At 34.4% G+C, this 57,671-nt stretch carries 47 protein-coding genes, 1 other RNA gene and 17 pseudogenes (2 of these 65 only partly in view); 43 read left to right on the forward strand and 22 right to left on the reverse strand.

Features of this window, described 5'->3' with window-relative positions:
- Positions 1-469 carry the end of an ankyrin repeat domain-containing protein gene (locus tag ACQH21_RS03070; RefSeq protein ID WP_425383991.1) on the forward strand. It extends 980 nt beyond the left edge of the window, so only the last 469 of its 1,449 coding nucleotides appear in the window; its start codon lies beyond the left edge, outside the window; the stop codon is at positions 467-469.
- A gap of 40 nt (positions 470-509) precedes the next feature.
- Here ACQH21_RS03070 and ACQH21_RS03075 read toward each other — a convergent pair.
- The 5 genes and pseudogenes from ACQH21_RS03075 to ACQH21_RS03095 form a co-directional block, all read right to left on the reverse strand.
- Positions 510-1,740, reverse strand: a pseudogene (locus ACQH21_RS03075) (IS256 family transposase).
- A 73-nt stretch (positions 1,741-1,813) separates the two neighbouring features.
- Positions 1,814-2,308: pseudogene (locus ACQH21_RS03080) on the reverse strand (phage major tail tube protein); the annotation flags it as partial.
- A gap of 13 nt (positions 2,309-2,321) precedes the next feature.
- Positions 2,322-3,497: a phage tail sheath subtilisin-like domain-containing protein gene (locus ACQH21_RS03085; protein ID WP_264377283.1), complete on the reverse strand. Its 1,176-nt coding sequence runs from the start codon at positions 3,495-3,497 to the stop codon at positions 2,322-2,324.
- A 33-nt stretch (positions 3,498-3,530) separates the two neighbouring features.
- Positions 3,531-4,085, reverse strand: a complete 555-nt coding sequence (locus ACQH21_RS03090; protein ID WP_264377284.1) for a hypothetical protein — start codon at positions 4,083-4,085, stop codon at positions 3,531-3,533.
- Between the two features lie 57 nt (positions 4,086-4,142).
- A pseudogene (locus ACQH21_RS03095) lies at positions 4,143-5,296 on the reverse strand (IS3 family transposase).
- 86 nt (positions 5,297-5,382) lie between these two features.
- Here ACQH21_RS03095 and ACQH21_RS03100 point away from each other — a divergent pair.
- Positions 5,383-6,454, forward strand: a pseudogene (locus ACQH21_RS03100) (IS256 family transposase).
- Between the two features lie 152 nt (positions 6,455-6,606).
- Here the strand turns inward: ACQH21_RS03100 and ACQH21_RS03105 are convergent.
- A complete protein-coding gene (locus ACQH21_RS03105; protein WP_425383942.1) occupies positions 6,607-7,479 on the reverse strand; it encodes an IS982 family transposase in 873 nt (290 codons plus the stop codon).
- 126 nt (positions 7,480-7,605) lie between these two features.
- Here ACQH21_RS03105 and ACQH21_RS03110 point away from each other — a divergent pair.
- A pseudogene (locus ACQH21_RS03110) lies at positions 7,606-7,698 on the forward strand (WO male-killing family protein Wmk); the annotation flags it as partial.
- Positions 7,699-7,897: 199 nt separating this feature from the next.
- On the opposite strand, the pseudogene ACQH21_RS03115 reads toward ACQH21_RS03110, so the two are convergent.
- Positions 7,898-8,267, reverse strand: a pseudogene (locus tag ACQH21_RS03115) (IS630 transposase-related protein); the annotation flags it as partial.
- Positions 8,268-8,447: 180 nt separating this feature from the next.
- On the opposite strand from ACQH21_RS03115, the gene ACQH21_RS03120 reads away from it, so the two are divergent.
- Complete coding sequence (locus ACQH21_RS03120; protein ID WP_425383942.1) at positions 8,448-9,320, forward strand: IS982 family transposase; 873 nt, start codon at positions 8,448-8,450, stop codon at positions 9,318-9,320.
- Here the strand turns inward: ACQH21_RS03120 and ACQH21_RS03125 are convergent.
- Complete coding sequence (locus ACQH21_RS03125) at positions 9,264-9,851, reverse strand: hypothetical protein (RefSeq protein WP_425384475.1); 588 nt, start codon at positions 9,849-9,851, stop codon at positions 9,264-9,266. The genes ACQH21_RS03120 and ACQH21_RS03125 overlap by 57 nt on opposite strands.
- Before the next feature lie 139 nt (positions 9,852-9,990).
- Here ACQH21_RS03125 and ubiH point away from each other — a divergent pair, with 139 nt between their 5' ends.
- The 12 genes and pseudogenes from ubiH (at position 9,991) to ACQH21_RS03185 (ending at position 19,106) form a co-directional block, all read left to right on the forward strand.
- Positions 9,991-11,160 carry a 2-octaprenyl-6-methoxyphenyl hydroxylase gene (gene ubiH, locus ACQH21_RS03130; protein WP_425384476.1) on the forward strand — a complete coding sequence of 390 codons (1,170 nt, stop codon included), beginning with the start codon at positions 9,991-9,993 and terminating at the stop codon, positions 11,158-11,160.
- A 46-nt stretch (positions 11,161-11,206) separates the two neighbouring features.
- A pseudogene (locus tag ACQH21_RS03135) lies at positions 11,207-11,833 on the forward strand (IS6 family transposase).
- A 167-nt stretch (positions 11,834-12,000) separates the two neighbouring features.
- Positions 12,001-12,642 (forward strand): HAD family hydrolase, encoded by a 642-nt coding sequence (locus ACQH21_RS03140; RefSeq protein ID WP_425384477.1) that lies wholly within the window; start codon positions 12,001-12,003, stop codon positions 12,640-12,642.
- A complete protein-coding gene (locus ACQH21_RS03145) occupies positions 12,642-13,115 on the forward strand; it encodes an RDD family protein (RefSeq protein WP_264375594.1) in 474 nt (157 codons plus the stop codon). The genes ACQH21_RS03140 and ACQH21_RS03145 overlap by 1 nt, the downstream gene beginning before the upstream one ends.
- 53 nt (positions 13,116-13,168) lie before the next feature.
- Positions 13,169-13,645: a bacterioferritin gene (gene bfr, locus ACQH21_RS03150; protein WP_425384478.1), complete on the forward strand. Its 477-nt coding sequence runs from the start codon at positions 13,169-13,171 to the stop codon at positions 13,643-13,645.
- A 1-nt stretch (position 13,646) separates the two neighbouring features.
- Complete coding sequence (locus ACQH21_RS03155; protein ID WP_425384479.1) at positions 13,647-14,258, forward strand: SURF1 family protein; 612 nt, start codon at positions 13,647-13,649, stop codon at positions 14,256-14,258.
- A gap of 9 nt (positions 14,259-14,267) precedes the next feature.
- Entirely contained in the window at positions 14,268-15,266 is a 999-nt protein-coding gene (locus ACQH21_RS03160; protein ID WP_425384480.1) for a glutamate ligase domain-containing protein, read from the forward strand.
- A 120-nt stretch (positions 15,267-15,386) separates the two neighbouring features.
- A pseudogene (locus tag ACQH21_RS03165) lies at positions 15,387-15,503 on the forward strand (WPE palindromic element domain-containing protein); the annotation flags it as partial.
- A gap of 98 nt (positions 15,504-15,601) precedes the next feature.
- Positions 15,602-16,876, forward strand: coding sequence for a phosphopyruvate hydratase (eno, locus tag ACQH21_RS03170; RefSeq protein ID WP_425384481.1), 1,275 nt, complete (start codon positions 15,602-15,604; stop codon positions 16,874-16,876).
- Positions 16,864-17,877: an Obg family GTPase CgtA gene (cgtA, locus tag ACQH21_RS03175; protein ID WP_425384482.1), complete on the forward strand. Its 1,014-nt coding sequence runs from the start codon at positions 16,864-16,866 to the stop codon at positions 17,875-17,877. Before eno ends, cgtA begins: the two co-directional genes overlap by 13 nt.
- Before the next feature lie 448 nt (positions 17,878-18,325).
- Positions 18,326-18,661: a transfer-messenger RNA gene (ssrA, locus tag ACQH21_RS03180) on the forward strand.
- 16 nt (positions 18,662-18,677) lie between these two features.
- Positions 18,678-19,106 carry a ClpXP protease specificity-enhancing factor SspB gene (locus tag ACQH21_RS03185; RefSeq protein ID WP_425384483.1) on the forward strand — a complete coding sequence of 143 codons (429 nt, stop codon included), beginning with the start codon at positions 18,678-18,680 and terminating at the stop codon, positions 19,104-19,106.
- Positions 19,107-19,318: 212 nt separating this feature from the next.
- Here ACQH21_RS03185 and ACQH21_RS03190 read toward each other — a convergent pair.
- A pseudogene (locus ACQH21_RS03190) lies at positions 19,319-19,946 on the reverse strand (IS6 family transposase).
- Between the two features lie 262 nt (positions 19,947-20,208).
- Here ACQH21_RS03190 and ACQH21_RS03195 point away from each other — a divergent pair.
- Positions 20,209-20,985 carry an enoyl-ACP reductase FabI gene (locus tag ACQH21_RS03195; RefSeq protein WP_010406361.1) on the forward strand — a complete coding sequence of 259 codons (777 nt, stop codon included), beginning with the start codon at positions 20,209-20,211 and terminating at the stop codon, positions 20,983-20,985.
- 228 nt (positions 20,986-21,213) lie between these two features.
- Positions 21,214-22,042 (forward strand): annotated as a pseudogene (locus ACQH21_RS03200) (IS630 family transposase).
- Positions 22,043-22,299: 257 nt separating this feature from the next.
- On the opposite strand, the gene ACQH21_RS03205 reads toward ACQH21_RS03200, so the two are convergent.
- Positions 22,300-23,481, reverse strand: coding sequence for a hypothetical protein (locus ACQH21_RS03205; RefSeq protein WP_425384484.1), 1,182 nt, complete (start codon positions 23,479-23,481; stop codon positions 22,300-22,302).
- Between the two features lie 118 nt (positions 23,482-23,599).
- Between ACQH21_RS03205 and ychF the strand changes: the two genes are divergently transcribed.
- Complete coding sequence (gene ychF / locus ACQH21_RS03210) at positions 23,600-24,694, forward strand: redox-regulated ATPase YchF (protein ID WP_425384485.1); 1,095 nt, start codon at positions 23,600-23,602, stop codon at positions 24,692-24,694.
- A gap of 7 nt (positions 24,695-24,701) precedes the next feature.
- Here the strand turns inward: ychF and ACQH21_RS03215 are convergent, their stop codons facing one another.
- Positions 24,702-24,887: a hypothetical protein gene (locus tag ACQH21_RS03215; protein ID WP_425384486.1), complete on the reverse strand. Its 186-nt coding sequence runs from the start codon at positions 24,885-24,887 to the stop codon at positions 24,702-24,704.
- 60 nt (positions 24,888-24,947) lie between these two features.
- Between ACQH21_RS03215 and ACQH21_RS03220 the strand changes: the two are divergent.
- Positions 24,948-26,178 (forward strand): annotated as a pseudogene (locus ACQH21_RS03220) (IS256 family transposase).
- Between the two features lie 147 nt (positions 26,179-26,325).
- Here ACQH21_RS03220 and ACQH21_RS03225 read toward each other — a convergent pair.
- Genes ACQH21_RS03225 through ACQH21_RS03235 form a run of 3 tightly spaced genes read right to left on the reverse strand, consistent with a single transcriptional unit; the run spans position 26,326 to position 29,329 of the window.
- Positions 26,326-26,913, reverse strand: coding sequence for a CvpA family protein (locus tag ACQH21_RS03225; RefSeq protein WP_211907805.1), 588 nt, complete (start codon positions 26,911-26,913; stop codon positions 26,326-26,328).
- A 57-nt stretch (positions 26,914-26,970) separates the two neighbouring features.
- Positions 26,971-27,567 (reverse strand): riboflavin synthase, encoded by a 597-nt coding sequence (locus ACQH21_RS03230; protein ID WP_064085308.1) that lies wholly within the window; start codon positions 27,565-27,567, stop codon positions 26,971-26,973.
- A gap of 40 nt (positions 27,568-27,607) precedes the next feature.
- Entirely contained in the window at positions 27,608-29,329 is a 1,722-nt protein-coding gene (locus ACQH21_RS03235; RefSeq protein ID WP_425384487.1) for a hypothetical protein, read from the reverse strand.
- A 681-nt stretch (positions 29,330-30,010) separates the two neighbouring features.
- Here ACQH21_RS03235 and pheS point away from each other — a divergent pair.
- The 5 genes and pseudogenes from pheS to ACQH21_RS03260 all read left to right on the forward strand — a co-directional run.
- Complete coding sequence (pheS, locus tag ACQH21_RS03240) at positions 30,011-31,054, forward strand: phenylalanine--tRNA ligase subunit alpha (RefSeq protein ID WP_425384488.1); 1,044 nt, start codon at positions 30,011-30,013, stop codon at positions 31,052-31,054.
- Positions 31,055-32,290 carry an NTP transferase domain-containing protein gene (locus tag ACQH21_RS03245; protein ID WP_264375930.1) on the forward strand — a complete coding sequence of 412 codons (1,236 nt, stop codon included), beginning with the start codon at positions 31,055-31,057 and terminating at the stop codon, positions 32,288-32,290.
- Positions 32,291-32,350: 60 nt separating this feature from the next.
- Positions 32,351-32,644 (forward strand): annotated as a pseudogene (locus ACQH21_RS03250) (hypothetical protein); the annotation flags it as partial.
- 87 nt (positions 32,645-32,731) lie between these two features.
- On the forward strand, positions 32,732-33,604 hold the full coding sequence (locus tag ACQH21_RS03255; protein ID WP_425383942.1) for an IS982 family transposase: 873 nt from the start codon (positions 32,732-32,734) through the stop codon (positions 33,602-33,604).
- Between the two features lie 16 nt (positions 33,605-33,620).
- Positions 33,621-33,815, forward strand: a pseudogene (locus ACQH21_RS03260) (hypothetical protein); the annotation flags it as partial.
- A gap of 44 nt (positions 33,816-33,859) precedes the next feature.
- Here the strand turns inward: ACQH21_RS03260 and ACQH21_RS03265 are convergent.
- A pseudogene (locus ACQH21_RS03265) lies at positions 33,860-35,013 on the reverse strand (IS3 family transposase).
- An 84-nt stretch (positions 35,014-35,097) separates the two neighbouring features.
- Between ACQH21_RS03265 and ACQH21_RS03270 the strand changes: the two are divergent.
- Together ACQH21_RS03270 and ACQH21_RS03275 are read left to right on the forward strand one after the other, a co-directional pair.
- A complete protein-coding gene (locus ACQH21_RS03270; RefSeq protein ID WP_264377087.1) occupies positions 35,098-36,129 on the forward strand; it encodes a S49 family peptidase in 1,032 nt (343 codons plus the stop codon).
- Positions 36,130-36,271: 142 nt separating this feature from the next.
- A pseudogene (locus tag ACQH21_RS03275) lies at positions 36,272-36,541 on the forward strand (head decoration protein); the annotation flags it as partial.
- 14 nt (positions 36,542-36,555) lie between these two features.
- Here ACQH21_RS03275 and ACQH21_RS03280 read toward each other — a convergent pair.
- Entirely contained in the window at positions 36,556-37,428 is an 873-nt protein-coding gene (locus ACQH21_RS03280; protein WP_425383942.1) for an IS982 family transposase, read from the reverse strand.
- 85 nt (positions 37,429-37,513) lie between these two features.
- On the opposite strand from ACQH21_RS03280, the pseudogene ACQH21_RS03285 reads away from it, so the two are divergent.
- The 15 genes and pseudogenes from ACQH21_RS03285 to ACQH21_RS03355 all read left to right on the forward strand — a co-directional run.
- A pseudogene (locus tag ACQH21_RS03285) lies at positions 37,514-37,621 on the forward strand (head decoration protein); the annotation flags it as partial.
- 25 nt (positions 37,622-37,646) lie between these two features.
- On the forward strand, positions 37,647-38,651 hold the full coding sequence (locus ACQH21_RS03290) for a major capsid protein (RefSeq protein ID WP_214303341.1): 1,005 nt from the start codon (positions 37,647-37,649) through the stop codon (positions 38,649-38,651).
- An 82-nt stretch (positions 38,652-38,733) separates the two neighbouring features.
- Positions 38,734-39,039 carry a head-tail joining protein gene (locus tag ACQH21_RS03295; protein WP_214303342.1) on the forward strand — a complete coding sequence of 102 codons (306 nt, stop codon included), beginning with the start codon at positions 38,734-38,736 and terminating at the stop codon, positions 39,037-39,039.
- A gap of 1 nt (position 39,040) precedes the next feature.
- Positions 39,041-39,541, forward strand: coding sequence for a phage tail protein (locus ACQH21_RS03300; protein WP_264374787.1), 501 nt, complete (start codon positions 39,041-39,043; stop codon positions 39,539-39,541).
- Positions 39,538-40,011: a hypothetical protein gene (locus ACQH21_RS03305; protein WP_253308731.1), complete on the forward strand. Its 474-nt coding sequence runs from the start codon at positions 39,538-39,540 to the stop codon at positions 40,009-40,011. The genes ACQH21_RS03300 and ACQH21_RS03305 overlap by 4 nt, the downstream gene beginning before the upstream one ends.
- Entirely contained in the window at positions 39,998-40,462 is a 465-nt protein-coding gene (locus tag ACQH21_RS03310; RefSeq protein WP_047759504.1) for a phage baseplate assembly protein V, read from the forward strand. The genes ACQH21_RS03305 and ACQH21_RS03310 overlap by 14 nt, the downstream gene beginning before the upstream one ends.
- Positions 40,459-40,705, forward strand: a pseudogene (locus tag ACQH21_RS03315) (PAAR domain-containing protein). Before ACQH21_RS03310 ends, ACQH21_RS03315 begins: the two are co-directional and overlap by 4 nt.
- 2 nt (positions 40,706-40,707) lie before the next feature.
- Positions 40,708-41,043, forward strand: a complete 336-nt coding sequence (locus ACQH21_RS03320; protein WP_264374786.1) for a GPW/gp25 family protein — start codon at positions 40,708-40,710, stop codon at positions 41,041-41,043.
- A gap of 2 nt (positions 41,044-41,045) precedes the next feature.
- Complete coding sequence (locus ACQH21_RS03325) at positions 41,046-41,846, forward strand: baseplate assembly protein (RefSeq protein ID WP_226080699.1); 801 nt, start codon at positions 41,046-41,048, stop codon at positions 41,844-41,846.
- Positions 41,847-42,109: 263 nt separating this feature from the next.
- Positions 42,110-43,276, forward strand: coding sequence for a phage tail protein (locus ACQH21_RS03330; protein WP_425384489.1), 1,167 nt, complete (start codon positions 42,110-42,112; stop codon positions 43,274-43,276).
- Between the two features lie 168 nt (positions 43,277-43,444).
- A complete protein-coding gene (locus ACQH21_RS03335) occupies positions 43,445-44,164 on the forward strand; it encodes an ankyrin repeat domain-containing protein (RefSeq protein WP_425384091.1) in 720 nt (239 codons plus the stop codon).
- A gap of 38 nt (positions 44,165-44,202) precedes the next feature.
- Positions 44,203-44,667: an ankyrin repeat domain-containing protein gene (locus ACQH21_RS03340; RefSeq protein WP_425384092.1), complete on the forward strand. Its 465-nt coding sequence runs from the start codon at positions 44,203-44,205 to the stop codon at positions 44,665-44,667.
- A gap of 4 nt (positions 44,668-44,671) precedes the next feature.
- Positions 44,672-45,112 (forward strand): DUF2924 domain-containing protein, encoded by a 441-nt coding sequence (locus ACQH21_RS03345; protein ID WP_264374782.1) that lies wholly within the window; start codon positions 44,672-44,674, stop codon positions 45,110-45,112.
- A complete protein-coding gene (locus ACQH21_RS03350; protein ID WP_264374781.1) occupies positions 45,105-46,580 on the forward strand; it encodes a recombinase family protein in 1,476 nt (491 codons plus the stop codon). The genes ACQH21_RS03345 and ACQH21_RS03350 overlap by 8 nt, the downstream gene beginning before the upstream one ends.
- Positions 46,581-46,673: 93 nt before the next feature.
- A complete protein-coding gene (locus ACQH21_RS03355) occupies positions 46,674-46,817 on the forward strand; it encodes a hypothetical protein (protein ID WP_230609241.1) in 144 nt (47 codons plus the stop codon).
- A 297-nt stretch (positions 46,818-47,114) separates the two neighbouring features.
- On the opposite strand, the gene ACQH21_RS03360 is transcribed toward ACQH21_RS03355, so the two are convergent.
- From ACQH21_RS03360 to ACQH21_RS03385, 6 genes are all read right to left on the reverse strand, one after another.
- Complete coding sequence (locus ACQH21_RS03360) at positions 47,115-49,121, reverse strand: ankyrin repeat domain-containing protein (RefSeq protein ID WP_425384093.1); 2,007 nt, start codon at positions 49,119-49,121, stop codon at positions 47,115-47,117.
- 148 nt (positions 49,122-49,269) lie between these two features.
- Positions 49,270-49,971, reverse strand: coding sequence for a hypothetical protein (locus tag ACQH21_RS03365; RefSeq protein WP_425384094.1), 702 nt, complete (start codon positions 49,969-49,971; stop codon positions 49,270-49,272).
- A gap of 87 nt (positions 49,972-50,058) precedes the next feature.
- Complete coding sequence (locus tag ACQH21_RS03370; protein ID WP_425384095.1) at positions 50,059-50,706, reverse strand: hypothetical protein; 648 nt, start codon at positions 50,704-50,706, stop codon at positions 50,059-50,061.
- A gap of 799 nt (positions 50,707-51,505) precedes the next feature.
- Positions 51,506-54,838, reverse strand: coding sequence for a cytoplasmic incompatibility factor CifB (locus ACQH21_RS03375; RefSeq protein ID WP_425384490.1), 3,333 nt, complete (start codon positions 54,836-54,838; stop codon positions 51,506-51,508).
- 53 nt (positions 54,839-54,891) lie between these two features.
- Positions 54,892-56,337, reverse strand: a complete 1,446-nt coding sequence (locus ACQH21_RS03380) for a cytoplasmic incompatibility factor CifA (protein WP_319606848.1) — start codon at positions 56,335-56,337, stop codon at positions 54,892-54,894.
- A gap of 145 nt (positions 56,338-56,482) precedes the next feature.
- Positions 56,483-57,403 (reverse strand): Rpn family recombination-promoting nuclease/putative transposase, encoded by a 921-nt coding sequence (locus tag ACQH21_RS03385; protein WP_264337290.1) that lies wholly within the window; start codon positions 57,401-57,403, stop codon positions 56,483-56,485.
- 120 nt (positions 57,404-57,523) lie between these two features.
- On the opposite strand from ACQH21_RS03385, the gene wmk reads away from it, so the two are divergent.
- Positions 57,524-57,671: the 5' end (the start) of a WO male-killing family protein Wmk gene (wmk, locus tag ACQH21_RS03390; protein WP_264330403.1), read on the forward strand. It continues 764 nt past the right edge of the window; the window shows 148 of its 912 coding nt (coding positions 1-148); its start codon is at positions 57,524-57,526; its stop codon lies beyond the right edge, outside the window.

Raw genomic sequence — 57,671 nt, forward strand, 5'->3', positions numbered from 1 at the left:
TGAGATTATAGCTTCTGGAATGAGATTAAATTTTGCTAAAGACAAAGATTATTACTTTGCAGATCACGTACTAGAAAAAATTGCTCAGCTAGAAGGAAGCTATGGAATTGCCAGTGATATAGTATGTGCATTAATATCGAGAGGAGCAAAGTTAAAAAACTCAGATAGTTTAAAAGTCATTGATACAATAGAACGAGAGTTTAAAGATCATAAAGCTAATGTAATCAAGGCTCATGTAGAGTACATTAATTATGCTGAAGAATTTTTTAGAGTTGCAAAGGATGCTACCAGTGGTCAACTGTGTGATGGAAAAATCGATAACAGTGTATCTTACTTAGAATACTCAGAGGATAGTATAATAGATGTTGCAAAAATCACAGATAGAACAAGGAATTTAGGAATACCTCAAGGAGAAAAAGGGGGAATGTTCAATTTTGTTAAAATCTGGAGAATATGGAGGAAGATATAAAATTTCGGGAATGTTCAAAAAAGTGTGTCAAAGCGAATTTTTAGTTCAACTCAATTTTTAACCTATCAGGAAAAAAGATATCAAGTTGAGATATAGTTAGAGCCCAATTAGGCAAAGCCATAGCCCATTTTTGCTCTATCTTTTTTATAGCACAATATACCAATTTGTACAAGGCATTTGTACTGGTAAATGAACCTTTGGTTTTAGTAAATTTTCTGATTTGTCTGTGCAACCCCTCAATTGGATTGGTGGTATAAATTAGCCTTCTAACAGGGCCAGAATACTTAAAATAACTAGACAAATTTTCCCAATTGTTTTGCCACGATTTTATGACTAAAGGATATTTTTCACCCCATTTTTCCTCCAGTTCAAGTAAATAATTTTCGGCGATTTCTCTACTTGTAGCACGGTATATTTTTTTCAAATCATTCATAAAAACTTTTATATCTTTGCTGGATACGTATTTTAGTGAATTTCTTATTTGGTGCACAATGCATAACTGTACCTCAGCATTGGGAAATACGCTATTTATAGCTGTAGGGAAGCTTTTCAGACCGTCAACACAAGCTATCAAAATGTCTTCTACTCCTCTCTCTTTTAAGTCATTTAATACGCCTAGCCAGAAGTTAGCTCCCTCACTTTCTGCTAAGTAAAAACCCAGTACTTCTTTTCTGCCATTTTGGTCTATTCCTAATATATTGTACATGCATTTACTTATGCAATGTCCATTCTCTTTGACCTTAAAAAACATCCCATCCATAAATACTATCGGGTATACTGATTGTAGGGGACGACTCCTCCATTCATTGATTATAGGCAGTAATTTATCTGTAATTCCAGATATCTCTGCTGCAGATATTTTATGGTCATAGATTTCTTCCACATAGGATGCTATATCCCTGTATCCCACACCGCTTGCAAACATGTTCAAGACCTTTGTTTCAAGTTCTGGATGTAAGCTTGTTTGCCTTTTTTTCACTATCTGTGGTTCGAAACTTCCCTCTCTATCTCTTGGTGTCAATAGTTCAAATACTCGTCTTCAAAGTTTTGCCATTCTTTCCGTTTCTTCGATTCTTTTCTTCTCTTTCATTGGATAAATGATGCTCTATTTCACCTTCTAGACTTGCTTCCAGCAGCCTTTTTACAAATGGTGTTAATGCTCCATCTCTCCCCATCAATGGTTTACCTTCCCTTATTGATGACAGTATATTTGCTTCCAGCTCTTTGTAATCTACCAGGCCAGTCGTTCCATTTTCTATTTTGTAACTCATATATCAAACCTCTATTTTTTGTTTCTATTTTATTTTTATTTCTCGGTTTGACACACTTTTTTGAACATTCCCAAATCGTTTGCAGCAAGGCCATTTGATCAACACCGTTAATCTTACGGATCATGTTCTCAGCATCGATTTCTATTAATTCATTACTACCGATAGTAAGTTTATAGTAATGAGCAGCTACAGTACACTTCAGCGTTGCTTTTTCAGCAGGTTTCCAGCTACCAAAATCAAATTCTCTGAATATGCCCCTAAGGTTGATTATTACTCCTTCAATATCGTTACTACCACTCCCTTGCATTCCACCTCTGAGTGTCAAAGCTACTGAATTCCCATTTATCAACCCAAATAGCCGAAAGAGTTCTGTGTCGTATTCAGCAAAAGTAAAGTCTGCTTCAAGCTTTTCCATGCCCATGTCAATATTTATTGGAATATCCATACCACCAGCACGGTACTCCTCTGTTTTTATGGTAAGTTTTGGTAGGGTAATTTCATCTATTTTTCCTGCGTAACCCCGACCATCTACGAATACGTTAAAATTCTTTAAAATCTTCGGTAACATTTTTTCCTCTTTTTTATAATATTGTACCACTCACAAGATGTGACCTGAAAGTAATCTGTTCTGCTGGATATGGTGGTGTAAACTCAAAGTCAAAGTATACTTTTCCACTTGCAATGTTTGTTGGTGTATTGAGTTCTGGGGTTGCATAACATTTTCCGCTAATAATCGCCCCTTGTGCTTTTAAACTTGCCAGATAAGAATTCACCCCCTCAATTACATCATCTATATAAGTTTTGGTGATATTGCGATCAACTGCCCATAAATGAGCTCGAAGTAAACTATCATTGATTAAATCTGCAGTCCTTCTCACTGACAAAAAAGCCCATTTTGAGTCATTTGAACATGTTCTATTTCCCCAAAGCCTGTAGCCATTTTGATGAATTATCGTTGTTACTTCATTTTCATTTAAGTGGTTTGCTCTGCAATTTGTATTACCGAGCGTAAAATCAATAGGCCTGCTTGTTCCAACAATACCATTTATCTCTTTATTTGAAGGTGAATGCCAGAAGCCTTGTTCGCTGTCTATTTTAGCTATTAAACCAGCTACAAATGGGCTTGCCGGTTTTTCTTCCCCTTCAAATACCTTAACCCATGGATCAACTACGTAAACTCTTGAGCTGCCTACACTTTTTCTCCATTTTATTGCTTCTTCATCATTAGTATTTGGTCCATCTGCAACAATAATTGCTCTTAATTTTTCTGCTATGGAAATTAAAGCACTCACTACTGGATTTACTCCATCTATTTCAGGTAACTGATGAGTAAACTGAGGTGCAATTAATATTTTTGGAGCAATATGAACTATGCTTTCACTACTGAGGAATGCCTCTATCCCCTGATACTCTCCAGTCTCTTTATCAACACCGCCAATTATATTTTGGATAGTTTCACTTTCTTTGAGCTTTGAATCGCTGTTTTCACTTTCTTTAACTCGAATAACTACTACTGTTGCACCAATTTGGGAAAATATTCCGTTTGTTGCAGAAGGTAAACTGCCACTCTTTCCAAGTCTTGCTGCTTCTTTTAAGCTTCCTGCAATTAACACTGGTTTATTTAGCGGAAATTTTTGCTCATCTGCTTCAGGTGCAGTACCAATTACACCTATCACTGATGATTTAGCCGTACGTACTGCCCTTGCTCCAGAGGTTACCTCTATAACATTTACTCCGTGCAAAAATTCTTCTGTCATTTTTTTCCTTGCACGCTGATTTTTGAAAAGAATTTAAGTTTCTAGGTTTTGCATTTTTTGTTTACAATCATCTAGCAAAGTTTGCAGTTCTTCTTCACTTTTAGCTTCTTCAATTTTCCTCTTCGCCATGTCTTCCAACTCCTCGCATTTCACTATCGCTTTTACTGCTTTTTTCACTTTTTCCTCGATTATCCTTGCCATTTCGATAACTGTAATACCACGGACTTTTGCTAAAGGTTCTATAATTTCTTTATCCTTTTCATCTTGGTCTGCTAGAATGCTTTTTGCGGCTTTCGCTTGTATCGCATACGACTTAGACTTCTGGTGAGAATGTCCTGTGTATTGGTTAGTATAGTTATCATAATAAGCACGAAGATTAGAAAGTGCAGAAAATTTCGCATTTTGCAATAACTCCAATTCAATATCTTCTTGATTCCGCTGAGCAATTTTGCCTCCTTCTGTTAAACAATAGCTTTTTTGCCAATCAAAATCTTTTGGCGCTTCATACCAATTTTTACCTTTTGGCTTGCTTTCAAGTATTGTTGTTTCTACTTGTTTATCATTTTCAAATCTAATGTAGATAGACATTGTTTGTTACCTCTGACCTTACCCAGAAAAAGTAGACAGAAAGTTAAGACGTTTTTGCTATGAGAATGATGAATCAAAAAGCTCAGGAATGCAATAGTTAATAGTAGAATGTCTACGCTGTTTATTATAAAAAATTTCTATATATTCAAATATTGCGGTTTTAGCTTGTTGTGCAGAGTGTTGTGAAGTATCAATGAGTAACTCTCTCTTAAGTGAACTAAAAAAGCTCTCTGAAACAGCATTATCATAACAACAACCTTTGTGACTCATACTAGAAGTAATATTTTTTGTACTTAGTAAAAATTGATAATTTTTAGAGGTGTATTGCGATCCTTGATCGCTATGAAATAGTAGATTTTTAGCAGATTTGCGCCTACCAATAGCCATGAATAACGCATCTATAACTAATTGCCTATTTACTGCATTACTCATTGACCAGCCAATCACCATGCGTGAATATAAATCTATTATTGCTGCCAAATATAACCATCCTTCATTAGTTTTTATGTACGTAATATCAGTTACCCATATCTTGTTAGGTTGATCAGCGATGAAATTCTGATTTAATATGTTAGGAGTTATAACTCTATTGTCTATTTGTGGTTTTTTACTTTTAAACTTTCGTCTAAGCTTAGCTTGAATGCCATTTTTCTGCATAACATTTTGCACTGTTTTGATGTTATAATTTTTACCTAAAGCCTTTAATTCAGCGTGAATTTTAGGAGCTCCGTATCTGCATTGTGATGCTCGATATACCTTCTGAATATCTTGTATGAGCTCTTCTCTTATTGATTTTTTGTTGTTTTTTTCCTTAGTAATCCATTTATAATAACCACAAGCAGATACGTTCAAAAATCTGCATAATTCCCGTATTTTATAGCAGTTTTCATGTTCTTTTATAAAAGAATATTTTACTCTTTTTGGTTTGCAAAATATCCCAGGGCTTTTTTTAAAATGTCTCTTTCCCTCGTTACTCTTGCCAGCTCTTTCTTTAAATCAAACTTTTCTTTGTCACAATGAGCTACTTTCCCTTTTCCTGGAAACGCATCTACTCCAGACATTCTATCATTGTATGTTTTTACCCATCTGCTTAATGAATCACCGCTAATACCCAAATCTCTTGCTATTTTTGCTGATGATTGACCTGTTTCTTTTACTAGTCTTATAGCTTCAATTTTGAATTCTGCTGTATATTCTTTTCTTTTTGTCATACCACACCTCTTTGAAAAAACGTTTTATTTTACTTCAAAAACGTCTTAACTTTCTGTCTACTTTTTCTGGGTAAGGTCAAACAAATATCTTATCATCTATACGAGAAGGAAGACCATTGACAGGAAGAGATGGAGCATTAACACCATTTATAAAAAAACTGCTAGAGGGAAGGCGAGATAGAAAACCATTTGTCGGCTGAAAGCGAAGAAAACAACCGAAGAAATTCAAAGACTTTACGGACAAGTATTTGAACTATTGACACCAAGAGATAGAGAAGGAAGTTTCGAGCCACAAGTAGTCAGAAAAAGGCAAACAACCGAACTTGAAGCAAAGGTTTTAAGTACATATGCCAGTGGCATGGGATATAGCATCGCATGTAGAAGAAATATAAAATATCTGCAGCAGAGATATCAAGTATTACTGACAAATTGTTACCGGTAATCAACGAATGGCGCAGTCGTCCGCTGCAATCTGTATATCCAATAGTGTTCATGGTTTTTTAAGGTCAAGGAGGACGGGCATTGTGTAAGCAAATGTATGTATAACATATTAGCAAAATGGCAGAAAAGAAGTTTTGGGTTTTTATTTGGCTGAAAGTGAAGTTCTGGTTGGAAGTACTAAATGACCTAAAGGAGAGAGGAGTAGATGATATTCTGATAGCTTGTGTTAAAAAGCTTTCCTACAGCTATAAATAGCGTATTTCCTAAAGCAGAAATGTATAGTACATCAGATAAGAAATTCACTGAAATATGTATCGAGCAAAAGTTTTCATGAATGATTTGAAAAAAACATATCAAGTAGAGAAATAGCCGAGAATTATTTGCTTGAGCTAGAGGAAAAATGGGGAGAAAAATATACTTTAGTTTTGGGAGAATAATTGGGAAAATCTGTCTAGTTATTTTAAATATTCCGGCCCTGTAAGAAAGTTAATTTATACCACAAATCCTATTGAAGGGTTACATAGACAGATCAGAAAATTTACTAAAACTAAGGGCTCATTTACTAGCACAAATGCCTTGTATGAATAGGTATATTGTGCTATAAAGAAGGCAGGAGAGAAATGGACTATGCCTATACATGATTGGGCTCTAACTATATCTCAACTTGATATCTTTTTTCCTGGTAGGTTAAAAATCGAGTTGACACAGTTTATTTAACACTCCCTATTTCTCTAAAAAATACTATCTTCAACTTGAATATGTTGAAAAATATTTTGCGTATTATCCAAAAAGTCATCCTTTATAGCAGCTAGCTCGGATTGTTTTTGAGATAGATTATCTTCTATTGTTCTATTAACCTCAGTTGCGGATTAGCCAACGAAGTAAAGCTTAGAAATGCAGGGCTTTTTCGGCTGCATGGAATATGAAACAAGCGTAGAAAAAATGTGTACCAAAAAATTTATCGGTGATCTATGTCTTGTATGCTCAATCTCAAAGTTGTTTTTCAGAGAGCCAAAAACTGTCTCAATAATCGATCTTTTTCTTAACAAAATCTTCTCATTTAGCGCCATTAATGAGTTTTTCATACCCTTTTTTATACTGGTTACAAGCTTTAACCCTCTATCGAATAATTCGTGAAAAAGATCTTTTTTGATATATCCTTTATCTCCAAACAATAATCCAGTCAATTTCTGAGTTAAATTTGGCACAGGTTTTCTATCATCAATGTTGCCTTTTGTCACCGTAACCCCTTGAATTTCGCCAGCTTCGTTGATTACTAGATGTAGTTTAAAACCGAAAAACCACCCATAGGTAGTCTTTCCAATCTTTGCCAACCCTTTGAAAACTTTATTTCTCGAGGTCCTTTTTGGATGGCAAACAGCGATAGATGTTGCATCTATGTACGAAATCCCTGTCACTTTTGACTGTTCGCAAAACCATTGCATTAAGAGCACTAAATACCATAAAACCCTAGATTTTAGCCTAATAAACCTACTATAGGATGGCAATTTTGGAAACGCTGATTCGTATAATAATTTCAAATAATGCACATAGAAAATTTTAAAATTGTCGCACTTGGATTGGTGATATAGCAATATTATGGTAAGAATCTCTGAATGCGTAATCTCTGGCGTCCTGGTTGGTTTTTTGCTACTTGGTAGAAGTTTTTCTGCAAAATTCTTGTCAACTGAATTGCAAAAATCGTCGATCAGGCAAAATAATTCTGTTATATTTTCATTCATTGGTAACCTCTCTATTTTGTAAATAATTTTCCGAGGTTACCCTATTTTCCTGGCTTTTTCACTGATTTCTAATCCGCAACTGGGGTTATATACTATAGAGTAGGGCAAAGAATAAGAGAATGGAGATTGATAAAAAGGTATACTCAAAAAGATTTAGCAAACAAAGTTGGTTTAACACTCAAGGAAATACACGAGTATGAAATAGGATACACTGCCATATCATTTGATAAATTATATCAAATAGCAGAAGGATTATCAGTGAATATTAAAGTTCTGCTACCTAAAACAAGAGAAAGCAAAAAGCTATTGAGTTTAATGGATCAGTACAGAGAACAAGAATCATTAGATGCATTAGTCAAATCTCTATCTGAAGATATGAAAAGTGGCAAGGAAAAAGTTAAAAAAGCAGAGAAAAGGGAATGTTCAAAAATTCAGCGCGTTTTTCTTCGTTTCTTTCTTTGTATCCATATGTCTTTTTTTGCGTGTGAGTCCAATTTTTTTAAGAGCTCGATGGATCGTTGGGATACTAACATTGCTCCAAAGCTTAGCCATTTCCGATACCACCATATTTTTTAGCAAATTCAGTAAATTTATTCCAGTCAGTAATTTTGTGATTATAACCTCCATTTCCAAGTTTTTTTGACTGAAAATCTCCTGTTTCTTTTCTTCTTTGCTGCCACTCCCATAACGTAGTTCTTCCAATTTTAAATCTTGCTGCCACCGTTTCCCTGCTTTCTCCTTCTTCTAGTGCTTCCATTGCTTTTTTTATAACTATATGCTGCTGGCATCCTTACCTTCACTACTATAAAACCTTATTTTACCTCGTTTGGACTATTATGAAAAGAGCTATAACTAAGAAGGTGGCCCACTAAATGCTTCTATACCCCAGTTGCGGATTAGAAATCAGTGAAAAAGCCAGGAAAATAGGGTAACCTCGGAAAATTATTTACAAAATAGAGAGGTTACCAATGAATGAAAATATAACAGAATTATTTTGCCTGATCGACGATTTTTGCAATTCAGTTGACAAGAATTTTGCAGAAAAACTTCTACCAAGTAGCAAAAAACCAACCAGGACGCCAGAGATTACGCATTCAGAGATTCTTACCATAATATTGCTATATCACCAATCCAAGTGCGACAATTTTAAAATTTTCTATGTGCATTATTTGAAATTATTATACGAATCAGCGTTTCCAAAATTGCCATCCTATAGTAGGTTTATTAGGCTAAAATCTAGGGTTTTATGGTATTTAGTGCTCTTAATGCAATGGTTTTGCGAACAGTCAAAAGTGACAGGGATTTCGTACATAGATGCAACATCTATCGCTGTTTGCCATCCAAAAAGGACCTCGAGAAATAAAGTTTTCAAAGGGTTGGCAAAGATTGGAAAGACTACCTATGGGTGGTTTTTCGGTTTTAAACTACATCTAGTAATCAACGAAGCTGGCGAAATTCAAGGGGTTACGGTGACAAAAGGCAACATTGATGATAGAAAACCTGTGCCAAATTTAACTCAGAAATTGACTGGATTATTGTTTGGAGATAAAGGATATATCAAAAAAGATCTTTTTCACGAATTATTCGATAGAGGGTTAAAGCTTGTAACCAGTATAAAAAAGGGTATGAAAAACTCATTAATGGCGCTAAATGAGAAGATTTTGTTAAGAAAAAGATCGATTATTGAGACAGTTTTTGGCTCTCTGAAAAACAACTTTGAGATTGAGCATACAAGACATAGATCACCGATAAATTTTTTGGTACACATTTTTTCTACGCTTGTTTCATATTCCATGCAGCCGAAAAAGCCCTGCATTTCTAAGCTTTACTTCGTTGGCTAATCCGCAACTGAGGTTATTAAAACAATCAAGATCATTGCACTTTAGTTGAGAGCGCATGTCTCCATTTTCATATAAACCTCGTATAACGTCATAATATGCTCGAGTTTCATCAGTTTCTGGTTGTTGCTTTTCTTTGAATATTGCCTTTAATTTCGAATCTATGTCTAATTCTTTTTTTATAGCTTCAGTAGCATTTTCATGATACTGTTTATAATCCTCAAGACTCTTTGATATTTTATTTTTTACTTCGTTTTGTAACATCCCTAGAAAATCTTTAGCGTGAGATTTTTCAATTTTTTCCTTCCACTCATCATACGTATATTCTTGTCGACTACCATATTTTGTATCTTGACACTCACTTCCTATGTTAAACAGCTCTTTGTTACAGATTTTATCACCCTGATAAAAGTAATCGCTTATATTAATTTTATCGCTAGTTAAAGTTTGTCTAATTGCTGCTTTATTTTCTGCAAGTTCTTCTTTATATTTAGAGATACAGTTTCTCATTTCTTCTTTACAATCTGTAGTCATAAGCTGTTTCCTTTAATAAAATAATTAATACTTTATTACTAATCTGAGGTATACTAAGGTAGTGATAAGAAGTCCAGCATCTACAAAGTTTGTTTAAACTATTTTCAAAACGAATAAAATGTAATTTTAGGTAAATAAAATGAATTACGATGTAATCATTTCAGGTGGTGGGCTAATTGGTCTTATTACTGCTATTGGCCTGAGTAATGACTCTGTATCTGTAGCCGTAATTGAGAAAAATAGTTTACCACGTGCAGTTGATGATAATCGAGCATTTGCTATTTCTCAAGGGTCAAAAAAAATACTAGAAAAATTAGGAATTTGGCAGTTCTTAGAAGATGAAGCTGAACCAATACTTGATATATGCATATTAGATGGAGATAGCCCATTTACTGTTCATTATGACCATAAAATGGTTGGTGAAGAGCCAATGGGTTATGTAATCAAGAGCGCTATTATATGGAATGCAATTAATAATAATTTTTTGCATAAACTCAATATATATTCTCCACGTTTCTATAAAACAATCGCTTGTGACGAAGGATACGTGGAAGTTACTCTTGATAATGATCAAAAATTGATATCATCGCTATTTATCTGCGCTGAAGGTAAAAACTCTAAGCTGCCAGAGTTGTTTTCTATAACAATAATAAAATTTGATTATAAACAAAATAGCATGGTATTTAATGTAAAACATGAACTACATCACCAAAACTTAGCTGTAGAGCGGTTTTTTCCTGGTGGTCCATTTGCAATTTTGCTAATGAAAGGTGGCTATACTTCTTCAATAGTTTGGACAGAAAAATGCGAAATTTCAAAAATGCTGATGAGCTTATCTGAAGAGGAGTTTATCATAGAACTCAAAAAAAGATTTGGTTCTTATTTGGGAGAAATTGAATTAGAGGGTGAAAGAAAATCTTACCCTTTGAGTTTTACTTTTGCGAGAAAGCTTCATAAAAGCAGAATTTTGCTTATTGGCGATGCAGCACATTCAATCCATCCAGTTGCAGGTCAAGGACTTAACCTTGGAATGAGAGATGTAGAGAGTGTTATTAGACAAATAACTGCTGCAAAATCCTCTGGCATTGATGTTGGCAGTAATTATCTATTGAAGAAAATTTCACGTGATAGATACTTTGATAATTTTACTATGGCACTTGCAACTGATGGACTAAATAGAATATTTTCCAACAGAATACTTTGCGTTAAAGTTCTGAGCAATCTTGGTTTAATGGTAGTTGAAAATTCAGATTTTCTTAAAAAAAGCTTCGTTCGACATGCTATGGGGTTGGTTCTGTCGCATTTGTAGGGAAGTAGAAAGAAGAATGATATAATTGTCTAAAAAAAAAGCAAAGATGTTTCGTATCAATCAAAAATTGTTGCCATATTTCAAAGGATTTAGCTTTTCAGCGGATGTTATCTGTATACATGAAATGTCGATTCTCTTTGAGCTATCGAGATTTGGAAGAAATGATGAGTATAAGGGAAGCAAAATGCTACGTTACAAAGGTGGGTTATCACCACTGATAGATGAGGCAGTAAGGAAAAGAAAGAAGCAGGTTGGTAGTAGTTGGAGAGACTTACATTAAATTAAACGGTAAATGGGTTTATTTATATACTGTAGACTTCCTCTTGTGTGTTAGTAGAGACAAGTCTGCAGCACTTGCATTCTTTCGTAAAGCCTTCAGGAGTAACTATCTTCCTGAGAAAATTGTAATTGATAAAAGCGGCAGTAATACTGCTGCTCTTGATGATTTGAATGCAGAAATTTCTGAAGATTACAGTTCTTCAAATAAAATATCTAAATAATATTGTTGATAGATTTATCAAAAAACTAATAAAGCCAATGCTTGGGTTTAAAAGCTTCCATTCCGCAAAGATTACCATCACAGGCATAGAAAATATTCGTATGATTCAAAAAAGACAAATTATTAAATAATGTTTCTACTTTTGAGAATTTTGCTATGTTAATGGCTTCATAACTCCTATAATCCCACCTTTAATGATCTTCTTTCCTATGGTTTATAGATGCGACAGAACCATATAATATAACCAGTGTATTAGGTTACTATGTAAAAATGATTAACATAGAAGCTTTATCATCAAAATATTATTTACTTATTAGTTTAAAATACGTCACAATATAAAAATGAAAAATAGCCGATTAGCGGTAGTATTCGATTGGGATAATACCTTAGTTGATACTCAAGATAATATTTCTAATGCCATTAAGCATACTTTAGATTTGATGGGATCTGGCAGTAAAGTTGTTGATAGAAATTCTCATGAATCAAGAAAGAGCTACATGGTCAATTTGTTTGGTGATCAGTGGAAAAAAGCGAATCAGATATATCAAAAATACCTAGATAATGCATTGTTACAAAATATTACTCTGAATGAAGGAGTAGAGAAAATGCTGCAGACACTGAAAAGCCACAATATTTACCTAGCGATAGTTAGCAATAAGAAAAATACTAATTTACGTCAAGAAGTTGCCTACTTTAAACTAGATTCTTACTTTGAAAGAATAGTTGGATCATGTGATACTGCAGAAGATAAGCCATCTGCAACTCCACTGCTATTTGCACTAGAGGAGAGTACGCTACCTGTAAATAGAGAAAATGTGTTTTTTGTTGGTGACAGCATCACAGACATTCTATGTACACAAAATGCAAATTGCTTACCTATTGTATACGGACAATCAATAAGAGGTTATGAAGATTTGTTATATTTTCAACATTTTAATAAACTTACAGAATTCATAGTAAAGTATTTGAAAGATAGGTGGTAATGACAGAGATCGCTAGTGTACACAGGCGCTTTTGCGCATATTTAATAGATGTAGCAATTTTATTAATTCCAACCTTACTAATTGTGTTGTCATTAGGGGATTTTCCATTAATTTTACACCTGTCATACATGTGTATACATTGTGGCTACTTTACATATTTTATATCTTCAACAGCTCAAGCAACTCCTGGTCAACAGTTAATGAATATATATACTATCACTTTAGATAGTTCTAAAATAGGTTTGAGCTTAGCATTTGATCGCACTATCTCTCAGTTTTTCCTTCCTATGCTAAATAATTCAATTATCACCTTTATCAAACTTTTTCAAACATCAGTAAATGCTTTAAGTACACTAGAAGTGATTATAGTGATGCTTACCTTCAGTTGGTATTTAGTTGCTTGCTTCTCTCAGAGGAAACAGGCATTTCATGATGTGCTATTTGATACGATTGTTGTGAGAAAAATGAATTGATGTTGCCTTGATTGTTATGTAGATTACATTGGTATATTAGCTAAAGAAAGGTTATGAATAAAGAAATAGTAGAACATTTAAATAAATTACTTACAAATGAGCTGACTTCTGTACGCCAGTATCTTTTGCATTTTGCGATTCTTAAAGATAGCGGAATTAATAAACTTGCAGAAAAGATGAAAAACGAGCTTAATGAAGAACTTGAGCATGCAAATAGGCTAGCAGAAAGAATTTTACTGCTTAAGGGCGTGCCAAATTTTCAAGATACAAATCAAATCTCAAAGTATGAAGGAAAGTTCACAAAAGATACAATACAGAAAATCTTAGAAGATAATTTTAAGTTGGAAGAAGGAGGTATAAAGGGCATCAGAGAGGCAATCTCTGTTGCTGAAAAAGAAAAGGATTGCGTTAGTGTAATGTTATTAGAAGAGCTAATGAAAAATGAGGAAGAGCACTTACATTGGATCAAAGAACAGATTGACCTTATTGAGCTTATGGGTATTGAAAATTACTTGAGAACACAAATATAGAGTGTTAAGAAAAACATTATTTATTTTCATTATACCTTTTTTACTTCTTTTTTCACTCGGGTTATGGCAATTATTTAGGTTAAATTGGAAGAACAATATTATCAAAAATATGGATCTTCCAGTTATTCGTCTACTGCCTAGTTATAATCTTTCAAAGTTTAACTACAGACACGTTAAAATCGACGGAATTTTAAGTGATATAGAACTATATGTTTTCGCAGGTCAACGTGGCTATCATGTCCTGTCTCCTATGTTGCTTATCAATGGACATTATATGTTAATAAATAAAGGAATAGTCAGAGAAAAAAAAGAAGAAAAAGCAAAAATTGAAAAAGTAGCTTTGAGTGGAGTTTTGTGTTGTGATGGTAGCAAAAATTGGTTTATCAAAAATGATATTGCTTCAAATACGTGGTTTACCTTAAGTACAGAAGAAATCTCCAATGATCTAGGTATTAAGCTAGAAAAATGTATATTGTGGCAAGACAATTTTGGTGGCAATTTGACTATACAGCCAATAAAGCATCTTGAATACGCAATTACTTGGTTTGCACTTTCCTTGATTTGGCTCATTATGTGCGTATTTTACTATAGGCAAAATAGATATAAGTCGTAGAGAGGCAGTGTGGAAAAAGAAAAGCTGCAAATAGAAAAAATGCAACAAAGTGGAAGTAAATACTTATTACAAGAATTAATTGTATGTCAGTATTGTAAATATACTTATTGTGGAATAAATAATGCTAAGGGAGGAAAAAGTTACTATCGTTGTTCTAGAAAACGTTTTGGTGAATGTAACAGCAAATCAATACGCGCGGATATACTAGAAGAGGTAGTATGGGAAGAAGTTAAGATGGTAAGAGAGCACATAACGAAGGAAAAGTGTGATTTATCAGAGGCAGATTGGGAGACTAAACTTAATATAATTAGAAAATTAGTTCAACGCATTGAAATTGATGATGATAATGTACATATAGTGTTTCAATTAAAAGAACTCGCTCTCGAAAGACAAAAAGAAGATATTCAACCTTGTACCAGAATTATAAAGAATGTAGTGCTATCAAATGCAATAGGAATGCATAAAGTTAGCAACGCCCTGGCTGCAATATCAGTTGCAGTGAAACTTGGAATTAGTGATGAAGAGATTAAAAAAGGTCTTTTAGAATTTAAAGGAGTAGCAAGGAGATTTTCTTTAATTGCCGATATTAAAGGTGTTAAGTTAATTGAGGATTATGCTCACCACCCAAATGAAATACAGGCAACCCTGGCAGCAGCACGTTTGACCACTAAAGGAAAGGTAACAGGAATTATCGAGCCGCTTCGTTTTGCTCGTATTCGTAATTTTTTTGATGAATTTGTACGAATTTTCATGATGTTTGACTATGTAGTTCTCACTCCTGTCCATCCTCCAGAAGATAAGCCTATTCCTGGCTGTGGAATTGATGATATACAAAAAGCCTTGATCAGTAATGGGTTTAATGATGTGAAGATTATGAATAATACTTTACTCATTTCACATTTTATTAGTAATTCGACAAGTTCAGGAGATGTAGTATTATTTATTGGTGCTGGTAGTAATATAGCTAAACTAGCAAGAGAAGCTGCAAAGCTGCTGCTAGTAAAATAAACTTAAGCATTGGTGATTTATATGATAAAATTGTGTAGTAAAACTGGATCCCAGTGTCTAGGCAAACAACTGTACAGACATTGTGATATGGGGATAGCTTCCATTAAGAATGGTGTCATCCCAGTGCCCAGACACTGGGATCCAGAAAACTTAACTTTAAATAAGTGGCTGTATAATAAAAACTGGATTCCAGTGTCAAGCACTGGAATGACAACATCTGCTACTCAAATTATCTGTTTATCTGTAGGTTGCAATGTTCGTACACTGGAATGTTACAGCGCTGGGGTGACATTTCCCGAACGTGCACACAATTGTGAATCTAGTAGAGGTTTAGCATGATGAAAAAGACAATTAGCAGTGTATTTGCAAGAGAAATTTTAGATAGCAGGGGTTACCCAACAATTGAGGTAGAAATAGAACTATGTGATGGAGCAACAGGTAGAGCCGCTGTCCCTTCTGGGGCTTCGACCGGTAAACTAGAAGCATTGGAGCTGAGAGATCAAGATGAAAAAAGGTATTGTGGTAAAGGAGTGCTGAAAGCTGTTCAATCTGTGAGTGAAGTGATAGCAAATAAAATCATTGGCATGGATGCAGCAAACCAGAGTGCAATTGATAAAGTTTTAATTGAACTAGATGGAACAAAAAATAAATCTAAACTTGGAGCAAATGCAACTTTGGGTGTGTCTCTTGCTGTTGCAAAAGCAGCAGCAAACAGCTTTAAAATGCCGTTATATAAGTATTTGGGAGTAGGGGAAGAGCAGATGCCAGTTCCGCTAATTAACGTCATTAATGGTGGAGTACATGCAGATAATAAACTCGATTTTCAAGAATTTATGATTCTTCCGGTTGGTGCTGAAACTTTCAGTGAAGCAATAAGAATATCTGCAGAGGTATTTCATAACTTGCGCGGCATTCTTAAGAAAAAAGGTTATAGCACAAACGTAGGAGATGAAGGTGGTTTTGCACCAGACATTGGTAGCACTGAAGAAGCTCTTAATCTGATAATTCAGGCTGTAGAATCTGCTGGTTATTCGATGAAAAATCACTTTGCACTGGGTCTTGATGTTGCTTCATCTACTTTTTATGAAAATAGAGTTTACAAATTTGAAAACAGAGAACTCACTTCAGAGGAATTGGTTCAGTATTATTTTGACCTTGTAGGCAAATATCCAATAATTTCTATAGAAGATGCAATGAATGAAGACGACTATGAAGGTTGGAAATTACTTACTGCAAAATTGGGAAGTAAAATTCAATTAGTCGGGGATGATTTATTTGTTACAAATTGTGAACTAATAAGTAAAGGAATAGAGGAGAAAATGGCAAATGCTGTACTAATCAAGCCAAACCAGATAGGAACACTTACGGAAACTTTTGCTGCCATTGAAATGGCAAAATTAAATGGCTACAGGGCTATTATTTCTCACCGCTCAGGTGAAACAGAAGATACAACGATATCCCACATATCAGTTGCGTCGAATTGTGGGCAAATAAAGACTGGCTCGCTGTCGCGTTCTGATAGGCTTGCAAAGTATAATGAATTGATGAGAATAGAAAGTTCATTAGGAGAAAATGCTAAATATTATCGCGGGTTAGCATGGATTTCATAGACGAAGTTAAATTATATTTAAAAGCAGGTGATGGTGGCGATGGTTGCGCGAGTTTTCGTCGAGAAAAATTCGTTGAATTTGGTGGTCCAAACGGTGGTAATGGTGGCAGGGGAGGAGACATAATTTTCATCAGTGATGCAAATCTCAACACTTTGCTTAATTTTCGTTGTCGAAGACACATTAAAGCGAGTAATGGAAAAAGTGGTACGAGTAGAGATAGATCTGGCACAGCAGGAAAAGATATTATACTTAAAGTTCCAGTTGGTACACAAATAATCGATGAAGAAAGTGAGGAAGTGATAGTAGATCTTGATAAACCCGACATCGAATTTCAAGTAGTACAAGGTGGAAAAGGTGGACTTGGGAATACCAATTTTAAATCTGCTACCAATAGGGCACCAAGACATTTTACCCATGGTCAGCCTGGCGAAGAAAGAAATATAATATTGAAGCTAAAAGTTTTATCTGATGTTGGCATTATTGGTATGCCAAATGCAGGTAAATCTAAATTTTTAACCCGCTGCTCAAATTCTGATACGAAAGTAGGCGATTATGAATTTACTACTATAAGACCACATTTAGGTGTAGCAAAAGTGGATTATAGCGAAATTATAATAGCAGATATTCCTGGAATAATCGCTGATGCTCATCTTGGAGTTGGGCTCGGACACAAATTTTTAAAGCACATAGAAAGGTGCAAAATTTTACTGCATTTAATTGATGTAACTCACGATGACATTATTTCAGCTTATAATTGTACGCATAATGAACTGAAGCTTTACAATAGCGATCTTGTTGAAAAAGAGGAAATTGTAGTGTTAAATAAATGTGACTTATTGGAAGAAACAGAAATTCTTGAGAAGAAGAATCATTTAGCCAATTATCTTGATAGAGAAGTACTGTGCTTATCAATCGACGATGATTTACAGCCCATCTTAAGATTATTAAATGAAAAAGTGAAAATTAAGGAAATTAATGTATATGATCCTTTTAAGATGTGAATTTTTTATTTGACAATCAAAGTCTGGATTCCAGTGGGTAATTTTCCACAGTTGTCTGCATTTTTTGTTCCACAACTTATCTTTTTTTCGGCTTGTGCCATTTCTCATACTGTCTCTTGCTTTCTTGAACTCAGAAATTCAATAGCTACAAAAGCATTTGAGTAGTTTTTTGTTAAGAATTAGGCATAGAATCCCCCATATTTATTAATAAAGAACAGAAAAAATGTAACGCACATACGACAGAGATTAAGCATATGTGTGCACCCATTTGCGCTGAAGAAGATACTCTACATTCTTTACTGAGTTTGATTATTTGATAAAAAAGTCTGCAGACGAAGATAGATTTTGAGCTCTAAAAATATCTCTACTTTGATTATACTAAGATTAGATAAATAGGCGAAGTAATTTTTATATTAATTTTTTAGCTTACAACCGATTTTACGTTCAACAACTTGACATTTATTCAATACTACTGTATAATAAAGATGTGCATTTTTTGTACTATGGCAATAAAATTACCTTGTAATAGGTGTATTGGACCCGAGGGCAGTACTCGGCGCCTCCACCATATTTTTTGATTGATACGGGGGCGAGTAAGGATCGACATGCATAGTAAAGATGGTAGCTTTGCTCGGTTAGATACCACCGCTAAGAGTTCACAATTTAGATGCAAACGATAACTTTGCTGCTGAAGACAATGTTGCATTAGCTGCTTAATTTAGGCACTATAACTTCATTGCTATAAGCACGGTTTAGGGAACGCCGGGTAACAGAAGTTCCCCCAAACATGTAAGGGTTATATGGATAAAACAGATTATCAGAAGTCGCTTAGTTATGCTAAATTTCAAGTTATCAAAAAGGCTTTGAATACCATATTAGATAATGTTTTTACTCCTCACTTAGAGATACTGTTTTTTACGCGCTTTAATGGTGTTGTCATACCAGGCTACTTGAAAGAATCATACCCTACTCAAATGCTTATTATATTACAGCATCAATTTTTTGGTCTAAAAGTTCTTGAAGATAAGTTTAGCGTCAGTTTGAGCTTTCGTGGAAAACAAGAACAAGTCACTGTACCGTTTTTTGCTATTAGTGAGTTTCATGATAAAATTTCAGGAGATACTTTAGTATTTAGCGTTGATTCTGATAAAGAATATGAAAGTGAGAAATGTGCTGAAAAGTCATCAAATGGTAGTATTATATCTATAGATCAACTTTACGATAAGTAGTTACTTCATTTTATAAATAAAAAATATTGTATCTGTTCAGGATATCGACAAGACCATAGAGTAAAAGTGAGTTTATAACAAATGGTATCATTTGAGTAGCTGACATTGGCTTTCACATAAAAAACGTTGTAAAGCGCTTTCATGTTTACCAACGGTTCTGTCGCATCTATAAACCACAGGAAAGAAGATCATTAAAGGTGGGATTATAGGAGTTATGAAGCCATTAACATAGCAAAATTCTCAAAAGTAGAAACATTATTTTAATAATTTGTCTTTTTTGAATCATACGAATATTTTCTATGCCTGTGATGGTAATCTTTGCGGAATGGAAGCTTTTAAACCCAAGCATTGGCTTTATTAGTTTTTTGATAAATCTATCAACAATATTATTTAGATATTTTATTTGAAGAACTGTAATCTTCAGAAATTTCTGCATTCAAATCATCAAGAGCAGCAGTATTACTGCCGCTTTTATCAATTACAATTTTCTCAGGAAGATAGTTACTCCTGAAGGCTTTACGAAAGAATGCAAGTGCTGCAGACTTGTCTCTACTAACACACAAGAGGAAGTCTACAGTATATAAATAAACCCATTTACCGTTTAATTTAATGTAAGTCTCTCCAACTACTACCAACCTGCTTCTTTCTTTTCCTTACTGCCTCATCTATCAGTGGTGATAACCCACCTTTGTAACGTAGCATTTTGCTTCCCTTATACTCATCATTTCTTCCAAATCTCGATAGCTCAAAGAGAATCGACATTTCATGTATACAGATAACATCCGCTGAAAAGCTAAATCCTTTGAAATATGGCAACAATTTTTGATTGATACGAAACATCTTTGCTTTTTTTTTAGACAATTATATCATTCTTCTTTCTACTTCCCTACAAATGCGACAGAACCGAAAATATTCGTATGATTCAAATTTTGAGAATTTTGCTATGTTAATGGCTTCATAACTCCTATAATCCCACCTTTAATGATCTTCTTTCCTATGGTTTATAGATGCGACAGAACCTTTTTTATACGTTAGCTACAGTTAAAACATAATTGACTTTGCCTAGTTAATATTTCAAATTATAAAAAAGGCAAATAATTCTATGATATTGCAGGGCAAAAAAGGGTTAATAACCGGAATAATAAATAAAAGGTCAATAGCATATGGTATAGCACAGACCCTCTCAGAACATGGAGCTGAGCTTGCAATCACTTATCAAAATGAAACAATAAAAGAGAAATTATTACCAATAGCAAGTGAATTAAATGTAGAGTTAATATTGCACTGTAATGTTTCAAATGAGGAAACTATAGATAATGCTTTTAAGGAAATAAAGGAGAAGTGGGGTGCTATTGATTTTTTGGTACATGCAATAGCATTCTCCGATAAAAATGAGCTAAATGGTAAATATGTCAATACTTCACTAAACAACTTTATTAATGCAATGCATATATCGTGCTATTCTTTTACTGCTTTAGCGCAAAGAGCGGAAAAAATGATGTTAAATGGCGGTAGTTTACTTACTTTATCCTACTATGGTGCTGAAAAAGTTATGCCAAATTATAATGTGATGGGTTTATGTAAAGCAGCACTTGAAGCAAGTGTAAAATATATAGCATGTGATCTCGGACCACAGAACATCAGAGTAAATGCAATTTCTGCTGGTCCAATCAGAACTTTGGCATCTTCTGGAATAAGTGACTTTCACTCCATATCGGAATGGAATAGAAGTAATTCTCCACTTAGACGCAATGTTACAATAGAAGATGTTGGCAAGGCAGCACTATACTTATTAAGCGACCTGAGTAGTGGTACAACTGGAGAAATTTTACATGTTGATTCAGGGTATAATGTTGTGGGAATGAAGATAGTAGACTAATACAGTACTGCAGATGCATGTGAAGCCTGTGTTTTTTTGTTATCCGAGTAATTGACATTGGAGCCCAGTGTCAGCTACTCGAATGACAACATTTTTTAATTAAATCTCGCACATTAACCATAGAGTTGTTATTTTATAAGTATTTGTTGCTGCTGATCTTCTATTTTTATAGCCCTTCTCATAATAGTCCAAAAAGAGTAAGATGGATTGATAGTAGTGAAGGTAAGGATGCCAGTAGCAAATAGTTATGACTTAAGAAAAAAGGTAATGGAAGCATTGGATGAAGGAGAGAGTGGAGAAACTGTTGCCAAGAGATTTAAGATCGGAAAAACAACTTTATATGAGTGGAAGAAAAGACGTGAGAAAACGGGAGATTTTCAATCAAAAAAGCTTGGAAGCGTGGCATAAAATTACCGACTGGAATGCATTTGCCGAATTTGCAAATGAGCAAGGTGGCAAAACTCAGTCAGAGATGCTGGGGCAATATTAGTAGACAAACAATTCATCGAGCACTTAAAAATATAGGATTCACAAGAAAAAAAAGACCTACGGATATAAAGAAAGAAATGAAGAAAAGCGAGCTCAATTTTCAAAGGTTATAGCAACAAAAGAACCTAAAGAATTAGTGTATATAGATGAGTCTGGCATTGATAACACTGAACCTATGGTTATTGCCAGAAAGGACAGCGGTTTTATGCCCTAAAATCTGGGAAGAAAACTCAACGAATTAGCATGGTTGCAGCCTTAAGTGGAAGAAAAATAATTGCTCCGTTAACCTTTGAAGGCCACTGCAATATGGATATCTTTAATAAATGGTTTGAGCAGTTTCTGACACCGATTTTGGAACCTGGACAAACTGTTATCCTTGATAATGCTACTTTTCATAAGTCTAATAAGATTTGCTAAAGGAGTTGGTGCAGAAATTTTATATCTTCCTCCATATTCTCCAGATTTTAACAAAATTGAACATTATTGGTTTGCTATAAAAAACAGAACCAGGAAAAACATTCCTTTATTCAAATCTTTTCGTCATGCTGTCGATTCTTCTTTCTTATGACCTTTTTGGACTATTATGGGAAGGGCTATACTTCCTCCATTTGGGTTAAGAGATTGTGCGTGAGGGTTGCTCTTGAAGTTGCCTTGCAAGGAAAAAGTCTTTTTCCTCCCGATCTTGGAGTTGCTTTGCAAGCAAGAAATCCTATTGTTCTTGTGTTTGTTTTGCTAAGACTTTATTCTTATTAAGCAGTGGTTAAAAATGAGCATGGCTTTTATTATAGAATGCCCCCCCTATAGAAGTATATAGACTATGAAGACTTATCTTACAGGTTGTGGTACTTGTTGTTGATAAAATGTTTTTTCTACACGTGCTTCTTCCACACTGCACCTTCTTGATAAGACTGGCTCCTCAAGGCATTTTATACGTTGCTGTACATCATTAATGCACTGCCCTATAACATCACCAATTTTTCCATCAGCATTTTTTGCCAATAACTCATCAAACTCCCTCTCAATCTCTACTCTCTCAGAGATATCCTTTGAAAGATCACAATATTCCAAAATTTCATCTATCTGAAGTTGTTTTGCTAATAGAAAGTCTTCTTGCTCCTGCTGCTGTTTTATTAACTCTTGAGTTACAATTTTAGCCCTAGAGTAATGATTTCCTTCAAGATATATTGTTTCTCTCTCTTTACTACCCCATAACTCGTCATTTAATTTATAACTCTCACGATTAAACATCTGATTTAGTTGATCATTGTTTATCATTTCAGGATTTGGTTCAAACTTTTGTTGTTTCTCTCTGCCGCTAACTTTACAATGGACATTAATTTCAATGTTAGCTAAAGAAGCTAATAATTGAATTTCTTCAATAAAAGGAAAATAACTTTTACTTTCTATTGCTTCTAGATAGGATTGATAGAGTTCAGGTTTGTCAAGAAATGAGCGTGTAATAAAATCACTGTTATATTCGGCATTATAGTCACTCTCACCAATGCCATCAAGAGCCTCTGCATATTCACTTAGATTAAGCACAGCTTGATTATGCGATATATTAAATTTGCTAACAGCTCTACTTACTAACCTCTTCACATTACCTTCAGCATTTTCAATTTTCCTATTTGTTTGCTTAACCAGACCCTTTATTTTATCAGACTTGCCAGTTAAATCCCCTGGCTTATTAAAAAACATATTAAAAACCTTTTCTAGCTGATCCTTTAAAGGAGCTGGCATACTTGGATCATCTAAAGACGTAAATCGACTTAAAAATTTGTGCCATTCCATTCTCATATCTTGCGCTCTTTCAGCTTTATATGTACCAAAACTGTTATCACCAAACACTGCATGAAAAAAGCAATTGCCATCACCTGCAGTATCATATTTAACTACTTGGTTATTAGAAGGTTCTTTTTCTACATTACTCTCTGAAGTCTTGCGTCCTTTAGCATTTTCAATACTGTCAAAACCATTTGGTAATTTCCGTTTTCTAAGCCCAACCATAATTTCTACCTTAATTCAAGCTATATGTTATTATATTAACTAACTTATTAATAAGTAACTAATTAGGTATAGCAAAAATTTTTTAATTATGCAATAATTAAGGCTTTAAATAGCAAATATGAGCTTTAACTGTGGTATAGTTGGGTTACCAAATATAGGAAAATCAACTTTATTTAATGCACTTACAGAGTCAAGTGCAGCTGAAGCTGCAAATTATCCTTTTTGCACAATCGAGCCAAATGTTGGCAAAGTGCCAATACGAGATCAGCGTTTGAAACAAATTGCCTCGATTGCTCACTCGGGGAAAATAATCTACAATCAACTGGAAGTTGTCGATATTGCCGGCTTGGTTAAGGGTGCGAGCAAGGGTGAAGGACTAGGAAATAAATTTTTGAGTCATATCAGAGAAGTTGATGCCATTGTTCATCTGCTCAGGTGCTTTACGGATGACGATATCAGCCATGTAAACAGTAAAATAGATCCAATATCAGATGCTGAAATAGTGGAAATGGAGTTAATTCTAGCTGATATTGATAGCATAGAAAAAAGGCTTCCTCAATTGGAAAAGAAAGCAAAGCAAGGTGATAAAGAGCTAAAGAGACAACTTGAATTAATGCAAGAGGTATTAGCTACTTTAAAATTAGGTAAACCGGCAAGAAGCTTGGAGAATATCGATGAAGATGAGATGAAGTTGCTTCAATTGCTAACAACAAAGCCTGTTATGTATGTATGCAATGTTGAAGATACGAATATCATAACTGGTAATGAACTATCTAAAAGGGTGGAAAAAATGGCGGAAGAAAATAAAAGCAAATTTTATTGTATTTCAGCGAAACTTGAAGCAGATATTGCAAATCTTGATAGTGAAGAGGAAAAACAGAATTTTTTATCAGAATTTGGCTTACAAGAATCAGGACTTGATGGAGTAGCACGTATTATGTATGAAGTGCTAAGTATGATAACTTTTTTTACTGTGGGCCCCAAAGAAGCACGTGCATGGCCAATAAAGATAGGATCAACAGCTGACAAAGCAGCAGGTGTAATTCACACTGATTTTGAAAAGGGCTTTATAAAAGTAGAAACCATAAGCTTTGAAGACTATATAAAATATGGAAGCGAATTAGCTTGCAAAGATGCAGGGAAAATTCGCTTCGAAGGCAGAGATTATATCGTGCAAGATGGCGATATAATGCACTTTAGGTTTAATGTGTAGTATACATCTAACTACCAAAGTACCCGGGAGTCCAGCCTTTCTTTATGGCTTCCTCTTCGCTGATCTCATCTAGTTCCACGTCATGGAGAATGGAGCTAGGTGTTGTAACAACTTCTTTCCCCTGTGGTTGTATATTCTTCTCCTCCTCACATAGTACGTACTCCAGACGTTCTTCTAAAAAGGGAATGTTCAAAAAAGTGTGTCAAACCGAGAAATAAAAATAAAATAGAAACAAAAAATAGAGGTTTGATATATGAGTTACAAAATAGAAAATGGAACGACTGGCCTGGTAGATTACAAAGAGCTGGAAGCAAATATACTGTCATCAATAAGGGAAGGTAAACCATTGATGGGGAGAGATGGAGCATTAACACCATTTGTAAAAAGGCTGCTGGAAGCAAGTCTAGAAGGTGAAATAGAGCATCATTTATCCAATGAAAGAGAAGAAAAGAATCGAAGAAACGGAAAGAATGGCAAAACTTTGAAGACGAGTATTTGAACTATTGACACCAAGAGATAGAGAGGGAAGTTTCGAACCACAGATAGTGAAAAAAAGGCAAACAAGCTTACATCCAGAACTTGAAACAAAGGTCTTGAACATGTTTGCAAGCGGTGTGGGATACAGGGATATAGCATCCTATGTGGAAGAAATCTATGACCATAAAATATCTGCAGCAGAGATATCTGGAATTACAGATAAATTACTGCCTATAATCAATGAATGGAGGAGTCGTCCCCTACAATCAGTATACCCGATAGTATTTATGGATGGGATGTTTTTTAAGGTCAAAGAGAATGGACATTGCATAAGTAAATGCATGTACAATATATTAGGAATAGACCAAAATGGCAGAAAAGAAGTACTGGGTTTTTACTTAGCAGAAAGTGAGGGAGCTAACTTCTGGCTAGGCGTATTAAATGACTTAAAAGAGAGAGGAGTAGAAGACATTTTGATAGCTTGTGTTGACGGTCTGAAAAGCTTCCCTACAGCTATAAATAGCGTATTTCCCAATGCTGAGGTACAGTTATGCATTGTGCACCAAATAAGAAATTCACTAAAATACGTATCCAGCAAAGATATAAAAGTTTTTATGAATGATTTGAAAAAAATATACCGTGCTACAAGTAGAGAAATCGCCGAAAATTATTTACTTGAACTGGAGGAAAAATGGGGTGAAAAATATCCTTTAGTCATAAAATCGTGGCAAAACAATTGGGAAAATTTGTCTAGTTATTTTAAGTATTCTGGCCCTGTTAGAAGGCTAATTTATACCACCAATCCAATTGAGGGGTTGCACAGACAAATCAGAAAATTTACTAAAACCAAAGGTTCATTTACCAGTACAAATGCCTTGTACAAATTGGTATATTGTGCTATAAAAAAGATAGAGCAAAAATGGGCTATGGCTTTGCCTAATTGGGCTCTAACTATATCTCAACTTGATATCTTTTTTCCTGATAGGTTAAAAATTGAGTTGAACTAAAAATTCGCTTTGACACACTTTTTTGAACATTCCCCTTATTCGTCAATGTTTGCAGTTTTGTTTGATTAGTAATAGGAATTGGTAACCTATGGCGCACTGCTGTGGATAACAGCTGTCTAGGATAGTTTAGCTATAGAAAATCAACACTCACTTTTCTTTATTGTTTTGAGGTTTTTCTTGATCAACCATTTCCTCACCGATCTCTTTTATTTTTAGTATCAATGACTCTGGTACATACATGTTAATTACTTCTTCTGTTGTCACAAATAAAGCCTGATAAGAGTGTGAATTTATTATCCAATTGGGCAATATGTCTTCTGCGTCTATTTTAGACTCTCCCTCTTTTTTATCATATACTGTGTGGCAATATAAGTGCACAGCAAAAAATAGTACATAAGAAAGCAATATTCCTCTGAGTGCTCCGACAAAGATTCCAGTAACTCTATCCATTAATCCCAACCTTATAGGTGATAATATGTACATTAGCCAGTTATTCATTGTCATGAATGTAAGATTAAGTATGATAAATACAGAGATTGTAGAAAGTATGTTTTGTGTAACTTTAGAGTCAAAATACTTACTATAATTTATAATAAAAAAATCATAGTAACTAGCTGTCAAAAAGACTGATAAGAGCAAGAACATTAATGCACATAGCTCTTTTATAAAACCTCTAGTTATCGATATTATTACACACAAGACAATAATAAAGATAATTAGGCTATCGAAAAACATATTTTGTATCTATATGATTTTCAAGATATAATAGTTGTAAATAACAAAGTTGTAAAATTAATTGTGTTGATATTTTATCAGCTGGTCTAAGTACCGAGCAATCATATCAACTTCTAAATTTAGGTAATTACCTGTTTTGTTATATTGAAAAGTTGTATTTTTCCATGTGTAGGGAATAATGTTCACAGTGAATTCTTGATCGACAACTGAATTTACTGTAAGGGAAACTCCATCTAGCGTTACAGAACCTTTTTTTGCAACAAATTTAATTAATTCTTGTGGGCATGATAGTCTGATTTCATGAGATTCTAAATTTTGATTGATTGTTAAAATTTCTGTTGTGTCATCCACATGACCCTGAACCAAGTGGCCGTCAATTCTGTCACTCAGTTTCATTGCTTGTTCTAGGTTTATTTTTTTCCCTGTTTTCCACGTATTTAAGTTAGAAACCTTCATGGTTTCTTGAGATACTTGAACTGTGAATACATTGCTCATTATGTTGACAACAGTTAAACACACTCCGGAGCAGGATATTGAATCTCCTTTGTTTATAGAGGATAAATTTTGTGTCTCAATATGGAAGATTTGATCAGAGTTAGGGTGGATAGTGATATCAGTTATAGTGCCAATATCTTTGATAATTCCTTTAAACATGCAATAAAATAAATAATTATATCACAAAAGATCTTATTTGTTAGGTGCGCAAAGGAAGATCTTTTTTACTTATCTGCTCAATAGATTCTACAGAATATTCAGAATATAGAAAGTAAGCCAGGTTCAAAACGCACAGTGTAATTAATATTGGTAACCCTATGTTTAATGTTAGACCGATACTTTCCCTTTTTTCTGTTAGCACCAATTCCTTTAAAATTGACACTTTTCCCAGCGGCAAGTGCCATAGGCAGAGTGCTGATATAGAAGCTGCTACTAAAAATAGACAAAAATAAGTCTCTTTCGAAGAAAACATAGCTTTTAATGTTGATTTGAGCCTAATATTAGTAGGCAATCGAGTTTTAGCTTCATTTGTTTTTGGTAAATGGTCTACAGCTTTGCTTGGTAAAATTTCATGAGAAACATTTTTAGGCTGTGGAGAAGGTTGGCCTGAAACTAATTTAATCAACTGCTCTTTTTTTCTATATACTTGCTTGTGTAAATACTCTTTTGGAAAAGAAGATTTGCCGGCTGTTTGTGGTATCTTCAGCATTTCTAATGCTTCTGATATCTCATCTGGTTCTAATACTTCATGTAGTTGTTTATCTTGGAAATAAATAATATTAAACATTGAGTTGAAAATATTGTGAAATATTTCTGGATCTTGATTTTTATATTCACTTACTACTTCTACGAATATTTCATCGAGTTTTTTTCCCTTGTGCTTAGCTACATTATCTATCATAGCTACTCTAGCATCAATTTGAGCTTGTTTTATGATTGATTGTTTTTCTTCTTGCAATAATTCTTTAGCCTGCTTTTTTGACTTCTTTTTTCTATTAGCCTTAAAATAATCTGTGTGTGACCTAATTTGACCTATATCCCGCTCTGTTTCTTGAGGGACTAAATTTCCTATACTACCCTCTGTTATCCGAGTGTCTAACACTGGTTCTTTTTCTTTTTGGTCAAGTGCTGGAATAACACCAGGTGGCATATTGTTACTCTGTATAGAAAATTTGGGCAGTTGTGGGAAAAAGAATTGTGCCGTATTAAAAAAATTGAATGGCTGAAAAAGAGACCTAAGCCAGGAAATATTTTCATGCATTGCAGCAACAATTACTGGTGCGCGTGTAATTTGCTTTCTGTTACTTACTATATTGTAGCCAAACGAACCTTGCACAATTTGTTTATCTTGCTTGTTCCTTTTTTCAACCACATTTTCGTTTTTATTTTCAGTTTCTTCTACTTGTGATATATCTTGACTTTGCTCCTCATTTTTGGCTTTTTCTACATGTTTTAGCTTCTCATTTAAGAGTGCCTCGATTTGTTGCAAGCTATCTAGATTGATGTTTTTGTCTGTTTTTAGCGTTATCGTTATGCCCTGCAGAAGGATTTGAATTGAAGCATTACTTATGAATTCTTCTACAGTTTTATTCGCTTTATGGTGGTTGTTGTATAGTTCTTCACTTTCTTTTGGTACTTTTATATTGGCTGTGAAGTTTTTCTCCTGAGAAAGGCAGATTTTAAAAAAGTCAATTAAATGTTTTATTTGAGGTAATGTTGTATTAGGGTTTACCTCTGTTAGCAGCTTGAGCTTAAATGAAAACTCTTGTGTATCACTTACAACACTTCTTGAGCGAATGGTGCTAATCTCCAGTACTTCATTAGAAAATGCCTTACTTATTTTTTTAGATCTATCCTTAAAAAACTTAGGTAAACCCTCAATTTCGTATTTTTTCTTAGTTTCTATGTTACTACTATGCATGAGTAAATTTTTTAATGTAGAGTGAAATAAAAAACATAATTAGTCAATAAATTAATAATTATAGCACCCTTGCATAACAGCGGCGCGTTGGATTCAATAAGAGCAGAAGAAGTTACTTTACAAACCTCATCAGTTTCCTTATCATGACAATAAGAGTATTTATCCTTGTTTTTGATCTGCGCAGATTCAATGACAAAATTCAGTAAAAAAACTCAGATATTTATTGGCAAATTACATAAAATTATAGCGGCTGCATGTCTTTTTTATTTTTTCTACATTCAGCCAAAATCCGCTTAAAATAAGCGTTAGAACATTATTACAATGCCAATTTACATTATAAAACTCACTACTGGGAGATTCTTTTGCCTTTTTTTTGCTTGGTGAATTTCTTAATATTTTGGATTGGTTAGGAGTCCTATAGAGATGTCATTCCAGCACTTGATGCTGGAATTCAGGAATTTTTTGAGCACGAAAGTTATGCTAAGTTTTTATTGTTAAGTAAAGGCTGGATTCCAGTGTCGGAGCACTGGAATGACAGAAGAAGGAAACACTCGGATAGGGGCAATTTTAATGATACCATCATAGAGATCAGCTACTCTGATGACAACTTTTTATGCGAATAGTTTTATTGATGATATTAAAGACTTCACTATAATGAAAGTTTAAGCTAGCGTTTTTAAGGTGAATAAAGAGCTAATAAGTGAAATACCTTTACTTGAAGATAAGGCAGTTTCTGAGATTGAAAATGCTGCTTCTTTGCAAGATTTAGAAAAAGTTAGGTTGTCATACTTGGGGAGAAAGGGTCTAATAAAGGCTTATTTCGATGACTTAAAGAATATAGATGATGCAGGAGAAAAACGCGACCTAGGTGCAGTGATTAATGTTTTACGCAATAAGATAGACCAGCTTATAACAAGCAAAGAAAATGAACTAAAAGCTGAAGAAGTTAAATTAAAACTGCAAAATGAAGCGGTTGATATCACGCTGCCTATTAGGCCCGAAAGAATTGGCAAGATTCATCCACTCAGTAAAGTTATAAGAGAAGTAAAGCTCATTTTTGCACATATGGGCTTCAAAGCAGTTGATGGTCCTGATATTGAAGATGAATTTCACGTGTTTGATGCGCTAAATACTCCAAGTCATCATCCTGCGCGAGAGGAGCAAGATACCTTCTACTTAAAGAATAAAATAAACGATAAAAGAATGGTGCTGCGCACTCATACCTCATCTGTGCAGATTAGAACTATGGAAAAGATAAAAGCTTTTCCAATTAAAATAGTGGCTGCAGGCAGGGTATACAGAAATGACTTTGATGCAACTCACACTCCTATGTTTCATCAGATAGAAGGGCTTTATGTTAATGAAAATGTCAATATGGGCCAATTAAAATTTACTATTCATCGCTTCCTTAGTAAATTTTTCGGAGATAAAGGTCTAAAAATACGCTTTCGTAATAGTTTTTTTCCTTTTACTGAGCCTTCTGCAGAAGTGGACATAAGTTATAAAGGTAGTAAATGGATTGAAGTACTTGGATGTGGTATGGTGCATCCAAATGTCTTTAAAAATGTTGGAATAGACCATACTAAATACAGTGGCTTTGCATTTGGGATTGGTATAGAAAGGCTAGCAATGCTGAAATATCAAATTAGTGATCTAAGGAGCTTTTACGACAATAGAGTTAGTTGGCTCAACCATTATGGTTTTCATTTTTCGTCTTTAAGATAAGTGACAAATAAATCTTATACATTTGTTGTACTTGCTGCTGGGCATGGTAAACGAATGAATTCAAGCTTGCCTAAGGTTCTGCACAAAATAGGTAATTTCTCCATGCTTGAGCATGTCATTTACAATGCAAAGCAGCTGAATCCTGAAAAAATAGTTATTGTAGTCGATTTGCCTTTAACTCAAAGGCTGAAATGCTTTGAGGGTATAAAACTAATTACACAAGAGTCAACGCTCGGTACAGGGGATGCAGTCAAAATTGCAATGAGAAACCTGAAAGAATTGTCAGATATAGTTGTTGTGCAGTATGGGGATACTCCACTAATAAAAAGCAGCACAATAACTAAAATGATAAGCTGCTTAGGAGAGAGCAATGCTTTAGTTTGTCTTGGGTTTAAAACTAATAATAAAGGATACGGTAGACTAATTATTGAGAACGGTTCCCTAAGAGAAATCGTAGAAGCACAAAATGGTAGAAATAATGATGAGGAATTTCTTGCTAATGCCGGAATAATGGTTGCACGTGAAAAGAATCTACGTGAATTGGTGGAGAAAATAGAGTGTAATAACCAAGCTCATGAATATTACTTGACCGATATCGTTGCCATTGCAGTAAAGAGTAATTTAAATGTCGGCTATGTTATTGCTGATGAGGAGGAGGCAACTGGCATAAATAATAGGAATGACCTTGCAACGGCCGAGTTTTACTTTCAAGAAGAAAAAAGAAAGTTTTTCACTAACTCTGGAGTAACGCTTGTTGCTCCAGAAACTGTTTTCTTCTCTCTTGATACGCAAATTGGTATGGATTCGATTGTTTACCCATACGTTTTTTTTGGTCCTGGAGTAAAAATAGGATCTGGTGTTAGGGTTGGTCCATTTGCCAAATGTGAAAATACAACAATAGGTGATGGTGCAATCATAGGTAATTTTGTTGAAACAAAAGCAAGTGATATAGGTATAAATACTAAGATAAAGCATTTAAGTTATATAGGAAATACTCAGGTAGGGCAGGGGAGTAACATAGGTGCAGGTACTGTTGTTTGTAATTATGATGGTAAAAAGAAACGTAAAACAAATATTGGAAGCAATTGTTTTATTGGTGCCAATAGTTCATTAATTGCACCGCTTAATGTGCATGATGACTCTGTCATTGCAGCAGGTAGCGTTATAGTGAAAGATGTGCCAAAGGGAAGTCTTGCAATTGCAAGAGAAAGGCAAGTAACTAAAAAAATAAAATAATTCCAATTTTTTTCTTGATGGTTATGCTTATATATGCATATGCTGAGATCTTAGATAAAAATGAAAAAATTATTTACCTTGTTGGTTTGTTGTTCTCTTTCAGTACCATCTTTTGGAGTTGATTGGATTAAAGATAGAATTTATACTTCTTTATCATATAGCCGGCTTGGTGTTAATTATGACGTTGGTTTTCACTATACAGATAGCGTTAAAATTTCAGTTGGCTATGTAATCAAACCTATTATTAATTCTCTAATCAAACCTACTCTTGATGAAGAATTTGGAGCAGTGGTGGGGCTTATGGCAAAGCTTCATTATCATCATAAATTTGAAAATACGGGTATTACTCCTTATAACCCCAGTTGCGGATTAGAAATCAGTGAAAAAGCCAGGAAAATAGGGTAACCTCGGAAAATTATTTACAAAATAGAGAGGTTACCAATGAATGAAAATATAACAGAATTATTTTGCCTGATCGACGATTTTTGCAATTCAGTTGACAAGAATTTTGCAGAAAAACTTCTACCAAGTAGCAAAAAACCAACCAGGACGCCAGAGATTACGCATTCAGAGATTCTTACCATAATATTGCTATATCACCAATCCAAGTGCGACAATTTTAAAATTTTCTATGTGCATTATTTGAAATTATTATACGAATCAGCGTTTCCAAAATTGCCATCCTATAGTAGGTTTATTAGGCTAAAATCTAGGGTTTTATGGTATTTAGTGCTCTTAATGCAATGGTTTTGCGAACAGTCAAAAGTGACAGGGATTTCGTACATAGATGCAACATCTATCGCTGTTTGCCATCCAAAAAGGACCTCGAGAAATAAAGTTTTCAAAGGGTTGGCAAAGATTGGAAAGACTACCTATGGGTGGTTTTTCGGTTTTAAACTACATCTAGTAATCAACGAAGCTGGCGAAATTCAAGGGGTTACGGTGACAAAAGGCAACATTGATGATAGAAAACCTGTGCCAAATTTAACTCAGAAATTGACTGGATTATTGTTTGGAGATAAAGGATATATCAAAAAAGATCTTTTTCACGAATTATTCGATAGAGGGTTAAAGCTTGTAACCAGTATAAAAAAGGGTATGAAAAACTCATTAATGGCGCTAAATGAGAAGATTTTGTTAAGAAAAAGATCGATTATTGAGACAGTTTTTGGCTCTCTGAAAAACAACTTTGAGATTGAGCATACAAGACATAGATCACCGATAAATTTTTTGGTACACATTTTTTCTACGCTTGTTTCATATTCCATGCAGCCGAAAAAGCCCTGCATTTCTAAGCTTTACTTCGTTGGCTAATCCGCAACTGAGGTAGTTAGGATTCATGGCAAAGCTTCATTATCATCATCAATTTGAAAGTACGGATATTACCCCTTATGTTACTTTTGGTGTAGGAGGTGGAGCTAAAGTATCTCAACCAGCACAGCAAGGTCAACAGCCAGACGTAAAAAAGTTTTTTTCCTACCAGATAGGTGCTGGTATTAATCTTCCACTTTCTGAGAGAACGAATTGACCTTACCCAGAAAAAGTAGACAGAAAGTTAAGACGTTTTTGCTATGAGAATGATGAATCAAAAAGCTCAGGAATGCAATAGTTAATAGTAGAATGTCTACGCTGTTTATTATAAAAAATTTCTATATATTCAAATATTGCGGTTTTAGCTTGTTGTGCAGAGTGTTGTGAAGTATCAATGAGTAACTCTCTCTTAAGTGAACTAAAAAAGCTCTCTGAAACAGCATTATCATAACAACAACCTTTGTGACTCATACTAGAAGTAATATTTTTTGTACTTAGTAAAAATTGATAATTTTTAGAGGTGTATTGCGATCCTTGATCGCTATGAAATAGTAGATTTTTAGCAGATTTGCGCCTACCAATAGCCATGAATAACGCATCTATAACTAATTGCCTATTTACTGCATTACTCATTGACCAGCCAATCACCATGCGTGAATATAAATCTATTATTGCTGCCAAATATAACCATCCTTCATTAGTTTTTATGTACGTAATATCAGTTACCCATATCTTGTTAGGTTGATCAGCGATGAAATTCTGATTTAATATGTTAGGAGTTATAACTCTATTGTCTATTTGTGGTTTTTTACTTTTAAACTTTCGTCTAAGCTTAGCTTGAATGCCATTTTTCTGCATAACATTTTGCACTGTTTTGATGTTATAATTTTTACCTAAAGCCTTTAATTCAGCGTGAATTTTAGGAGCTCCGTATCTGCATTGTGATGCTCGATATACCTTCTGAATATCTTGTATGAGCTCTTCTCTTATTGATTTTTTGTTGTTTTTTTCCTTAGTAATCCATTTATAATAACCACAAGCAGATACGTTCAAAAATCTGCATAATTCCCGTATTTTATAGCAGTTTTCATGTTCTTTTATAAAAGAATATTTTACTCTTTTTGGTTTGCAAAATATCCCAGGGCTTTTTTTAAAATGTCTCTTTCCCTCGTTACTCTTGCCAGCTCTTTCTTTAAATCAAACTTTTCTTTGTCACAATGAGCTACTTTCCCTTTTCCTGGAAACGCATCTACTCCAGACATTCTATCATTGTATGTTTTTACCCATCTGCTTAATGAATCACCGCTAATACCCAAATCTCTTGCTATTTTTGCTGATGATTGACCTGTTTCTTTTACTAGTCTTATAGCTTCAATTTTGAATTCTGCTGTATATTCTTTTCTTTTTGTCATACCACACCTCTTTGAAAAAACGTTTTATTTTACTTCAAAAACGTCTTAACTTTCTGTCTACTTTTTCTGGGTAAGGTCAAGGTGATGTGGATAAATAAACCAGTAATGGTAGAGAGAAGAAGCTTTGAACTATTATCATTATATAATAGCAAACAACCTATCTTTAAGAACTTAAAGCATTTTCATATAAACCCAAAAGGAATAGCAATAATACGTATTTATGGAGTTTTGACAAAAAAAACAGAAGCTTTTGATCATATTTTAGATATGACTTCGTATGAAAATATTCATGAAGAGATAGAGAGCGCTTTAGAAGATAAAAGCATAGAAACGATTCTACTTGACATAGACAGTCCAGGAGGAGAAGTAAACGGTGTCTTTGACCTAGCTGATTTTATTTATGAATCAAGAGCAAAAAAGAGGATAATAGCGATAGCAAATGATGATGCGTACTCTGCTGCATATGCTATAGCTTCAAGCGCTGAAAAGGTTTTTGTGTGTAGAACCTCTGGTTTTGGAAGTATAGGTGTTATTGCAAGTCACATTGACCAAAGCGGTTTTGATGAAAAGCAAGGAATAAAATACACAACTATTTTTGCAGGCAAGAGAAAGAATGATTTAAATCCACATGAGCCAATGACGTCTGAAAGTCTGGAAAGCTTACAAAAAGAAGTAGACCGACTATATGAAATGTTTGTGCAGCTAATAGCAAGAAACAGAGGTCTTTCAATTGAAAAGATTCGATCAACAGAAGCAGGTCTATATTTTGGCGAGAAAGCAGTAGAAATAGGTCTTGCAGATGGAGTTACAACATTTTTTGAATTTATTAACAAAGGAGAAAATACTATGAATAAACAAACTACAACTGACCTAGAAACTGATAATTTAACTAAGTATCGTACTGAAGTTGTTGAATTAATACGTTTATGTAACTTATCACGAATGCCAGAGAAAATAGGAGAATTTATTGAGCAGGGCGTAAGTGTTGAGCAAGCAAGGGAGGTTTTAATGGAATTACTTGCAGAGAGAACGAAGAAGACAGAGATACTGAGTGCAATACCACAGAATTCGCAGGAAGATTTGATGACACAGGTAGCGAAAAGTCGGTGCATTTAAATTTTATAACCGCCATATATAGTGCTCTGCGGTAAATAAGTGTCCAAAATGCGCCATAATGGCTAATTATAAGGTAATAACCGCAGTGTATAGCAGTTATAAACACGGCGGTAAAAAAAATAAAAAAAGGAGAGAAAAAGACATGATAAGTATAACTGAAGGAAATAATTTAGGCGATCTTCTGAAATATGAAGTGTCCAACCTATATTCAAGAGACCAAATAACAGTAGCTAAAGGTCAAAATCTTAAGCTTGGTGCAGTAGTTGCCAAAAAGACGGAAGATGGTTTTATTAGAGTACTTAATCCTGCTGGAACAGATGGCACACAAACAGCAATAGGTGCAATAGTAAGTGATGTAAATGCGACAGAAAATGCCAAAGCAGTAATTATTACTCGTGGTGCAATACTAGCAACCTCAGTTGCGGATTAGCCAACGAAGTAAAGCTTAGAAATGCAGGGCTTTTTCGGCTGCATGGAATATGAAACAAGCGTAGAAAAAATGTGTACCAAAAAATTTATCGGTGATCTATGTCTTGTATGCTCAATCTCAAAGTTGTTTTTCAGAGAGCCAAAAACTGTCTCAATAATCGATCTTTTTCTTAACAAAATCTTCTCATTTAGCGCCATTAATGAGTTTTTCATACCCTTTTTTATACTGGTTACAAGCTTTAACCCTCTATCGAATAATTCGTGAAAAAGATCTTTTTTGATATATCCTTTATCTCCAAACAATAATCCAGTCAATTTCTGAGTTAAATTTGGCACAGGTTTTCTATCATCAATGTTGCCTTTTGTCACCGTAACCCCTTGAATTTCGCCAGCTTCGTTGATTACTAGATGTAGTTTAAAACCGAAAAACCACCCATAGGTAGTCTTTCCAATCTTTGCCAACCCTTTGAAAACTTTATTTCTCGAGGTCCTTTTTGGATGGCAAACAGCGATAGATGTTGCATCTATGTACGAAATCCCTGTCACTTTTGACTGTTCGCAAAACCATTGCATTAAGAGCACTAAATACCATAAAACCCTAGATTTTAGCCTAATAAACCTACTATAGGATGGCAATTTTGGAAACGCTGATTCGTATAATAATTTCAAATAATGCACATAGAAAATTTTAAAATTGTCGCACTTGGATTGGTGATATAGCAATATTATGGTAAGAATCTCTGAATGCGTAATCTCTGGCGTCCTGGTTGGTTTTTTGCTACTTGGTAGAAGTTTTTCTGCAAAATTCTTGTCAACTGAATTGCAAAAATCGTCGATCAGGCAAAATAATTCTGTTATATTTTCATTCATTGGTAACCTCTCTATTTTGTAAATAATTTTCCGAGGTTACCCTATTTTCCTGGCTTTTTCACTGATTTCTAATCCGCAACTGGGGTTAGCAGATCATGCAGTTGTGTGGCCAGCAAATATCACTGAAGAACAGAAAGCTGAAGCAATAAAGCAACTTGAAGGACGAGGGATCATTGTCCGCAAGGGAGTGTAACTTAAATTAATAAGGGGGAAAAAGAATGCAAAATCCATTTACAAATACAGCATTTAGCATGACGGCACTAACAAATGCGATGAATATATTGCCGATAAATTATGGACGAGTTGAAAATCTAAATTTGTTTCCAAGTAGGTCAGTAAGATTTAGACATATTACAATAGAAGAACATAATGGAGTTTTAAGTCTACTACCAACGCAAGTACCAGGGGCACCAGCAACAGTAGGAAAACGTGGTAAAAGAAAGGTAAGGACATTTACCATTCCTCATATTCCTCATGATGATGTGGTGTTACCAGAAGAAGTACAAGGAATAAGGGCATTTGGATCAGAGAGTGAACTGAAAGCGCTGGCAGATGTAATAACTGACCATTTGCAGCTAATGAGAAATAAACATGCAATAACGTTGGAGCATTTGCGTATGGGAGCGCTGAAAGGAATAATTTTAGATGCTGATGGGTCAGAATTATTAAATCTGTACAACGAATTTAAAATAACACCAAAAGTAGTAAATTTTGCCCTTGGAACAGCAACAACAGATGTAAAACGTAAGTGTCTGGAAGTATTGCGGCATATTGAAGACAACTTAAGTGGTGAATATATGACCGGGATTCATGCTTTAGTAAGCCCTGAGTTTTTTGATGCACTTACTTCTCATACTAAAGTAAAAGAAGCATATGAAAGATGGCAAGAAGGAGCAGCGCTTCGGAATGATATGAGGTCAGGGTTTACGTTCTGTGGAATCACATTTGAGGAATATAGAGGGCAAGCAACTGATCCTGAAGGAACCGTGAGAAGATTTATAGAAAGAGATACAGGGCACTGTTTTCCAGTAGGAACAGCAAGTACATTTACAACATATTTTGCACCAGCAGACTTTAATGAGACAGTAAATACCCTTGGACAGCCACTATATGCAAAACAAGAGCCAAGGAGGTTTGATAGAGGAACTGATTTACATACACAGTCAAATCCTCTGCCAGTGTGCCACAGACCAGGAACATTAGTAAAAGTCGTTGCAGCATAACAATACTGGTAGAGTAACTACAAGTTGGTGAGGCACAAGAGGACTCTACTAGTATATACCTTATTAGCATACTTATGAAAGAATGCAAGAGAATATTAAGAGATTACTAAAAGATTGTTTTGCCCATTTAGGAGAAGTGGCTTTGTATAAATCAAAGGATAAGTCATACATGGTACAAGTATTAAAGCAACAGCCAGATAAATTATACGAGATTGGTGAAGGACAATTTGTGGAAGAAACTTTAGCGTTAGAAGTAAGTGCGTTTGATGTGTTAAGGCCAATAGTAGGAGATGTTTTTGTTATAGGTGATCGAAGATATAAAGTACACTCACCGCCACTTAGAGACAAGTCTGGAATAACGTGGAAAATAAAAGCGTCTGGGGTGTAAAATGTCTGTTCATATAGAAGTTGAGGTAATAGAAAATGTAAATGCTAAAAGAAGAAAAGTAGAATTAGCAACGGTAAAGGCATTAAACAAAACGGCACTATGGTTAAAAGCGCAAGCAGCTAAGGAAATCAGTGAAGAAAAGCAGATAAAATTAAGTTTGATAAGAAAGAGATTAAGAATTTTTAAGGCGAAAACTAGCAGATTAGACGTGTTGATTAGAGCAAATCTCTATGACATTAGAGCATCGACAATTGGCAAGATACAAAAAACAAGAAGAGGATCGAAAGTAGGAAAGCATGAGTTTATAGGAGGATTTGCAGCAGTTATGCCAAAAGGAAATAGCGGTATGTTTAAACGTGAAGGAAGAGCAGCATTGCCAATAAAGGAAGTTAAATTGCCACTCGAACCTGAGGCTTCAAGGATAATAGGAAATCTTGTTAATTATGAGGTTGAGAAAGTGTTTACAAAATTTTTTGAACGTGAATTGAGCTATAAAGGATGAATTTGAAAGATTTACATGATAAAATTTGTACCACGCTGAAGAAAGAAATTTCTGCGATACAAACATGCGAAGTATATCCAGCAATAAGGAAAGAATTAGTAGCACCGGCAGTATTTATAGAATTATCAAGTCTAGAGCAAGGAAAAGATCCAGGAACAGAAGAATTAGCTCTGAAAGCAAGATTTGAAGCTAGAATAGTAGTTGATAGCACAATCGAAAATGCTCCTCTTATTGTCAGAACATTAGCTGCCGAGGTGGCAAAAGTTGTAAACAAAAATACATGGAATATAAAAAATGTTTCACCAGGAGAATTTATCTCTGCAGAAATTGACGGATTTAGACCCGAATTAGATGCATATTTGGTGTGGATGGTTGATTGGAGTCATCAGCTTCATTTAGGTAAATCGATATGGACAGAAAATAAGATTAAGCCACATACGATTATAATAGAAGAAAATGTTAGAGAGTAATTTTGCTATTTCAGAGCTGCAAAGAAAGTTAGCAAATATTGTACGAATAGGAGTTGTAAAAGAAGTAGATTATGAGAAAGCAAAAGTAAGAGTGAAGATAGGAGAACTTTTAACAGATTTTCTTCCATGGATAACTTCTAGAGCAGGAGAGGAAAGAAGCTGGCTACCACCAAGCATAAATGAACAGGTAGTAATATTGTCACCATTGGGAGAGTTATCATTAGGAGTAGTACTAGCTGGAATATATCAGCAAAATTATTCTGCTCCAGAGAATAGTGAAATGATTAACAGTTTAGTATTTCAAGATGGAACAAAGTTATTGTATGACAAAGAGAGCAAGAATCTTGAAATTTCTGTAGTGGATAAATTAAATTTCAAAGTAGGAAAATCAGAGATAGAAATGACAAAAAGTGGAATAAAACTGAAAGCAGAAAGGATCGACTTAAATTGAACAAAGGAATAGTGAGGTTAGGAGACTACTGTGGAGAAGCTATACCACATTTCTGCATTAGCGGAAGTAATAATGTTTTTGTAAACGGTAAGTCAATATGTAGACAAGGAGACAGTTTTAGTGAAGGAAGAGCATTAACTGAAGGATCAAAAACAGTGTTTGCAAATGGTCTTAGTGTAGGAAGAGTAGGAGATATGTGGGTTTAAAGTAATAAAAGGCAGTGAAAGCGTTTTTGCAAAATAGAAATGAAGGGTATGGATGCTAAAACAGGAAAAGCGTTAGAAGGAATAGAGCACTTAAAGCAGTCGATAATTGATATACTGACCACTCCTATTAACAGTAGAGTAATGAGAAGAGATTATGGTTCTCGATTATTTGAATTAGTAGATAAGCCAATAAATAGAGATTTAACTTTGGAAATCTATGCAGCAACAGCAGAAGCACTGGGGAAATTTGAGAAGAGATTTAAGTTAGAAAAAGTAAAGATTGCTGAAGCTAAAGAAGGAAAAATGACTCTTGTACTTGAAGGTATGTATCTTTCAGAAGGCAAATTCATAGGTATTAGTGGAATAGTTGTTTAGAAATGCAGACATCTAATATTATTGAAAAACTAAGCTATGAGGAAATCTTTTCCAGAATGAAGGAGGAGTTAGTGTGTAGAGATGAAACCTTTTCAGCGTTAGTAGAATCCGATCCAGCGATAAAGATTCTGGAGGTAGCAGCCTGGCGAGAACTTTTGCTCAGACAAAGGATGAACGAAGCAGTAAAGAGTAATTTACTGAAATTTGCAAGGGGAGAAGATCTTGATAATTTGGCTGAATTTTATGGAGTAGAGAGGCAGAAAGAAGAAGATGATGAACGATTTAGAAAAAGAATTAAAGCAAAAATAGTGGGCTCAAGCACGTGTGGAAGCAAAGAACACTATCGATATCATGCACTGTCAGCAGATAGTAGAGTAAAAGATGCACTAGTGGAATCAACTATACCAGGGAAAGTACAAATTTCAATCTTATCAACACAATTATCCACAACTGGCATAGTGTCAGAAGAGCTACTAGAAATTGTAAAAAAGCAGGTTACTAGAGATGATATAAGGGTTTTAACCGATACAGTAACAGTGATAGGTTGCAATATTACGGAAATAGATATTCACAGCAGAATGAGCATAAGTCCTATAATATCAGAGGAAGAAATCAAGAAGCAATTTATTAAGAAGTTTGAAGAAAGTAGAAGGCTGGGATGGAGTGTAACAAGATCGTGGATAATAGCGAATCTATTTGTAGAGGGTGTAGAAAACGTAGAATTAATAGAACCAAAAGAGGATGTTGTGGTATTGGGGAATGAGTGTGCAGTGCTTGGCCACGTCAAGTTAGATAGGATTTAAAACGTATTTTTTTTGTTTTGTGCCAGTGAGGGGATTGCGTGCAATAAGTGGTTTAAGGTTCACTGGATCCAATGTTAGGGAGACGAAAGTATTGATTTTCTTCCAGAAGTTGTAACTTGTTTTTTAAAGTATGGATAATATGGTCAAATATTATGGAGAGTGTTTTCGATATTAAGAACATCTTTATTTTTTTGCAATGATCTCTTGGTTACTCATAAGCTACCTAAATAAAGGAAATTAAAGCAACTTGAAAGAAAAGACAAATGAAAAGTTTATTACCGCCAAACGCAACAAAGCAAGAGCAAGCACTGGTTAATGCAATCGATTATAAAGTTGATCCAAGCAGGATAAGAGGATTTAAATTTAGCCTAGGGGAAAAAATATTGCCGTGGTTGATTGAGGAATATGGTTTAGAAGAGATACTGCGTTGGGTAAAAGATAGAAGAAAAGCCGTAATAGAAGGAGTAAAATTTCAAAGACTGCGAGGAACACCTAAATCACTTAAAATAGCACTCAAGTGGGCAAATATAGAAGACATTACAATCATCGAAGAACCACCCGGTAAACACTTTTTTGAGTTGCAAGTAGGGATAAAAGAGGTACCAAATGACTTCTTCGTAGATGCAGTAGTAGAACTTGCAAAACTATCATTACCAGCAAGATCAAGGCTAATGAGGATTTTCAATGATCACCATAACGTTGATAGGTTTATTTTAGATGAAAGTTTATTCGGCAGCTTATTGTCAGACTATTCAGGTAGAAAAGTTGAAAAAGATGGACCAGTATTATCGTTTGGAAGAGTAAATTTTTTCAGGTCTAGTGGTCCAGTTATTAGGATTATAGAAAACTATCTACGCGATCATTATGAACGAGCTTTAAGCAATGATATATATCGCCTAGATGTAGCAATCCTTGGAGAAACCGAGCCTCACACAAAGGATTATAAGGGCATCTATGAAAGAGAGCATTTGTGGTACAACTTAAAAGCACTATATCCACTACTACAGAGTTTATTACCAGAAATCAAGTTTGCAAAAGCACAGATAGTATTATCAGACAGTTGGAATTTAGGAGAAATAAACGCATGTTTTCCAGTTAGTAGCGTAGAAGAAAAAGGAAATAAATTTGTATTAGGAAACGATAAACTTTCAGGGCAATATTGGAATCTAAAACACAAGCCAATTTTAGAAAGATTCAGCATTATCCATCGTTACAAAGTAGAAAATTATACAGATCAGAAGGTCAGAAAATATGTTTTAGCAGAACACAATGTTTACTATAAAAACGACTTAGATTCAGAGCAAAAAGACTCAATACACGAATTAGAAAATTACATTTTAGTATTTTACCCGGGAGTACTGAAGTGGCACGAACATCGACATTTGCACAGAAGTTGGAAAAATAGTCAAGTAATATCTATAATAAGTTAAGTACTTATATTTAGATCCTCATATATATTATTAATAATAGGTAAAAGTGTATTAAATAAAAAGAAAAGGACTTGCTTTCTCATGCTAAAAAGGACATGACTTGAATAGCAGCAGGTAAATATAAGAAATTTGTCTGGCGCTAGAAAAGCTAATTTTGTGAGGTATGAAATGAGTTTTAGCAAGAGTAAGTTTTTTAAAGAAGTAGCAAGTAACAGATTTAAGAATATTAATAAAAGAGATGAAGAAGGAGAGACGATCTTGCACCAAGCAGTAGAAATCTCCGATTATAAAACAGTGAGATTATTAATAAAAAAAGGGGCAGAGGTTAATGCAAGAGATAAAAATGGTTATACGCCACTACACTGTGCAGTATTCGCAAAAAGTTTAGAAAATGTAAAAGTGCTGCTAAGGTCTGGAGCAGAAGTAAATGCTACTCAATATGTCAGTGGATGTACGCCACTCCACTCTGCGTGCAAGATGGGAGGAGCAGGAGTTGAAATAATAAAAGAGCTAGTAAAAGCAGGAGCTGAGGTTAATCAACTGAATAAATATGGTGCAACACCAATGTATTACATATGGGAAAGTGAAAAGTATTGTCTGTGTGATAGTAAAGAAAGTGAAAAGGCAAGCAAATTTTTGAGAGAAAAAGGTGGAGTAACAAAAAGTAGAGAACTGACCTGCTATGGAATAGAGAGGCTAGTGGGAGAAATAGCAGACATGTTGAATAGGAGTTATTTACCGGAGTTAAAAATAATAAAGATAGAAGAAATAAGGAAGAGAGACAAATCACTAATAAAGGAAGAATGTCAAAATTTAGCAAGCAAGATAATCAGCCAAGTGAATGAAATGATAGATGAGGTAGAAAATGTAGTAGGAAGAAAGGCTTAAAAAGGGGACTTGATTTTAAAGAAAAGGTGAGGTGGATTATGTTAAAGCTTGGCAAATTTAATAAATCAGCAAAAGAATTATCAGAGAACTCATATAAAAATATTTATGCAAGAGACAGAATAGCTCTGCATTACGCGGTAGACGCAAAAACAGTGAAGTTATTAGTTGAAAAAGGAGCGAATGTGAATGTAGCAGATGCGGAAGGATATACAGCACTGCATCTAGCGGTAACGGAGAAACGTCTAGAAACCGTGAGAGAATTGATAAAATCAGGAGCGAATGTAAATGCGGAAGAATATGGAAATAAATGCACTCCATTGCACCTTGCATGTATGGTGGGGAAAGTGGAAATAGTGGAGGAGCTAGTAAAAGCAGGGGCTGAAATAGAGCAAGCAGATAAATTTGGAATGAAAGCAATGGATTATGCGAAAAATAGCAAAGAAGTAACCAAGGTGTTGAAGAAAGAAACAGACAGAATTGAGAAGCTATTTATGAAGGGCTAAAAATATGGAGAAAGAAATAGAAAAGAAAGTAATGAATTTAGAGAAAAAACCTTTGAATGAGCTGAGAAAAATATGGAAGAAGGTATTTGTGGAAGAAGCACCTAGATACTCAAAGAAATATCTGATACCAAGATTAGCTTATAGAATGCAGGAAAAAGCGTACGGGGAGATGTCAAGAAAAGGTGCAAAAAGACTAGAGTATCTGGCAGATCGGCTAGAGAAGGGAAAAAGAATAAGTAGTGACAAACTTCCAGTAGCAGGAACAGAGCTAATATTAGAGAGAGGGGAAGAAACGCATGCGGTAATGGTAACAGATAAGGGTTTAATCTACCGAGAAGAATTTTTCACATCATTATCAGCAGTAGCCGGGAAAATAATGGGAATGAGTTACAATGGGCCGCTCCTATTTGGTTTGCGTGATCAAAAGGGAAAGGAAAATGTGTAAAGGGATAAGATGTGGAATATATACGAGAAAGTCAAATGAAGACGGTCTAGAGCAGAAGTTTAACAGTTTAGATGCGCAACGAGTAGCATGTGAGAAGTACATAAAGAGCAAAGAAGGCTGGGTAGCATTGGCCAAAAGGTACGACGATGGAGGTTTCTCAGGAAAGAATTTAGAAAGACCAGCAATAAAGGAATTATTTGAAGATGTAAAAAAAGGAGAAGTAGATTGTGTAGTAGTATATACATTAGATAGGCTATCAAGGGAAACAAAAGACAGCATCGAAGTAACGTCATTTTTTAGAAGGCATAGAGTAAATTTTGTAGCAGTAACGCAGATATTTGACAATAATACGCCAATGGGAAAGTTTGTACAAACGGTATTATCAGGAGCAGCACAACTAGAAAGAGAGATGATAGTAGAGAGAGTAAAAAATAAAATAGCAACATCAAAAGAACACGGACTATGGATGGGAGGAACTTTGCCGCTTGGATATGATGTAAAAGATAAAGAATTAATAATAAATGAAAAAGAAGCGAAAATAGTAGGGCACATATTTGAAAGATATTTGGAGTTGAAGTCAATGGCAGAGTTGGCAAGAGAGTTAAATAGAGAAGGTTACAGAACAAAATCAGATATCTTTAAGAAAGCGACGGTGAGAAGAATAATAACAAATCCAATATATGTGGGAAAGATAAGACATTATGAGAAAGAGTATGAAGGAAAGCATGAAGCAATAATAGAGGAAGAAAAATGGCAAAAAGCGCAGGAATTGATAAAGAATCAACCATATAGAAAAGCAAAATATGAGGAAGCATTGCTTAGGGGAATAATTAAGTGCAAGAGCTGTGGTGTAAATATGACACTAACGTATGCAAAAAAAGAAAATAAAAGGTACCGATATTACGTGTGCAATAACCATTTAAGGGGAAAAGGTTGTGAATCAATAAACAGAACTATAGTAGCGGGAGAGGTGGAAAAAGAAGTAATGAGAAAGACAGAGCAGCTATATGAAAAATGGGGAGAAGAATGGAAAAATTTAAGTTTCAGAGAACAGAAAGAAGTAGTGAAAAAGTTAATAAAGGGAGTAATGGTAAAAGAAGATGGAATAGAAGTATGTTCTGAATCAGAGGAAAAATTTATACCAATGAAGAAGAAAGGAAACAAATGCACAGTAGTAGAGCCAGAAGGAAAAACAAATAATGCGCTACTGAAAGCAGTGGTGAGAGCTCATCTGTGGAAACGGCAGCTAGAAGAGGGAAAATATGCAAGTGTAGGAGAGCTGAGTGCCAAAATTAATATAGGTACAAGACGTATACAACAAATTTTAAGGTTGAATTATTTAGCACCAAAGATTAAGGAAGACATAGTAAATGGGAGACAGCCAAGAGGTTTGAAGCTATCTGATTTGAAAGAAATACCGATGTTGTGGAGCGAGCAATTAGAGAAATTTTATGGATTAGCATCTTAATTTACAAAAGCAACGGGAGATTGAAAAGAGTATGTGCAAGAAGGAGCTGCTACAAAGGGCCATGCCAAAAGATATTGAGATTGATGTAAGTCGATGTTACAAAATCAATTATGCGAAAATATTAATATAGATGATGAAGATTTTAGCATACTAGATGCAACAGTGGTAGACAATGTATACAATTTAGCTGCATATTTTAATAGTATAGCTTTTCTTATAGTAGTCCGAACAGGGTAAGATATGTGTTTATGGCTATAGTAGGCCAGTAGCATATTATGATTTATTTGGATTATTGTGAAAAGAGCTATAGATCTGGAAAAAAAATTCTGTAAAAGGTCGGCTCAGCCAATCGTGTTTTAATACAGTCTCATATCCTGAAAATACACCTTGTGGCCAGCTCCTGTACAATGACATCTCATTTTCCTGAAAAACAACATAAAAGAGTATTCTTAAAAGATTATTGATATCGATTCGACTCCTTTGCAATAATTTATTAACTGTAGTAATTTATATTTAAATAATAATTTTCAACTTTTATGGTAAATTAGCAATTTTTTCCCTAGAATCAGAAACTCTTCTTAATTCTTCACGTTTTACCCATGAACCCTTCTGCTTATTGGATTCGCTTATTAATTCAGGACGCATTAACCCACCAGATCTAGCAAAAACACCTCGGTCTATGGCTTCAATGACTGATAAACCTCCCAGTAAGCAATTTTGTCCTATTTCTTCATAATTTTCTATTCCCTCATTACAATCTTCTATTGCTTCATTATAACTTTCTATTTTATCAAGTAGAAGTAGGCCTTCTTCACTCACCTCTACTTTTATCCAATTTTTATTTTTCTCATCAGGATATAACCTAACTTCTAATTCTCCCAAACTAGTATAGAAAGTTAATACTATATCGCTGCCTTCTGTAAGATCTGTGTAATTCCTTATGCCATCTTCAGTTTTAATTTCTACTTCACTTTTACCGATCTTTACTATATTTCTTCCACACTTTACATCCCCATCGGTTAGACCTAAATCCCTTGTCCCATCTGTTATCTTTATAATGTCTATTTTACTATCTTTAGAATATTCTAAGTAAAAAACGGAGTTGTCTACTCTTACATCTTTTAGCTCGCTATTGGTTGCATTTTTTGCGATTTCAATAAACTTATGAGAATTGCTAACATAATCTCTATAAGCTTTTTTTAGGTTAGTTTTATGCTCTTTAAATTCTGGTGTCAGTGTGTTAGCATCAACTGTATTACCAAACACTGCCCCTTTTGATACTAATTGACATATTATATTACTAGCAACTTTAGGATTTTTTTCCAACTCACTGATTTTTTTCATCACATAATCGGTAAAAGTGTATTCATTACCTGAAAAGAAATCTTGTGAAAGAGAATAGTTTAATCGTACACCAGACTTTATAGCATCGTTTACAATCTCTTCAAGTTCAGCCATGTTTTGAGCCTGAAACACCTTATCAGAAAACTCATTTAACTTTTCCTTTTGATTTGAGGTTAAATTAACGAGTAATTTACTGACCTGTCCTTTCTTTTGCTGACGATAAATAATATTTTTATCATAATCTAATGCTCCTGCTTCTAGAAATATTTTTCTTAACTCTTGAGCAAGATCTTCATTGTCCCAAGCAAAACGTTCAACATATGAGAACACTTTTGACTCACCCATTCCGTGCCGAATATTTAGCACCACTTTTAGGTCTGAGTCTCTTTTATGCTTACTTAAAAACTCCTTTAAATTTTTAGTGCAGTCTGAATCTAGTGCAAGTAAGTCATACAATTCCTTATTCATCTTTTTCTGTTTATCAGTTAAAAATAATTCTTCTATATTATAGCAGAGTTTATTAGTTGCTATTTGTTGTGGAGTTTTACCCTTTCTACTTGTTATATTAGGGTTAGCTCCTTTTGAGAGGAGAGAGTTTGTATTATCGTAATGACCTTTGGCAGCAGCAAGGCATAATGGTGTTTTTCCTTTATTATCTTGTATGTTAGGATCTGCGCCTGCTTCTAAGAGTAAATCTATAGCCTGATTTCCTATGCGACGAAATCCACCAATATTTGCTCCTGCAATTGCATGCAATACTGTTGATTGAGATTCTCCTCTTCTTAGGTTAAGAATTACTTTTAAATCTTTATTGTTTCTATTATCATATAAAAATTCTTCAAGGGGCTCAGTATTATCAAATGAACCACAGTTAGAAGCTAAACATTTTAGAGCACTAAGTAACTTTTTGTTTAAATTTTTTTGACTTGGTGTAAGGTCATGATCTAGAGCAAACCAAACACAAATTTGCTCGCTTAGTCCAAGTTTGCTATCAATTAAAGAAGGTAGTTCATTATGATTTCTAACTGATGGTAAGTCTCCTGAGTACCACATATCATTCATCAGCTCATTTAATAAATGCTCTTTAGATGATAGATGTTCTATAATGGACTCATATTCGAAATCATATAGTTCTGATTTGGATTTTGGCTTTAGTAGATTGATGATAGATTTTACTATCCCAGTAGACTCACCCATACTTATCCCTCTAAGCTAAGATATATGATACATTGTATGCGATATGTAACATTAAGTCAATAACCATAATCTTTTTACTACTTATGTCGTTTGTTAAGTTTTTATGGTGAGTAATATAAGATCTTTAGACAATCAAGCAGTGTAGCATTTACCCTACAGTACGGCTTGTTGTCTGTTTTGAATTTGTTACTATCTCACACCAACTATTTTTTTTCTTTTCATTAGATAAGGTAATTTTTTCAGAAGATTGACGTAGTGTTTCATGTTTTTCAAAATATCCTCGTTTAATCGCATCATGTACTGAATATCCACCAAGTAAGCAATTTTCTCCTATTTCTTCCTTATCTTTTAATTGATCAAGTTTCTTCTTGTCATCGTCACTTATCTTTACTTCAATTTTATTGTTGTCTTTATCACTAGAACGTAGATGAATACTAATCTTTCCTACTTCAGTAGTAAAAGACATTTCAATGCCACCTTCTAAAACGTCTGTATAATTTCTTTTTCCTCCTACATTTTCAACTCTTACTATACTCTTTCCAACATGAAATATATGATGTCTAAAACTTAAATCTTTCACTTTTGGATTATTTATAACTTTTGCAACCTCAACAGTGCTATCTTGCGAATATTTTACATAAAAATATCCATTATCCATTTCTACGTGTAAAGCTTTGCCTTGGGCACTACTGTTTATAATACCTTCATCTGCTACACTTTTTAGCTTGTTATCAATTTCTTCACATTCTGCAAAAATCTCATAACTGAACCCATAAGTTGCATACAATAACTTATCATCATAAAAGGAACTGCATTTTACTCTTCCACCTTTTAATAGTAAATTACTCATGATATTGCGTATAATACCTATATTTTTATCATCTGATACACCCTCGTAGGCAGGAATATCTCTTATTCCCTTAGAAACTAAACTTGTTTATAGTCTATCGTCTGATAAACTCTCATAAGGTGGTAATCCCTTATGCTGTCGTATTCTATCAGGGATATTTCTTATTTCCTTAAAAATTAAACTTGTTATAGTATACTTATCATCGTTATATTTTGAATTGAGTCTTATCCCTTTTTGCAAATATTTATTTGTTATGCACTCTATACGCTCTAAAGCAGTGTTTGTAAAATTTTCATGCTTATCCCTATAACCTTGATCATTTTTTGTTACTACATCTTTTAACTCTTTACGAAATTCATCAATTAGACTTCTCTCACTTTCAGTCAGTAGTAGATCTAACTTAATTAAAGCAGAGTCTCTTGGACTAATAGGGTAATTTTTCCAATATAAATCACTATCATCAGTTTCACTCTGATACGACAATGTATGTTTTACACATGTGTCAACAGCCTCCCTAGTTTCATGTCTCTGATCAAGGTCATAACATTCCGAACGATTACTTATTCCTTGAACAAACAAACTATAATCATCTAAATCTGTTATGTCATCTTCAGGCGTTGTTCCCTCATTGCTATTACGCTCAATTTTTGAATGCCATGGCTCAGTATTTAATTCCTCTCCTAGCTTTTGTTCACTGATAGATTCTACAACATATTTTACTGACTCTGTACCCATACTACCTCCTAGCCTAGATATAGAATATATTATGTACAATATATAATATTGGTCAAGCTAATTTCAACACAATCTTTTTACTACTCATATTTTTGTTAAGTTTTTATGGTGAGTAACAATGGAGTATATAGAGAGGTTAAAAGTTGCTTATGACTCCAAATTCGAGCTAATTTTACTATAAATCAACATGGTTAAGACCTATATTTGATATCACTACTATAAGAGCATGATGGATTATGCTTTAAAGGAGTACGGAAACTGCTGAAGTTTTTACAGCAAATCTGCATGGAGCAACTTCAGCAGAATAAACAAACACATGCCAGTATTAGTAGAGAATTATTTATAAGTCAACTAACTTTTTAAAAAAATATTTTAGTGAAGATACCATGCTAGCTAGTGTTATAAAGAATTGAATTATTGACTCTTTCTAAAATTGCAAAAAAGATCGTATATTTGTGAGAATAAACCACGTAAAAATAAGGTTATAAAAATAGAAGGTTTAAATTATTGTAACAAAGTTAGGCAAACCAGTTCGTATGTAGATATGGATAAAATGGGCTAATATGGCTAGTTTTAGTGTATAGCAAAATCACTATATTAAAAAGTTCGTATGGTACACTTGGTAGACCAATTCATTCCAAAACAAACTCTTCTCACACTGCTGATTTTGAGCGCCGGAAATGGTTATATTATTTAAATTTATTAACACTATATACTGTAAAGTTAACGGCTGCTCATTTAAGATTTTCCTTCAAATAACTTGATATGTAAGTTTTTTTTACACTCCCTTCACAACCGGTTACCTCTGCCTGCCACTTTTACCTTTGCTAAGATCAGAGATATTACTAGCTTTAGGATCTTCTAAGGTAGATTGTGGGTTACCAAAATTGCCTATATCACTAACACTAAGTGACATAGGTGGTCCTTTCCCTCCTTGTGGTTGCTGGTGCCATACCCCATGCGTTGGATATTGGCGCTCTAAAAAACTTAATAGTAATTGACGAATTTCATTTAGCCTTTGACATGATATAACAACCCTTCTATTGAGTAAATGCTCCTCCTCAGGAAATTCGTGAATATTATCAATGTTTTGAAATTCTCTTGAGATTGCTCTTCTCCGCTCTTGAAAGTATTGTCCATTTCTAAGATTGTCTGGATCAACTATATTATCCAGGCCTGGAACATTTAACGTAAGAAGATCACGCATTTCATCTAACACACCTCTACCTTGTTCTCCAAGATCACCATTTCGTTGTAAAGCTTGACTAATATCTCTGGCGTTTTCTAATGCCCAGATACCGCAATTATGGCCATCTCTCTGCTGTACTAACGCATTGTCTTGCTGGTCAGCAAGAACATTATGGACTGGAACAGGAGCACCATTTACTATAAGATTGTTTAGCTTATCCGGAACGTTACCACCAGTTGAACTAGCATAATACCCATAATACTTCCTATTTTGAAAGGCAATAGTTAATGTAGCCCAATGGCTGCCATCTATATTAACAATCAAATTTGATATCAATATTTCATTGTTTTGCATTTCTTTATTGCTAATATGATTTTGCAACTTTTGCAAATAATCATTTATCCACCCTATAGGTAGTGTGCTAAAGAGCACATTATTATGCAGAACAAGCTGTAAGTTATATAGTGTTGTCCTTGCAGCAGAACATATATCCCTTTCTTGAAGCCAATAATGATAGTAACGATTATCTGTTGCAAAGTCTAGTGTGAGTATATCATGCACATTTTCTATCGAATTAAGACCCATTATACTATTTTGAATATGCAGATTTACTAGGGGTAAAATATCATCTTCTAGCCTTACAATTCTTTCTGTCCTTCCACCGGGTCCTGAAGCACGACTGGAGTCAAGTTTATTTCTATGTGGAAATATAAGGTTCTCTGCTCCCTGTGCACCTCTATTAAGTACAGCATAAGATAAAATCATACTTCCACAAATAGAAAGTGACCTACGTCTTTCCATTTCATTCACAAATTTACGCATCTTCTGTTTTGTATTACTTTCCTGTTGTTCTACTACCCTTTGATCATTAGCAAATCCTAATATAAATCCAATTGAGTGAACATCTGAATCATTCTCTGTAGGTTGACTTGATACTAGGAGATCTAATCTATGCTCTGCAACTCTTGTATTTACTCGCTCCACTATTTTTCCTACCATTCTTATGTCGGAAATACATATTTGACTTATCTTGTACCTAGAAACTACTTTACAAATATCGTCACAATTATAAAACACACCATACAATATAGACCGAAACTTGTCCTCGCTATCTACATCTATTATTGCATTACCATTCATATTTTCTGGCATTAATACTGCAGAAATGTTTCTCAATAATTCTTGATACTGAGCTTGATCTTGCCAGCCATCATTTAAAAATTGATCTAAGGCATTATACACATTTCCAGCATTAGGGACTTTCACAAGATTACCACCAATAAAATTATTTGCATTATTATTTTGGTAATTGTGATATAAACCAAGGTTACCTGTATGAATATTAAAGTAAAGTTGATTATTAAGTGTGTATGAAACTTCCCATACATGAACATTATTCCCATTCATATTAAGATCTTGTAAATTGATTGCTCCTTGTTGTCGTGCATCGTGAGCTCTAATATGAAGTATAACTATATCAGAACCTTCAGCATGAAAGACCATAGTTAAACATCTTAAACCCTCATCACCATGTCTAAATATGTACTTTGTTATAGGTGCTTCGTCTTCCTCTTCTAGTTCTAAAGGGTGCCTATCAAAAGCACTACTTCCAAAAGCAAAGCCAGTTATGCAATCAAATATTCTATTATAATTCTCTGCATTTCTTGGTATTTCAGCAGGAAGATGGTGAAGCAAGAAATCTCTAACATTTTCTCTAATGCCTTCATTCTCCAAACACTCAAATAATCTTTGTACTAAAGGAAATCTATCCTGTTGAAGTTCTACTGTATCAACACTAAAAGGATCTAGATCTAAATTAAAATTTAATCCAACACAGACAGTATTTCTTGATTCAGTATGGATAGGTATAAATGAAGAAGTGTGTAACCTTCCAGCGTAGCCTATGGCACAGTTTAATGTAACATCTGACGGTGTGTCAAATATAGCAAGATTAATAACAATAGGAATATTTTCTCTTTCTGCTTGATGACGTACAAGAAATGCAACATGTGTGTTTCTAGGAGATAAATCAAGATCGATGCCTATTGTGTAGCGATGACTAAAATTTGCTAAGAAACCTAATAAAAACCCGTGACCCTCAAATCTTTGATTGCGATTTTCAATATTATTTTCCAGTACTTGTCTGTAATTATTATAGATGTCAGTTATGTATGGCAAAATTTCTCTGCGTATTCTATCTCTTACATCTTGTCTTCTATCACTCGCTAGCATTTCCATAAAATTATCAATTCCTTGTTGACCCTGTGCTACTTGCGCAAAATTGACCAACCTACCAAGTTGTCTACGCTGATTTTGATTGAGTTGTCTTCCTTCTATTTCCTTAATTGTTAGTCTGTGATCTCCTAAGAGCCGTCTAATAAGATTGATTTCAGATGCTGAATATTTGGCAAATTTATCCCTACCTTGACGATCTTTTTCACGAATTACCTCGAATACCGTTGCAATTGCCTCTCCCTGACTCTTGCCCTTTCCGTGCATGCATACTTTGTATTGCTCAAAATTTAGGTCTTCTTCCCTTAAATTTGGATTTTGCCGTCTAATCTCTTGTACTAGAGCATTTCTCTCCCTTGTACTGAACCTCAACCCATCACTATTAGGACGATCAGAAATACTGTAGCATCTGACAACTTGCTGTCCGTCACGATAAACAGCAACTTTTAGGTTTGCCGTATTTCGATTTTCACCATTACGTGGATTAACACCATGGTTATCAAAACGAAAATAGACTCTCTCATTTGCATTTAAGATATTAGCATCATGTGCAGTAGAAAACATACTAAAAAAGAATACAGGAAGGAAACGACCTGCACTTACATGATACAAGAAAGATGGACATTGATCTAAAAAAGATTCAAATCCTTGTCTGAATCCTTCAAGATCTCCATCCACCAAACTCCTAATAAGTCCATCACCATTACTCATACAAAATACCCCTTATTTACTACGACCAGAAACACCAAGAGTTCATAAGTGGATTACTTATTACCACTAAGCGTAAAGACGCTTTTTTTCTTATAAGAAGAAACACCACTTACACTAGGAGTTCCAAGCTCAGACTGCGGACTATCATCAACTGGCAAAGTTGTTTTCTTACTACCATGAGCTTTAGATCGTGATCGCAAATTACTGCAAGGACCATCACCTACAGGACCAGGTGGTAAAATTGTTTTCTCTAACTCAGAGAATAATTCTTCTGCAAACAGACCGTAATCTACATTTACTCTTTTACCTTCCCTACCGCATAATCTAAGGTCTCTTATTATTAGTTTTTTAAAGAGCTCAAACTTTTCAGGAAAGCAATCTTTGGCAAATGACATCATATCTAATATTTCTTTTTTCTCTATTTCTTTTTCTTCATCAGTCTTATAAATGTCTTCTCGTCTCCAATTGACTATTAACTCTGCAAATACACCACTTGTAGGAACTGTATAATTAGAAGTATTAACAGCAGCTTTTCTGTATTGATACAAGCTACCACATTCCCAAAATTCCATAATAAGAGATCTAGCTTGAACATTTGATTCAGGATTTTTCAACATCACATCTGAAAGAGAGGAAAGAAAAAGCTCATAGTCTCGCTGTGAGAATATTTTGTCCGAACAGTCTCCTCTTGCTGAAACTTCTTTATAACACCAGCACTGTACCAAATCATGAACCGTATCAAAAAAACATGACTCTATTAATTCAGCAAAAAGGGAATATACTCCTTTATCTTTCTGTGATAATTTCTGTAAAAGAGTATCTTTATCGACTATCTTATTTACACAAAAATCTAAAATAGGGGCGTCTTTCTCAACAGATTGAACGCGAGAAAGAGCAAGAATAGCTTCTGTGAGCTTCTTTTCCTTATCTTCTTCTTTTAAATGATTATAAAAATACTCTACCCCTTCACTCCACTTAAGTTTTACAGCACTGTCAAAACCTTCTACTGCATCATACTTCTTTAATTCCCCAGATTCTCTATCGATCCAGAAATCAAATACAGGACCTTTCCTCTTTATGCTATCTAGTAACGAGTTTCGTACGTATTTGCCAAATTCAGTTTCAGTTTTACCATCAAATGCACCAGGAGGAAACTTGTTCCTATAAGATTCAAATCTTTTTTGAAAGAGAGGATGAATTTTATCCACTACACAGTAACTACAAGCCATCTCATATTTGCGAAGTGGATTATCTATTCCACCTATTTTTTCTTCAGTAAACCTTTGACCTAAAGCAGCATTATCCAACCTTACACCTGACCAGCAACCTTCATCTTGAAATACATTGTGCAAAAACTTCAACTTATCACCCTTAAAGTATTTTATGTGCTCCATAAAGTTATCTTGAAGGACTCCCACCCATCTCTTGATAGCTGACTTCCTCCCGGCAACAACTGCTGGATCTGGATGTTTAATAGCTTCCTGTAATTTTTTGGACATCGTAGCCCGAAGCTCTTTCTGTGTTGGCATTATCCCCCCTATTAAGTATTAACAGTGTCATGTAAAAAAGGCATTATACAGAAATTAGAATGGATTGCAATATTAAAATTACCAGAATAGAGGGTTTAATAAAAAAACGTTATGGCTAAAACTTCTTTTCTTGAATTTTCTCAATATAATCAACAGAAAGACCAGTAGTTTGAGTTATAATGTCAATAGAAACTCCTGCTTTAAGTAGATTCTTTGCAACCTCAATTTTCTCTGCTTTTCTGCCTTTTTCATGGCCGATTTGGATGCCTTCTTGTCTACCTTCTTGTCTACCTTTTTGAGTGGCATCATCGAGTTTTTGAGCGAGGACAGCCTGTTCATCACGAATACGCTTTATCTCTTGTTCATAGGCTATAAATTCTTTTTCTGACCAGTTGAACCTATTTAATTCTTCATACGCTCTTTTAATTATTAGATCACTTCCTATTATTCTCTCTAGCTCTTCTTCACTAGTTTCATCTGCATATCTAAAGAAGTAGACCCATTTTTCAACTATACTTGAAAGCTGATCTTCTTTTGTTTTTGGAAATTTAGGCAACTCAATAAATATAAAGTAAAAATCTTTTAGATCACGTTCATTAGTATCTTCATCGCGAATAGTATGCTTTGATTTGTACTCAGACTTATCAGGAAATAAAATACAATCTGCTATAGCAATAAAGATAATTTCCTTAAGGTCCTGGTATTGATCACCTTTATCGGCTTGTCTTGAATAGGCTTTAGCAGCATAGTATTGGGCACGTTTCTCGAAGCCTTTGGTTTTAGCGACCTGCATTTCAATAATCCATTGCACCCCCGTGGAATCTCTACATAATACATCAACAATGCTTTGCTTTTTAGAGGCAATATCAGGGTCTTGAATAGTACTTAAAAACTCTATATCCTTTATTTCATTTTTGCCAGTAAAACCCAGAATATCATTGAGAAAGTGAATGAGGATGTCTTTATTCTTTTCAGTGCCAAAGATACGGCGAAATGCGACATCATTCTTGGGATCCAGAAACTTCGAGAGAGCCATAGCAAGAGTACCTAAAAAGCATTAATAATTATACACAATTCTGAAGAAATATTCAACTAAAATGCAAACATAGAAGTTTTTGTATATCTTTGTTTGGTAGTATTAACATGTATAATATTTATGGCAAACATCTCAATAAGGTATCAGATAGCACAAAAAGTAAGGAACTGGAGGTTAAAGCGAGGATATACTCAAAAAGATTTAGCGAAGAAAGTCAGTGTAACGTATCAAGTAGTACTACAATATGAAAAAGGAACACGTAAAATTT

The sequence above is a fragment of the Wolbachia endosymbiont (group B) of Eupithecia inturbata genome (assembly GCF_964030915.1).
In the GTDB taxonomy this organism is placed as follows: Bacteria; Pseudomonadota; Alphaproteobacteria; order Rickettsiales; family Anaplasmataceae; genus Wolbachia.

Excerpts from the sequence above, each read along its gene's own strand:
- ACQH21_RS03335 (WP_425384091.1), top strand. The coding sequence starts at position 43,445 with ATGAGTTTTAGCAAGAGTAAGTTTTTTAAAGAAGTAGCAAGTAACAGA.
- ACQH21_RS03085 (WP_264377283.1), bottom strand. The coding sequence starts at position 3,497 with ATGACAGAAGAATTTTTGCACGGAGTAAATGTTATAGAGGTAACCTCT.
- eno (WP_425384481.1), top strand. The coding sequence starts at position 15,602 with ATGATGAAAAAGACAATTAGCAGTGTATTTGCAAGAGAAATTTTAGAT.
- ACQH21_RS03225 (WP_211907805.1), bottom strand. The coding sequence starts at position 26,913 with ATGTTTTTCGATAGCCTAATTATCTTTATTATTGTCTTGTGTGTAATA.
- ACQH21_RS03365 (WP_425384094.1), bottom strand. The coding sequence starts at position 49,971 with ATGAGTAATTTACTATTAAAAGGTGGAAGAGTAAAATGCAGTTCCTTT.
- ACQH21_RS03090 (WP_264377284.1), bottom strand. The coding sequence starts at position 4,085 with ATGTCTATCTACATTAGATTTGAAAATGATAAACAAGTAGAAACAACA.
- ACQH21_RS03125 (WP_425384475.1), bottom strand. The coding sequence starts at position 9,851 with ATGACTACAGATTGTAAAGAAGAAATGAGAAACTGTATCTCTAAATAT.
- ACQH21_RS03345 (WP_264374782.1), top strand. The coding sequence starts at position 44,672 with ATGGAGAAAGAAATAGAAAAGAAAGTAATGAATTTAGAGAAAAAACCT.
- ubiH (WP_425384476.1), top strand. The coding sequence starts at position 9,991 with ATGAATTACGATGTAATCATTTCAGGTGGTGGGCTAATTGGTCTTATT.
- ACQH21_RS03370 (WP_425384095.1), bottom strand. The coding sequence starts at position 50,706 with ATGGGTACAGAGTCAGTAAAATATGTTGTAGAATCTATCAGTGAACAA.
- ACQH21_RS03330 (WP_425384489.1), top strand. The coding sequence starts at position 42,110 with ATGAAAAGTTTATTACCGCCAAACGCAACAAAGCAAGAGCAAGCACTG.
- ACQH21_RS03375 (WP_425384490.1), bottom strand. The coding sequence starts at position 54,838 with ATGAGTAATGGTGATGGACTTATTAGGAGTTTGGTGGATGGAGATCTT.
- ACQH21_RS03120 (WP_425383942.1), top strand. The coding sequence starts at position 8,448 with ATGAATGAAAATATAACAGAATTATTTTGCCTGATCGACGATTTTTGC.
- ACQH21_RS03310 (WP_047759504.1), top strand. The coding sequence starts at position 39,998 with ATGTTAGAGAGTAATTTTGCTATTTCAGAGCTGCAAAGAAAGTTAGCA.
- ychF (WP_425384485.1), top strand. The coding sequence starts at position 23,600 with ATGAGCTTTAACTGTGGTATAGTTGGGTTACCAAATATAGGAAAATCA.
- ACQH21_RS03340 (WP_425384092.1), top strand. The coding sequence starts at position 44,203 with ATGTTAAAGCTTGGCAAATTTAATAAATCAGCAAAAGAATTATCAGAG.
- ACQH21_RS03295 (WP_214303342.1), top strand. The coding sequence starts at position 38,734 with ATGCAAGAGAATATTAAGAGATTACTAAAAGATTGTTTTGCCCATTTA.
- ACQH21_RS03185 (WP_425384483.1), top strand. The coding sequence starts at position 18,678 with ATGGATAAAACAGATTATCAGAAGTCGCTTAGTTATGCTAAATTTCAA.
- ACQH21_RS03350 (WP_264374781.1), top strand. The coding sequence starts at position 45,105 with ATGTGTAAAGGGATAAGATGTGGAATATATACGAGAAAGTCAAATGAA.
- ACQH21_RS03270 (WP_264377087.1), top strand. The coding sequence starts at position 35,098 with ATGTGGATAAATAAACCAGTAATGGTAGAGAGAAGAAGCTTTGAACTA.
- ACQH21_RS03230 (WP_064085308.1), bottom strand. The coding sequence starts at position 27,567 with ATGTTTAAAGGAATTATCAAAGATATTGGCACTATAACTGATATCACT.
- ACQH21_RS03280 (WP_425383942.1), bottom strand. The coding sequence starts at position 37,428 with ATGAATGAAAATATAACAGAATTATTTTGCCTGATCGACGATTTTTGC.
- ACQH21_RS03305 (WP_253308731.1), top strand. The coding sequence starts at position 39,538 with ATGAATTTGAAAGATTTACATGATAAAATTTGTACCACGCTGAAGAAA.
- ACQH21_RS03145 (WP_264375594.1), top strand. The coding sequence starts at position 12,642 with ATGACAGAGATCGCTAGTGTACACAGGCGCTTTTGCGCATATTTAATA.
- ACQH21_RS03300 (WP_264374787.1), top strand. The coding sequence starts at position 39,041 with ATGTCTGTTCATATAGAAGTTGAGGTAATAGAAAATGTAAATGCTAAA.
- bfr (WP_425384478.1), top strand. The coding sequence starts at position 13,169 with ATGAATAAAGAAATAGTAGAACATTTAAATAAATTACTTACAAATGAG.
- ACQH21_RS03355 (WP_230609241.1), top strand. The coding sequence starts at position 46,674 with ATGTTACAAAATCAATTATGCGAAAATATTAATATAGATGATGAAGAT.
- ACQH21_RS03360 (WP_425384093.1), bottom strand. The coding sequence starts at position 49,121 with ATGGGTGAGTCTACTGGGATAGTAAAATCTATCATCAATCTACTAAAG.
- ACQH21_RS03140 (WP_425384477.1), top strand. The coding sequence starts at position 12,001 with ATGAAAAATAGCCGATTAGCGGTAGTATTCGATTGGGATAATACCTTA.
- ACQH21_RS03380 (WP_319606848.1), bottom strand. The coding sequence starts at position 56,337 with ATGTCCAAAAAATTACAGGAAGCTATTAAACATCCAGATCCAGCAGTT.
- ACQH21_RS03195 (WP_010406361.1), top strand. The coding sequence starts at position 20,209 with ATGATATTGCAGGGCAAAAAAGGGTTAATAACCGGAATAATAAATAAA.
- ACQH21_RS03235 (WP_425384487.1), bottom strand. The coding sequence starts at position 29,329 with ATGCATAGTAGTAACATAGAAACTAAGAAAAAATACGAAATTGAGGGT.
- ACQH21_RS03385 (WP_264337290.1), bottom strand. The coding sequence starts at position 57,403 with ATGGCTCTCTCGAAGTTTCTGGATCCCAAGAATGATGTCGCATTTCGC.
- ACQH21_RS03320 (WP_264374786.1), top strand. The coding sequence starts at position 40,708 with ATGAAGGGTATGGATGCTAAAACAGGAAAAGCGTTAGAAGGAATAGAG.
- ACQH21_RS03290 (WP_214303341.1), top strand. The coding sequence starts at position 37,647 with ATGCAAAATCCATTTACAAATACAGCATTTAGCATGACGGCACTAACA.
- ACQH21_RS03205 (WP_425384484.1), bottom strand. The coding sequence starts at position 23,481 with ATGGTTGGGCTTAGAAAACGGAAATTACCAAATGGTTTTGACAGTATT.
- ACQH21_RS03255 (WP_425383942.1), top strand. The coding sequence starts at position 32,732 with ATGAATGAAAATATAACAGAATTATTTTGCCTGATCGACGATTTTTGC.
- ACQH21_RS03325 (WP_226080699.1), top strand. The coding sequence starts at position 41,046 with ATGCAGACATCTAATATTATTGAAAAACTAAGCTATGAGGAAATCTTT.
- cgtA (WP_425384482.1), top strand. The coding sequence starts at position 16,864 with ATGGATTTCATAGACGAAGTTAAATTATATTTAAAAGCAGGTGATGGT.
- ACQH21_RS03105 (WP_425383942.1), bottom strand. The coding sequence starts at position 7,479 with ATGAATGAAAATATAACAGAATTATTTTGCCTGATCGACGATTTTTGC.